This window comes from Christiangramia portivictoriae DSM 23547 (assembly GCF_000423045.1).
Lineage (GTDB): Bacteria > Bacteroidota > Bacteroidia > Flavobacteriales > Flavobacteriaceae > Christiangramia > Christiangramia portivictoriae.
The window spans coordinates 461,371-517,491 of record NZ_AUHF01000001.1 but is presented as its reverse complement, the minus strand read 5'-3'; the positions used below and the strand labels follow the sequence as shown (position 1 = coordinate 517,491).

Below are 56,121 nucleotides of genomic sequence, written 5' to 3'. Positions count from 1 at the left end.
AAAGCATTCTGGAATTACCCCAAGGAAATCCGCTATCATGCCACGATCACCGAATTGATCTATGTTCCCAATAAGATTGAGGACGGTGCTTACTTTTTAAGCCTGCAACCGGCATCTTTTGAGAATGACGCAGCTCCATCCAAACCAGTCTTATATAAAATTATTGACAAATGAAGCTGAGCCTGAAAATCGAAGAACTGGCCATGCTCATTCTAGCAGTTTTCCTATTTTCACAACTGGACATCAGCTGGTGGTGGTTTGCAGGCTTGTTTTTAGTTCCCGATATTGGCATGATAGGTTATCTTGCCAATAATAAAATTGGTGCATGCACCTACAACATTTTTCATCACAAAGGTATCGCGATTGCAATTTACCTGGCGGGAATCACGCTCGAAAATGCATATTTACAGCTTGCAGGAATCATGCTTTTTGCACATTCCAGCTTTGATCGTTGTTTTGGATACGGACTCAAATATGAAAAAGGATTTAAATTCACTCATTTAGGTGAAATAGGTACATAATATGGAATTACTATTTATAGGACTCGCCGCAGGCGCGGTTGCTGCATATTTTATTTTTTCGATCTTCAATAAGAATCGTTCCCAGGAGAAGACCCAAGAACAATCAGTCGTTCTTATGGATAAAATTCGAAGCGTTTGCAAATTTATCACCGTGGAAGGTGATTTCTCTGAAATCTACCATTATGAGAATTTGAAAGAGAAATATATAAGCCTGGTCTTCGGAAAGAAGAAAGCAATTGTCCTGGTGCAGGCGAAGGCACACGTAGGTTTTGACCTCAGTAAAGTGAGCATGCACAGCGATAATGAAAACAAAAAGATCATACTTACCAATTTCCCACAACCGGAATTATTAACCATCGAAACAGATTTTAAATATTACGATAAGCGGGAAGGCTGGGCAAATCCTTTTACAACCTCAGACCTTACAGACATTAATCGTGACGCCAAAAAGACCATCGTAGACAAGATTCCTCAAAGCGGACTCATGGAGCAGGCAAAAAAAGAAGCTTTGGGTACGATCGCGCTTATGGAGAAGATTGTGGAAACCATAGGCTGGAAATTGGATTACTCTGCACTTACCATCGAAAATTCGGAAGCTCCGAAACTGGAAAAATAAGGGCTACTTTATTTAAACACTAATTTTATGAATATAGACCAGTTCAGGGATTATTGCTTATTAAAAAGAGGTGTTTCTGAACATTTGCCTTTTGGACCAGATAACCTCGTATTTAAAGTGATGGGAAAAATGTTCAGCATCGCCAGCCTCGATGAAATTCCACTCAGAGTAAATCTAAAATGTGATCCCGAATGGGCTGTGCAGCTAAGAGAAGAATATCCTGAGAACATATTACCGGGTTATCACATGAACAAACGTCACTGGAATACGTTAATTATGAATGGTGGAGCAGACCCAGAATTAACCAGGAAACTTATAGATCACAGCTACGAACTGGTGGTGGCCGGATTGACCAGAAAACTTAAGCAGGAATTAGATAGTTTAGAATGAAAGAACCTTTAGCTTTTTACAAGGATAGAAAGAAGAAATACGAGCAGGAGAAAAAAAAGTTATCAGGAAAACTTGCGGTTTCCAGTATTTTGAGATTGCTGGTATTTCTCGCGCTATGTGCAGCTGTATATTTTTTTTACGATCGGGTGCAAATCGTTGTTCCTGCAGTCATAGGTTGTCTCGCGCTGTTTATTTTTCTAATCACCAGACATTCCGGACTTAAACGTGATAGAGATAAAACAGAAGCTTTGATCTCCATAAACGAAACCGAGATCCACATTCTCGAAACCGGAGATTTTCTGAATTTACCAGAAGGAAAAGAATTTGATGTTGAAGATCATGATTTTAGCCGTGATATCGATCTCTTCGGAAGAAAAAGCTTTTTTCAATATCTCAATAGAACCGCTTTAGCTGAAGGAGCCAGCAAACTAGCATCTTTTCTGCTTAGCAATGATACGACCAGAATCACAGAAAAACAGGAAGCAATCAAGGAACTCGCGAACAAAGCCGACTGGCGGCAGCAGTTTAGTGCTACCGCTACCCTGGTAAGAACCGAGAATTCTTCGAAGACCATCCTGAAATGGATAGCGAATTACCAGGCTTTTGTTCCAGCACTAATGCGCTGGTTGCCTATAGTTTTTACGATCATTTCAGTGGGAGTCATACTCGCCTATTATTTCAGTTTTATTGGATTTTATCAGCTGTTATTGTGGCTGCTTATAGGAATCATGATCACTGCCATCTACGTTGGCAGGATCAATAAACTATCTTCTGCAATTAGAAAGGTGCAGGATACTTTTCAGCAATATTACCAGCTACTCGGCTTTATTGAAGACGAAAAATTTGAGTCGGTTATTCTCCATGATCTCCAGACTTCCATTGCTTCGGAAAAACGCAAAGCTTCAGCAATATTGAAGGAATTCAGTAAAGGTATTGATGCGCTGGATCAACGGAATAATTTTTTGTTTGGATTTCTTGCGAATGGATTTATGCTTTGGGATCTAAAACAATCTTACCGACTCGAAAAATGGATACTTCAGCATAGAACTGAAGTTAGTAACTGGTTTAAGGCCGTAGAAAACTTCGACGCATACAACAGTCTTGGTAATTTCGCATTTAATCACCAGCAATATACATTTCCGAAGATCTCTGAAGCTGCCACAGGCATAGAAGCAAAAGAGCTTAGCCACCCGCTTTTAAAGCAAACCAAACGGGTAGATAACGATTTCAGAATAGAAAATGACCAGTTTTTTATCATTACCGGTGCGAATATGGCCGGAAAAAGTACATTTTTAAGAACGGTCGCGCTACAAATCGTCATGTCCAACATGGGACTTCCGGTTTGTGCCAATTCCTGTACCTACTCCCCGATAAAATTGATAAGCAGTATGCGTACCAGTGACTCGTTAGGTGATGATGAATCCTATTTCTTTTCTGAATTGAAAAGACTAAAGTATATCGTGGATAAAATTCAGACAGAGAAATACTTTATCATTCTGGATGAGATCCTCAAAGGCACCAATAGTACAGACAAGGCGATTGGTTCTAAAAAATTTATTGAACGCCTCGTAAAATCCAATTCAACTGGTATTATTGCGACGCACGACCTTAGTCTTTGCGAAACTGCTAACCAGTTCGAGCAGGTAAAGAATTACTATTTCGATGCCGAAATTGAGAATAATGAACTTCATTTTGACTACCGATTTAAAAAAGGAATTTGCCAGAATATGAACGCTTCGTTCTTACTTAGAAAAATGCAGATCGTGGAAGACTAAATTTCAGGTAAGTTTTCAAATGACTATTAGACTACACCACTTATGGATTCATTGACGCAAATTGTATTGGGTGCAGCCGTTGGGGAAGCTGTTCTGGGTAAGAAAGTGGGTAATAAAGCGATGTTGTACGGTGCGATCGCCGGCACCATTCCAGATCTGGACACTTTTGTAGGCTATGCTTATGATACGATCACTGCCACCGAGATCCACCGTGGTTTTTCCCATTCTATAGTATTTGCTGTGCTGTTTGCACCGGTCTTTGGCTGGCTTATCTCAAAGGTAGAGTCAAAATCTGCAGCAACCTGGAAGAACTGGTCATGGCTCATGTTCTGGGGACTTCTCACTCATCCCCTGCTCGATGCACATACCACCTGGGGCACACAACTCTTCTGGCCATTCGATCTCAGGCTGGCATATAAGAATATCTTCGTTATTGATCCACTTTATACCTTGCCGTTTTTAGTTCTGCTCATCATGGCGATGCGACTAAAAAGGAATGATCCAAAACGAAGCAAATACAATCGGCTTGGTTTGATCATTAGCAGCATTTACCTGCTGTTGATCACTCCTGCACTCAAATGGATCACTTACAATAAGTTCGAAAATGCGCTGGAAGAACAGTTGGTTTCCTATATAAGAATGGATACGCGACCAGCGCCTATGAATAGTATTTTATGGAGTGCGAATATAGAAGCCAAAGACCATTTTTTAATTGCCGACTATTCCATCTTCGATACCAAACCTATTAATTTCCAGGAAGTACCGAAGAATCTTGAGTTTGCCGACAGCCTTGCTGGTGATCCTAACCTCAAGCGTTTGATAGACATAAGTGAAGGCTGGTATACTTTCAGCGAGAAGAACGGGCAGCTTTATTTTAATGATCTTCGCTTCGGAAAAATGGATATGAATGATCCCGAAGCGCCATTTATTTTCAGCTTTTTATTGCAGAAAGAGCATGGAGAGTTGACGGCCACTGAATCCGAACGGTCCATGAAAGATGCAGAAAATCTATTGCCTGAATTGTGGAGCAGAATCCTTGGCAATTGAATCTATTTATTGAAAAAGCCGGAAAGTCGTAAAAAAGCAAAGCTTTGAACTACCTTTGCATCTCAAAAAATGCAAGGAAATGATTTCTGAAGATAAATTAAGAGAACGCAGTGATGCTACCTGTGAGTTGTGTGGTCAAACTGAACACCTGAATGTATATACAGTTTCTGAAGCTCCAGAAGACCAGGAAGCAGAGATCCTGATCTGCCAGAACTGTACATCGCAGATAGAAGATCCTGAAAAAGTAGAACCAAATCACTGGCGTTGTCTTAACGACAGTATGTGGAGTACGATACCAGCCGTACAGGTTATTTCGTGGAGAATGCTGAACAGGCTGAAGTCTGAAGGCTGGCCACAGGACCTGCTCGATATGATGTATATGGATGATGAGTTGAAAAACTGGGCCAAGGCAGGTGTTACTAGTACAGATGCCGAACCTCAGCTGGTTCATAAGGATAGTAACGGGGTGATTCTGGAAGCAGGTGACAGTGTTGTACTTATCAAGGATCTAAACGTAAAGGGTAGCAGTCTTACGGCGAAAAGAGGAACTGCGGTTCGAAGAATTTCTCTTGTGCATGATAATGCCGAGCAAATTGAAGGTAAAGTGGAAGGACAGCAAATCGTTTTGCTAACCAAGTTCGTAAAGAAAACCTGATCTACATGGAAAATAAAAAGAACACACAGCCCAACAATCCTTTACACGGGATCAAACTTGCAGATATCTTAGATGACCTGCATGATCACTACGGTTGGGATGGGCTTGCAGAAAGGATTAACATCAATTGCTTCAAATCCAATCCTACCAAAAAGTCCAGTTTAAAATTTCTTCGGAAAGAACTCTGGGCAAGAGAAAAAGTGGAGCGTTTGTACCTTAAGACAAACTTCAAATAAAAATAGACTCACAAAAAAAAGCGGCCATCTGGCCGCTTTTTTTTCTATAATTCTGCTACTAACTATTCTTCAGTTTTAGCAGCTTCTTTTTCTTTCTTCACTTTCTTTTCAGTCAGAAAACTATAGTTTTCAGAATAGTCCAGCATCTGCTCTTCAAAAGATCTTGGCTGGGTTACTTTGATGGAAACGATTTCATCATTCTCATCCATTTCAGCAACCAAAACAGGATTTACAAATCCGCTATATGGAGCCGACTTAAATTTTGAATTTCTGTCCAGTACCTGTTTGTGAATATCCTGGTCTACTTTTACACCGTAGTTTTCCACGAGGTCTTTTGCCGCCTGGAAATCACCTTCAGACTTGATTCTCTGAGTTTCCTTCAGCAGATCTCCGAACAGAGAACGCAGCTTCTGGTAGTCCTTGATATCGAAATAGATCTTACCATCTTTTTCAACTTTTTCAATAACTCCATCTTCCTTACCTTTTTCGTAAACCCATTTACTCACCCATTGCCTGTTACGCATATGAGCTTCTTCGATATCCTGACCTGGCTCGATTCTAACCAACTGCGTCATCAATCCATTACGAATATAATCGTTGTAAGCAGCTTTCCCCAATTTTTCAGAATCATCTGTAAGTCCAAGTTCTTCCAGTTTTGGATCCATCAGGTAATACAATCCAACAAGATCTGCACGACCTTCTTCAAGTGTGGATGCATAGTTTTTCAACGTTTCCTTGGTTTCGCCAACACCCGCATTCATTTGTCCTGAAGCATGACCCACTACTTCATGCAATGCAGTATGCAGCTTATCAGCCTCTTTCCCGTATTGTTCAGAAAGTTGCACCTCTTCTTCATCATGTGCAAATTCCTTCAGTTTGTCTGATCCACCGGCGCTTTCATAAGCAGAAATGATGTTCCCTAAAGAAACAGATTTGCTTCCATGCTCTTTGCGAATCCAGTTCGCATTGGGAAGGTTTACACCTATTGGCGTACTTGGAGATGCATCCCCGGCTTCACCAGCAACGATCACTGTTTTATAAGTTACTCCTACAACAGAATCCTTTTTATGCTCATCCATGATTGGCGAGTTGTCCTCGAACCACTGCACATCTTTCTCAAGAACGCTCATCTTTTTGGACATATCAAAATCCTTGATCTGCACGATGTTCTCATAAGATCCTCTGTAACCTTTTGGATCATTATACACTTCAATAAAACTGTTGATGTAGTCAATGTTACCTTCAGTAGCTTCAACCCAGGCAACATTATAATCATCCCAGGTTTTAAGATCTCCGGTAGTATAGTAGTCGATCAAAAGACCCAAAGCGTTTGCCTGCTTCTCGTTTTCAGCAACACCTTTGGCTTTTTCCAGCCATTTGATGATTTCGTCGATCGCTTCGCCGTAAAGACCGCCACTTTTATAAACTTTTTCAACCAGCTGTCCATTCTCCTTTACAAGCTTGGAGTTAAGTCCGTAAGAAAGTGGTCTATCAGGATTTGGAGATTTCTTTTTCGCGTAGAAGGCATCCACTTCTGCAGCAGTTACATCTGGACCATAAAAATTGATGGCAGAACCTTCCAGCAAACCTTCAGCTTCATTTAGGTTGACCTTTTTCGCATCCTTATCATTAAAGATCACGTCATAAGCTTCCCCGGTAAGTTCAGTATTTGTTTCCTTCAATAGCGTATCGAAATACTCTTTGCTGAATTCAGGCTTGATCTTCGCGTTGGAATAATGATGGTGAATCCCGTTCGAGAACCATACTCTTTTTAGGTAAGTTTCAAACGAGTTCCATTCCTCTGAAGACTGGTCGCCTTCATAATTGGTATAAATATTTTCCAGGGCTTCACGAATTTCCAGGTTATGGCGGTAATTCTGATCCCACATAATATCTCTACCGGCAAGACCTGCCTGGGTAAGATAATACACTAACTTCTGCTCTTTCAGACTTAAATTTTCCCAACCCGGGATCTGGTAGCGCAGTACTTTAATATCTGCAAATTCATCTACGTTTACCTCAAAATCTGAGTTCATCGCGATCTCCTGCTGCTCATCCTTATCTGCATTTTTCTTGTCCTCATTACAGGAAACAAAAGTCAAAGCTGATGCAAGAAGGCAGGTACTTAATATTTTATTCATGAAAATAATTTTAGTGCGGCAAATATACTAAAATGGGGAATCAAATTCTGCGAACCTGATCCCCCGTAATATAGAAATATTGATATATTCTTTACTTTTTACTCATTTCAGTAAAATGTTTGTAAAACCATGGGATGGTTTCAATACCTTTTAGATAATTCCATATTCCAAAGTGCTCATTAGGGGAATGGATCGCGTCGGTATCCAGTCCAAAGCCCATCAGGATTATCTTACTATCCAGCTCCTTTTCAAACAGGGATACAATTGGGATACTTCCCCCGCTTCTTTGCGGGATTGGAGTTTTGCCAAAAGTCTCCTCGTACGCAGCACTGGCCGCCTGGTAACCTATCGTGTCTATTGGAGTGACATATGGATAGCCGCCATGGTGAGGTTTCACTTTCACTCTAACACTGTCTGGCGCCAGACTTTCAAAGTGCTTTGTAAACAATTCGGTAATTTCCTTATGATCCTGGTTAGGGACCAGTCGCATGGATATTTTTGCATAAGCTTTCGATGGAAGCACAGTTTTCGCTCCTTCACCAATATAACCACCCCACATTCCATTTACGTCAAGGGTTGGCCTGATGGATCCGCGTTCTAAAGTAGAGTAGCCTTCTTCACCATGAACATCTTTAATATCAAGCTTTTCCTTATATTCCTCTAAACTGAATGGCGCTTCTGCCATTTTCGAGCGTTCCTCATCACTAAGATTTTCCACGTTATCATAAAATCCTGGAATGGTAATATGATTATCCTCATCTGTAAGTTTAGAGATCATTTCACTTAAAACGTTCAGAGGATTTGCTACCGCACCACCGTAAAGACCTGAATGCAGGTCACGGTTCGCTCCGGTCACCTCCACTTCCACGTAAGAGAGTCCGCGTAGCCCGGTGGTAATTGATGGAGTATCTTTAGAGATCATTCCCGTATCTGAGATCAGGATCACATCATTCTGAAGTTTCTCCTTATTTTCCTTGATGTACCACTCCAGGTGTTCACTTCCCACTTCTTCCTCACCTTCAATCATGAACTTTACATTACAAGGCAGTTCATCATTTTTGGTCATGTATTCCATGGCTTTAACATGCATGTACATTTGTCCCTTATCATCACATGCACCGCGAGCGAAAATTGCCCCTTCCGGATGAATTTCGGTTTTTTGAACTACGGGCTCAAATGGTGGTGAATTCCAAAGATCAAGAGGATCTGGTGGCTGCACATCATAATGGCCATATACAAGCACCGTTGGAAGATCTTTGCTAATGATTTTTTCAGCATAAACCACAGGATGGCCTGGAGTTGGAGCGACTTCGGCAGTATCACAACCAGCATCCAGTAGACTTTGCTTTACCGCTTCCGCAGTTTTTAGCATGGCATTTTTATATTCGGGATCTGCAGAGATCGAAGGGATCTTTAGTAGATCCTTTAATTCGTCGACAAATCTGTCTTTATGTTGTTCGAGGTATGTTTTTATAGAATCCATATTCTAATTTTCAGGTTTGGGTAAAGTTATAAAGAAGTCTGCGGAAAAATGCACTCAAAGCTCTTAGTGTTTTCATAAGATATAATTTTCGAGAAAAATCTTTAAAACGGTCAATACTGAAAATCAGAAGTTTAGTTTTGAGAGTCCGATTCACGCTGAATTTTTTTTGATTTTTTTCTGAAAGATTGTTTGAATATTGAAACTTATCTTTATATTTGCACCCGCTTAAGTAATTAAGCAGGGAATCACAACGAGTCCTAAGTGTTGTGAAACTTTAAAATGCGGGCGTGGTGGAATTGGTAGACACGCTAGACTTAGGATCTAGTGCCGCAAGGTGTGGAGGTTCGAGTCCTCTCGCCCGCACAACGAAAAAGCTTCAGAGAAATCTGAAGCTTTTTTTTATTCCACCTTTCGAAGAAAATTTTATGATCAGACCTAACCTGATTATGTCCTTAAACTGACCTGAATTCCTGAGTCCATCAATTTCGCCAATTGCTTATAGAAAATCTCCTTCAGCTTAACATGCTTTAACAAAACCTGTTATTCCATGTCAATTATTTTCTATCAACCAGGCCATACTTTTGTATTCAATTTTTAAGAATTAAATTATGAGTACACAAGCATTATTAAAAACATATAAATTAGGCGATCTGGAATTAAAAAATCGCGTGATCATGGCTCCTATGACCCGTGGTCGTGCAGACAATTCAGAAAAGAAAGCTATTCCTGAACTCCATTCAGAATACTACAGGCAAAGAGCGAGCGCTGGTCTAGTTATTACTGAAGGTTCACAGGTTTCAAAGGATGCCGTTGGATATATTAATACACCCGGAATTCACACGAAGGAACAGGTTGAAGCCTGGAAGGACGTGACCTCAACAGTTCATAATGCTGATGGAAAGATCTTTATTCAGTTATGGCATGTAGGTAGAATGTCACATCCAGATTTTCATGGAGGTGAGTTGCCATTGGCACCATCGCCCATCAATCCGAATTCAAAATCGTTCACACCAGAAGGTTTTAAGGACACGGTTGTACCCAGGGAAATGACTGCAGAAGATATCAGGCAAACCATTGCAGATTTTAAGCAAGCCGCTAAAAACTCTATGGAAGCAGGATTTGACGGGGTAGAAATACATTCCAGCAACGGATATTTATTTCACCAGTTTTTCAATGCGACTTCCAATCACAGAAATGATGAATATGGCGGTTCTATAAAAAAAAGATCAAGAATTCTTTTTGATGTTCTGGATGCGGTGAAAGAAGTAATGCCGGAAAATCGAATCGGGATTCGCTTAAATCCTTCCATGCACGGCCTGTTCGGGATGACTATGGATGAAGAAACGATCCCTACTTTCGATTATATCATCAAGAAGCTGAACGAATACGATCTGTCTTACCTTCACCTTTCAGAACCTTTTACAGACGTTTCTGATATTTCCTTTGCTGAAACAGATATCGCGAAACGTTATCGACCTATTTACAAGGGAACATTAATGATCAATACGAATTTTGATAAGGAAAAAGGAAATGCGGTGATTGAAGATGGTGATGCAGATCTTGTTGCCTTCGGAAAACCATTCATTTCGAATCCAGATCTTGCGGAAAGATTCGAACAGGGCGTTGAACTAGATGCCTGGGATGAGGATACTTTTTACTCGGGAGGAGCCAAAGGCTATACCGACTACGAGGTTAAAACTGAAAGAGCTGCAGTGCTTCAGTAGAAAACCTGAAGATTAACACTATAAAAAAGTCCTTCAGAAACTTCTGAAGGACTTTTTTTGATTCGGCATAAAGCGGTGATCTAAAATTCCTGAACCGTAGGTCTAATTACGATCTCATTCACGTCTACCTCTTTTGGTTGCTCAATCGCATACGCTATAGCTCTGGCGATAGAATCCCCAGGAATTGCCTGCTTATAAAATTCTTTGACATTTTCTGAACTTTCATCATGGCTTGAACCATATTTTAATTCAGAATCTATAGCTCCAGGTTCTATGGTTGTTGTTCTTATGTTCCCACCAACCTCATGACGTAAACCATCAGAAATCGCTCTTACCGCATATTTTGTTCCGCTATAAACGGTTCCTCCAGGACTGAATACTTTGATTCCGGCAACTGAAGACAGGTTTATGAAATGACCAAATCCCTGTTCCTGGAAAACTGGTAGCGCTGCGGAGATCCCGTAAAGAACCCCTTTTACATTAATATCGATCATTTTATCCCACTCCTCCACTTTATTTTCAGCTAGGGGTGCGATAGCCATTAATCCGGCATTATTGATAAGAACATCAATTTTGCCATATTCTTTTTTACTAAGTTCAATTAGATTTTTCAGGTCGTCTCTCTTAGTAACGTCAGTTTCTACTACAAGCGCTTCTCCACCATCTTTTCTGATATCTTCAGCAATAGCATCCAACTTTTCTTTACGTCTAGCGGCAATAACTACCTTTGCTCCTTTTGAGGCCAAATGACGGGCTGTATTTTCCCCAAGTCCACTACTACCTCCTGTTATTATTACTACTTTACCTTTGATATTATCTTCCATCATTGTGATTTTTAGATTTCACTTTAATTCGGAGACAAAAATACGAGGAGATAAAGAGCTGTATAAATTTAGCTAGTGGGTTTGTAAATAGTTTAACCTGTTTGATTGACCTGGGTTAATAATATTTAATATAAGCAAAGGATTGAAAGAGAATTACGCTTTTTCTCTGAACAAATGGATTCAAACGGTTTGCTCTTCAGATCTCGAATTTTCAATATCGGATATTGCATGCTCATGCTTGCGACGAAATCTTCCGGTAATAGTCCATCCTATCCCGATACCCAGCATGATTCCTGAAACTAAATGAAAATTTGTACTTGTGCTTAGATAGCCTATGGAGATGCCAAGGATGATCATCCCCAGTCCCAATAACCTCACTTTATTCATGACGCGATTTATTATGGTCTTAATAAATGCGAATTAGGGCTGGCATTTGTAGGTTTAGACCTGATTTGGATGGTAAATTTAGGAATTAAATCCTGAGAAATAAAAAGAAAATTGGTTAAAATACTAGTATTCAACGATCAAGTTAAGAGTTGAAGCTCTTTTTTTCTGGAATTATTATTATTTTGTACGAATTCCCTGCGTAGTGAAAGATAGTCCCTGCTGCCCGGAAGTAGAAATCATTACCGCATCAAATACCGGTTCGGTTGCCGCCAGATCTGCCTTCCAGTCAAATATAAAATTGGCACCGGTTCCACCAGATCTATCGGTTTCATCGATCACGATTTCGATGGTTTCCAGAGGCGCAATATAAATGGGAGCATCGAAATAGGTCCGGATAAGTTTCCCATCGGTCGCATAGTACTCCGCTTTTTCAACATAAATCGTATCCCTTCTGCTGGTATTCCTCATACTGATGGTAGCAGTGAGATCATGCGTAATATGCTCTGTCTGGCTATAGATTTCAGAATAAATAGAAAGATAGGTTTCTCCAGATGTGAGGGAATCCTGCTGCGAAATTTTGACTTGCCTGGATTGCCAGTTCACTGGATCTATGGAACTGATCTGTTTTTGTTCTTCACAGGACTGTAGCATCAGCAAAAGGAACACCATTCCCGAAAGCAGCTTGATTGTATGTATTTTTCTTATCATATTATTCAGATAACCAGCCTATTCTAAAATTACAAAGAAGTCTCTTAATCCTGCCAGGATGGATTGGGTTGCGTAAGCCGCCAGAATCAATCCCATGATCTTACTCACCACAGTGATCCCATATTCACCCACATGATCTTTCACCCGATTGGCCATTAATAACAATATACAGGTAATGGCAATAACTACGAGGACCAGTGCTGTGGTCACAGCCTGCTGCTGTATTGTATATAGATTATTATCTGTCATCAACACTACCGCCATAATTGCCCCTGGAGAAGCAATAGATGGGATGGCAACTGGAAAGATCACCACGTGCTTGTAATCTTTGATAAGTCCTTTTTCAGATTCAGGTTTACCATCCCCAAAGATCATCGTAAGTGCAAAAAGGAAAAGGATTACTCCTCCAGAAATCTGAAATGCATCCAGGGAAACATCCATTCCATCAAGAAGAAGCTGTCCAACTATAATAAAGAACAGTAATATGAGAAAAGCTATGATGGAAGCTCTGATAGCTACGGTCTTTCTTTTCTTTTCAGGGATGTTCTTAGTTGCTTCCAGATACACCGGTACTGACCCGAGCGGATCGATCACGGCAATAAAAAAGAAAATAGTAGTTATGATTTCGTTCATTGTTCCAATATCTGACAACTAAATTAAATAAATGGATCGGAATTCAGGTTCAATTACCAATTGTATCGCTTTAGACTTACTAGCTGTAAGATATATTCATATTCCATGGCTCAAAGAAGTAGAGGATTAAAAATGGATTTCGAAATAAGTAAGTTCCGCTATCGCACTTTAAAAAGTTTCTTCCGTCAGAAAATATCTGGAAGATTCAAACAGCTGCACCACTTTTTCAGTAAAGACAGGTATCACAATTCTCAAAAAATCAGCTGGTTTTCTTCAATTCAAAATAAGATGACGAGCAATAGCGATCAAAGATCTTTGCGATTCGTTCTCTATCTTCCTTTGAAACATGCCTGATATCAAAGATGGAAGTTTTTCCGTAGCGCCCGAAAATAATGAGCTCGCTCTCTGTCATCTCAACCGACCGAATTTTTTCAAATGTAAATTGTTTGCCCCAGATGCCTTCCATTTTTATATTGATCCCAAGCTTGTTATAGGAAACTACCGATCTGTAAAAAAGCATTCGGCTCCAGAATATCAAAAGTATAAAGTGAGCACCAAATAATAGTGTAGTATCAAATCTTCCAAACATATCATTGAAATGATCCACACCATACATAATTAGATACACCATTGCCAGAGAGATAAAAATCACACTTGACCTACCATGTATTTTATGAAACAACACTTTCTTCTTCTGCATGTTTAAAATGTGAGTTTCAGGTATGAATAACTTTAGCTAATATTCCGTATTTCATTTAACCATAAGATAATACTGCAGAAAAGATATTAATAATTTCTGAACCTATGGCTGCAGTCGCAAACATACATTTGCCTTCAAAATTGAAGTATGAGGTGGAGTGTTTGGAAGATGGATTTTTCGCTATCTTTACCCAAAAGGAAGGGAATGTTTTGCTTTTATATCGAGAATAGAAAACGCTTTGGTAACCAGCAAGTGGTTCACCTGAAAAGCTGTGATCTTTTACCCGAGAAGACTGGCAGGACCAAGCTTGGCTTTTTCAATGACTTCCAGGAACTGCAGGCTCAGCATGATCCGGCTGATGTTTTCATGATCGCCTGTACCTATTGCTGTAAATCCTTACAGATCAAAACAGATCAAAGAATTACCTCCAGGGAAAATTAAACCGCAACCAGCCGGTTTTCAATCACTTCCATTTCAGCACGCATAACTTCTTCAAATTTCTCAATCCTGCCGCGATCACTTTGCTTTTAAAATCTATATTTGCCGACCCAAAAAAAAGGATTTCATTATGAGCGTAGTATGGTACGAGTGTAAAGTAAAGTATAGAAAGACCCATGAAACCGGAGAAAGTAAGGTTACTACTGAAACCTATCTCCTGGATGCTGTTTCTTATACGGAAGCTGAAGCAAGGATCACTGAAGAAATGAAGACTTACACCAGTGAAGAGTTCATGATCACTAATATTAAAGTCGCAAATCTTTCTGAAGTACATCCATTTGAAAATTCAGACAGATGGTTCAAGTCCAAAGTTTCGCTGATTAGTTACGATGACGAAAGCGGAAAAGAGAAAAAGTCAAACTTATATATGCTTGTGCAGGCAAACGATGTAAAAGAGGCTTATGAAAACACGGAACAGGCCCTTCAGGAAACCATGGGTGATTATAGCATTCCTGCAATTACTGAATCCCCGATCCTGGATGTTTTCCCATATTTTTCAGATGAAGAAGATGTAGCTATAGCTTCAGAAGCAAGTGCGGAAACTGAAAACATTGAAGATATAAAAGAGACTGAAGAAGTTTCTACAGAATAAGTGCACAAGTGAGGAATACTTCAGATTACACGGCAAAAGTGTGGAATTGTGACCCATGATTTTAAAATTAGATCAAATTAAGCCCTGATTAACAGGGCTTTTCTAATGGCACAAGAGTTGCCTATATCGAAACCAGTACGAACAAAAATCTGAAATATGAATACTAAAAAGAATTATGAATCTATTGCTGAAGAAGAACACGCTTCAGGAATAAATAAATTCTTACCAACTAAAAATCCGCTGAATACCTGGGGTATCGTTGTGCTGGTTAGCACTTTTATACTCATGTTAGGATCAGCATATCTTGTTTATTTTTTACAGAGTGATTTTACAGAGATCAATACCGCCAGAATGAATACTACCTGGGGTTATGCTTTCTTTATACTCGCTTCTGTTCTGTTCTTATATCGAGGAGCGTTTTTTATTTACAACCTGGTATTGTACTTCAAATATAAACCAATAGAGTCTGTTACAAACGATGAATTGCCAACCGCTACGGTGATCGTACCCGCTTACAATGAAGGAAAACAGGTTTACGCTACGCTAATGAGCCTGGCCGAAAGTGATTATCCTACCGCCAAACTACAATTGCTGGCCATCGACGATGGTAGCAAGGATGACACCTGGGACTGGATGCAGGAAGCCAAAAAAGTTCTTGGCGATCATGTGGCGATTTATCAACAACCTGAAAATAAAGGAAAAAGACACGCACTTTACAGAGGTTTCAACCTTGGTACCGGGGAAGTTTTTGTAACGGTAGACAGCGATTCTGTAGTAAATGCAGATACGTTGAGAAACCTGGTAAGCCCATTTGTGGTAAATGAAAAGTGCGGTGCTGTGGCAGGGAACATCAGAGTGCTGAATAATGAGAAAGCCCTTCTTCCTAAAATGCTGAATGTGAATTTCGTGCTAAGTTTCGAATTTATGCGTTCTGCTGAAAGTACACTGGAATCTGTACTATGTACTCCGGGAGCGTTAGCCGCTTACCGTGCCAGTGCAGTATTTAAATGCCTGCCCGAATGGATCAACCAGACCTTTATGGGTAAACCCTCAGATATTGGTGAAGACAGAGCAATGACTAATATGATCCTGAAGCAGGGACAGCATGTGCTCTTCCAAAGAAATGCTTATGCCTACACCAATGTACCGGAGCAGTACAAAGGTCTTTATAAGATGTTCATTAGATGGGGACGAAGTAACGTACGTGAGAATATCGCCATGTCTAAATATGTGTTTACCCAGTTTAGAGAAGGTTCAAAGCTAGGTTCAAGATTATTATTCATAAACCAGTTTTTAAAAATTATCATGAGCTATCCATTAATCATGATCATGTTATTCTTCGTGGTTTCACACCCAGTTTTATTCCTTAGTTCCACATTTCTGGGAATTATGGTTTACTCGAGCTTCCCGGTGTTGTTCTATGCAAAGAGATACAAGCTTTCAGAATCTTTATGGGCTTACTCATATAGTATACTTCACACATTTGGATTGTTCTGGATTACCCCATATGCGATCGCAACAGCGAGCAGAAGTGGATGGCTGACCAGAGAATTAAGTGTAAAAAAATAATTATTTACCTCCAACAACTAAGAAAAAAAGCGATCCTATACAGGATCGCTTTTTTTATGGTTTAGTTTTTCATATTGTACCGAATGAGACTAAAGAGAGATACTGTAGCCCATACGGCCTCCAGGATTATAAATGGCACGTAGTCCATCAATACGGAAGCATAACAGGCTAACGACGCCCCGATAAAGTTCATTAGAATATAGATAAGATCTTTGGTTCCCAGTTTTCCTGCGGCATTCAGAACATACGCCAGCAGAATGAGAAATACCCCTGCGGAACCTATCCAGTCTATATAAGTCATCTTCTCTATTATTTGCCTTTCTTCGCGTCCATAGGATTCATAAACCGGTGTAGTAATTCTTCTGAAATTACCGGGTTAGCACCTTCCTTAGCCGCTACCAGAGCTCCCATGGCACAGGCTGTATCCAGTGCCACCTGTGGTTTTTCACCCTGTAGCATTTTGGCCAGCAACGTCCCCAGGAAGGAATCTCCTGCACCTACGGTATCCTTCACAATCACCTGGTAACCTGAATTATAATATAATTTTTTGTCATGCATTAGAACAGCGCCATGCCTGCCTTTGGTAACGCAGATAGTTTCAGCACTGGATTTTACCGCCATAAACAACAGGTTCTGTTCCAGTGAATTGTATTCTGACCCCAGCATTTTCGCAATCTCGAACAATTCATCATCATTAAATTTTATAAACTCTGCGTGTTGGATCAATTCAGCTAAAAGATCTTTGGAATAATGCGGTGGTCTTAAATTAAAATCCAGAACCCTGTAAGAAGCCTTTGGTATAAGATGAAACAAAGTCTTCCTGCTTACATCATCACGGCAGATCAGACTTCCGAAGATAAAAGCATCGCTGCGGGAAACCGATTTCTCTATAGTTTCAGTGGCGACAATACCGTCCCAGGCTGCGGGATATTTAATCGTGTAGCTGGCAGATCCACTATCAGATAGCTTCACCTGAACCACTCCGGTGTCTCGATTTTGATCCTTTAGGATATTACCGGTTTCTACACCCTGAGTTCTCAGGTAGTCTAGCAATTCATCTCCCCTGGAATCAACTCCAACCTTGCTGATCATTTCAGTATCTATACCAAGACTGCTTAACCTTACTGCGACATTAAGCGGTGCACCTCCAATTCGTTCCATATCTGGGAACACGTCATACAAAACCTCACCAAAACAAACCGCCTTTATCCTTTTTGACATATACTTTTATTGATTATTAAAATTTAGTTCATAAGCTTCAAAACTATCCACCACAAATTCATTTCCTTCGGAACCAACCGAGAATGTATCCCATGGCTGCTGAGAAAAGAAGATCTCTGTAATAACGGTCTTTCCATTATCAATGAATAATTCCATACTGGTTTTATCAAGTAGCATCTGGACTTCCATAGTACCTGACTTTGTTATTCTTGGCGCTGTGGAAGGTGTCCCGGAAAACTTATCAGAAAAATCATTCGTTCCCGCTTCACTTCTATCCATACTGAATTGTTGTTCTGAATGATCATAATTCACTACGAATCGTTCTCCCTGTTCGTTAGAAAGTGTAAAATGGTAATTGCCATCTTCCTCCAATCCTGAAATACTGAATTTCACCTCAGCTTTTGTTAGATCGATGGCTGATGTATCTAAAAGCTTCAAATCCTTACTGGCTGAAAGTGCGCTTTTACTGACTGGTTTACCTCTGAACTTTTGCAACTCCTCTACTGGCTGTGAAGTAACCAGGTATTGTCCATTCTCCTTAATAAGCTTCAATTCTCTAGCAATGGTCATGGCGCTTCTCCAGGTTTCGGTAGGCACTTCCTGTGCATATAACCAGTTAGACATCCAGCCCAGAAACAGTTTTCGGCCATCTTCCTCTGGCACATTAGCCCAGGTCACCCCGGCATAATTGTCTCTTCCAAAGTCTATCCAGTAGTCATGTTTTTCTTCCAGGTTGGTCATATTTTCTTCCGGAGTAAAGGTTGTACCATCAAAGTCACCTACAAAATACTGGGTTCCAGATCCACCATTATAACCTCCTGGATTTAAACTTTGAATAAGCACCCATTTGGTTTCACCTGTGCCATCAACCTGCATTGGAAAGAAATCCGGACATTCCCAGACTCCGTCGTGAGCACCATTTCCCTGCCCAAATTCAGAAACTTTTTTCCATTCTTTCAGATCCTGTGAAGTATAGAATAATGTTTTCTCGGTAGTTGCCAGAGCCATAAGCCACTGCTGGTGTTCTTCATCCCAGGTTACTTTTGGATCTCTGAAGTTTTCAATTCCCGGGTTGGGCAATACAGGATTCCCCTCATATTTCGTCCAGGTCATTCCTTTATCCAAACTATAAGCGATCGCCTGTGACTGGTAATCTTTCTCACCTTTTTCAGCACCTTTTGGTTCATGATAGGTGAAAATAGCCACCACCGGAATTTGGCCATCCTCTCCAAATCCCGAAGTATTATATTTGTCCACTACGGCGCTTCCTGAGAATATATATCCTTTTTCATCTGGAAACAACGCGATTTCCTGTTCTTCCCAGGTGATCATATCCTTGCTCGTGGCATGCCCCCAGTGCATTGGCCCCCAAACATTATCGTCTGGATAATACTGGAAATACAGGTGATACGTGCCATCCAGGTAGAACATCCCGTTTGGATCGTTCATCCAGTTCTCTTCTGGAGTAAAATGATAATTGGGTCTATAGGCCTCGTCGCTGTTTTCCTCGACTTCTGTTTGAGCAATTTCTTCGGAAGTTTCTTCAGAATTTTGATCCTTGCACGAATTAAAAAACAGGCAGCAAACGGCCAGTGAGGTTAATCCGAATTTGATTTTGTTCATATTATTAGGTTCTAGTTGAAATTTCTTTAATGGATAATTCTTCAGCGAGTTCCTCGAGGGACTTCCCTTTGGTCTCCGGCATCATAAAAATAACGAAAAACAGTTGTAGCAGCATCATGAATGCAAAGAAGGCGAAAACCCAGCCGGCACCAATTGTGCTGAATAGATACGGAATACTGGAAGGAATGATGGCAGCAAGTACCCAATGAGTCGAACTTCCAAATGCCTGTCCTGAGGCTCGTAATCTATTCGGAAATATTTCAGAAATAAATACCCAGATCACCGCTCCCTGTCCTATGGCATGAGAAGCTATGAAAAGGAATAAAAATATGGGTACCCAAAGTCCTCCCCAATTCAGAAAAAATGCGGCCGCAACCAGTGAAAGGGAGATAATATAACCTATAGATCCATATAACAGAAGTTGTTTTCGACCAAGTTTATCAATAAGAAATACGCCTAACAAGGTAAATAACAGGTTTACCACTCCAATTCCAATACTACTTAGCAAGGCTGTACTCTCTCCCAGCCCGGCAGCTTCAAAAATTCTAGGAGCATAATACAGGAAAGCGTTAATACCGGATAACTGGTTGAAAAATGCGATTAGAAATGCAAGAATGAGCGGAAAACGGTACTTTTTCATAAAGATATTTTCACCGGTAACTTCGGCATCAGATTGTGTCCTGATTTCCTGCACTTTAGTACTTACATCCAGACCTGGACTAATCTTTTCCAGAATTCGTTTGGCTTCAGCCATTTTCCCTTTGGAAAACAGCCAACGCGGACTCTTTGGTATTCCAAAAACGAACAGAATATATATGAAGGCGGGAATTGCTTCTACCCCAACCATCCATCTCCAAGGTTCCTCTCCTGTATTTCTTAATAGGTAATTGGAGAGAAATGCAATAAGGATCCCCAGAACGATATTAAACTGGTACAATGCGACCAGTTTTCCTCGCTTGTTGGCAGGCGCAATTTCCGAGACATATGCTGGCGCTGTGATAGTACTGGCTCCTACCCCAAGGCCACCCAGAAATCTAAAAAATGCGAAGCTGTATGGATCGTCCACTAATGCTGAGCCCAATGCGGAGACGAAATACAGAACACCAATGACCAGCAAGGTGTTTTTTCTGCCAAATCTATTGGTAGGTATGCCTCCAAAGATCGCCCCAACTACAGTTCCCCATAGCGCCATTGCCATTACCACAGAGCCATGAAAAGCATCTGAAGTTCCCCACAGGGCCTGCAACTGTTTATCTGCACCGGAAATTACCACGGTATCAAATCCAAAGAGAAATCCCGCAAGTGCGGCACTTATGGAGTAGAAAAAGATTTTGTTCATAATCTTGGTTAAATGTGTTTCGCTTCACTTATCCAATAAATTGGCATTGGAGCGTGGATAGTCTTAATTTAAGTGGAGAATTTAAGAATTAATAAATAAAATAAACAAACTATAGAAGTTTATTAGTTTACCGCTAAATATTTTAGCGTAATCTCAACTTACAACTATGAATATTAGCATTTAAGCTTTCTCAATCAATTTATTTGCAATAAAGCTCTATATTCATCCTTAACCAAGCATCAAAAGGCAAAGAGACATCCCGAAAGACCGGTTAGGCTGGACTGGTTTTCTATTTTCTAAATTTGATGAGGAAAAGGTATTTTTTAATTTTGCTCTGTTCAACGCTGCAAAACTTCGCTCAAAGCTGGGTAACGACCAGCGAAACGTATTTTTATGCTGGCTCGGGTCTGGATGTTCGCAATGCCATCTTTGGAGGTACGGTTAATTCAGCAGCTTACGACGGGATATTTTCTTTGGGATATAGAAACGAACATGTAGGTTTTGAATTATATCACGAAACCTTCTGGGAGATCAATTACGCGTCCTCTGGTTTCAATATAGGTTATGTTTACCGACCTGGCAAAAGACTGGTCCCGGTATCAGATCTATCACTTTCCGTGATTCAAAGACCCTGGAAATCATTTCCATCGCTAGCCATTAACAACCGACTTGAATTCCATTTTTCCAGGTTCTTCGTCTACCTGCGAGGCGAATCCCGCTGGAGAACAGATTATGATTTTTTCCAGATCTCCGTTTACGGAGGACTCAATTTTAAATTCGGTTTTGAGAATTGACAGGCTTAATCAGTTTCTCAAAATATTAACTAAGAGTGAATCATTTTTATCTAATTTTGAGTCTGTACCAACCAATAGATCATGGAAATATTTCTGCAACCAGACACCTGGGTAGCTCTTCTAACACTTACCTTCCTGGAAATCGTTCTGGGAATTGACAATATTATATTTATCTCCATTGTAGCCGGCAAGGTACCAGAGAAGAGTCAGAAAAAAGCACGAATTGGAGGTTTATCAATTGCCCTGATCATGAGAATATTGCTGCTTCTCAGCATTACATGGATCATTGGCCTTACCGAACCGGTACTTACCGTCGCAGATTTTGAACTTAGCTGGCGGGATATCATTTTAATTTCCGGAGGTATATTTCTGCTTGTGAAGAGTACTTTGGAAATTCATCATAAGGTGGAAGGTCAGGATGAAAATAATACGCAAGAAAACGGAAAGAAATCAACAATCAGTTTCAGCTCTGCGATCGTACAGATTGTACTTCTGGATATCGTCTTCTCCTTCGATTCTATTCTTACTGCCGTTGGTCTTACAGACCAGATCATATTGATGGTGATCGCGGTAATTGTTTCCATTATCATTATGATGATATTTGCCAAACCGGTAGGAGAATTTGTGAATAATCATCCAACGATACAAATTCTAGCACTGTCTTTCCTGATACTCATTGGAGTGATGCTAATAGTAGAAGGGGCGCATTACCATGTTCCAAAAGGCTATATCTATTTTGCGGTATTCTTCTCCCTGGCCATCGAAATGCTGAATATGCGTTACCGGAAAAAGAATACTTAATCGATGATTTCGTAATGTATTGGTTTAAAGCTTCCGCCGTTACTATCTTCGGCAGAGCAGGCTGTTAATGCCACTATAAGATCCATTTTAGCTTCGAATAATACGTAATCTCCAGCTTTACTCAATGGAGGATCTACGCTCAGTTTCCCGTTGCTGTCAAACTGTACGTTCATAAATATATTGAATGCGGTAGGGATATCATCTGGGGTGATTTCAAACTTTTCCAGGTTGGTATAAAGATTCTCGAAACAGCTTGGATGGTATTCCTGTTTGTTATACATGATCTGGAAAGTCTCCGGACTGCATGGCGCGAGCAGAAAGTCATTTCGACCGTTCGTATCTTCAAGGATTTCCATCATTTTATGGCTTCTATTGCTCCATAGATGATTTCCCTGGCTAATTAAAATACTCTCTTCAAAATCCAGGGTCTTACCCGAAGATATTTTCTCCCGGGTATCTTTTGCATTGAAAAGAACCATATCGCTTACCTGTTCGCCCTTAGGATCGATCACTTTTAATTTCTGACCTGTTTTTAATTGAAAGGCGGCACCGGTTTGTTTTTCTATTACTTCGATCATTAGAGTTGATGTTCTTTTTTAATGTCTTCTGAAATTTGTTTTCGTAAAGGATCTTCTGAAGCATCCAGTTTTCTTATCACCCTATCTACGTCTTCAGAATGATAGGATTGATGCAACTTGGCGATGCCTTCTACCTTTACTGGCTCGATCCAAAAACCCGTGATGAGAGGAAGATGTTCTTCCAGCATTTTCTTCGGAATTTGGTTGTAGTAAAAAGGATTTTCCTGCTCTTTTTCAAAGTTGGCTACCAGTTCATCCAGCGACGCTCTCAGTTCTGTATCAGACTGAAGTTTAATTTTTCCATTTACATGAACTGCGGAATAATCCCAGGTGCTAATATCGGCTTCCTTATACCAGGAGGAGGAAATATAAGAATGAGCACCGTGGAAAATGACCAGCACCTCAACGTCATCCTTCAGAAATTGCTTTTGTCTATTATGATTGGCGATATGCGAAAATAATTTCCAGCTGCCATCTTCAGTCTGTTGAATGAGCACAGGAATATGCGTGGCAAGCAGGTCTTCACCTTTTAATATGAATGTAGCGAAAGGATGCTTCCGCAGAAAAGGAAGAATGAACTGGTCATCATCTTTTCGATATTTTTTTGGTCTGTACATATTGTAAACTCATTAAAGGAACAGGAATTTCCGGTCCGTATCTACCATGCGCTCATAATGCCTGGTTTCATCAGCTAATTTCAGAATAATAGGGTGAATTTAGAAATACTACCAAAATTATCACTAAGTTCTGAGTATAACCTGATCCATAGACTCTTACTTTGAAACGTCTTTGTACAAATAATCCTCCAGTTCTTCGTTGTCTTTATCGGTATGTAAAACAGAGATATCTCCGGTAGCTTCGAAAACCACGGCTCTAACCTCCTTGAGCCTTATCACATTTGCCTCCCTTAATTTGGAACGAAGATCAGCCTCGGTCACACGGGCTTTTTTTAAGTTTTCATGAAGTACTGTTTGTCCATCCATGAGCATCAAAGGACCATTATCCACAGTATTTTGCACAATTTGAAATCTACGAAGGATCGCTACGAAAAGTTGCAGTACATAAATCGCTCCAATACCAACAACACCTTCCCACAAACTCACACTTTTACTTAAAACGGTAGTAGCTACCATGGAACCAAGGGCAACGGTCATGGCAAAGTCAAAACTGGACATCTTGGAAAAACTTCTTTTTCCGGCAATTCGCGTAAAGATGATGACCGCAATATAAATACCTACCGCAGTGAGTATGATTGCTATAAAAGAAGGGATGTCGAAAGCGAACCACTTATCCATATATTGTAAGTTTTTTAGGCCGGCATGAGCAGGAATATGCTGTAGTTGACTTGCCAGATTTTAATTGAAATTCAATTTAGCCCGGCTTTTCTTTAATTAAATGTTAAGCCGTCATAATCATTTCTAAATTTCCGAAGTTTGTAGCTAAACCGCTAAACTTTCAGGGAAAGTCATTAAACTCTAAATTGAAGTATGGGAAAAATCAATAAAATTGGCCATCGTGGTGCAAAGGCTCACCTTGCTGAAAATACTCTCGAAAGTATTGCAAAAGCGATCGATCTGGGTGTAGATATGATTGAAATTGATGTTCACCGGTGCGCTAGTGGCGAGTTATACGTGATTCACGACTTTACTCTGGACAGGACTACTGACGGCAGCGGGGAAATTGCTAAAAAAACCAGTTCCCAATTACAGGAAATGCTTATTGAGGAAAGGTTCAGGATCCCAACCCTTCTCCAGGTGCTTGAACTTATCGAAAATAAATGCCAGATCAATATTGAGCTGAAAGGCAGGAATACTGCGAGAGCGGTTTCAGAAATAATCAAAGATAAAGTTGAAAAGGAAAACTGGGAGTATGGCAGCTTTCTGGTTTCCAGTTTTCAAAAAAATGAATTATTCGAAGTCAGAAAGATCAATTCCAGGATACCCCTGGCGGTTCTGAGCAAAGCCAGTGTTCCCGAAGCGATAGAGCTTGGAAAGAAACTGGATGCGGTGGCGATACACCCTTCTGTAGGAATTATTACCAGAGACAACACAAAACTTTGCCAGGACCAAGGTTTTCAGGTAAACGTGTGGACGGTGAATGAAGTAAACGACATCCTTAGAATGATCGATTTTGGCGTTGACGGAATCATTTCAGACTTTCCAGATCGATTGAAGGATCCCGTAAAATTGTTGCAAGTCTAGGTACTAAGTGTTAGTTGTTTATTTTTGCCATTAAACAGTTCAGGTTTGGAATATTTTGACAGGATCATCGTAGGTGGCGGGGCAGCAGGTTTTTTTACAGCGATCAATATTGCTGAAAACAACAGGTCTCTGAAAGTTCTTATTCTGGAAAGAGGAAAGGATGTATTGAATAAGGTTCGAATATCCGGCGGTGGCCGTTGTAATGTCACCCATGCCGAATTCACTCCGGCTGAACTGGTTCGCAAATATCCCCGCGGAAGCAAGGAACTGCGAGGGCCTTTTCACAAATTCATGACTGGTGAAACGATTGGTTGGTTCGAGCAGCGAGGTGTTTCCCTTAAAACCGAAGAAGACGGACGCATGTTCCCGGTGACAGATTCTTCGGAAACCATCATTGAATGCTTCAGAAAGCAATGCGCTAAATTGAATATTGAAGTTCGCACCGGGGAGACTTTGAAAAGATTTTATTCTGAAGAAAATCAATGGAAGATCGAGACTTCAGGCGCTGCATATAATTGCGAAAAATTAATGCTCGCCACCGGAAGCAACTCGAAGATCTGGAATCTCCTGGAAAATAGCGGACATTCCATTGTAGACGCGGTTCCATCTCTTTTTACCTTTAATAGTAAGGATGACAGGATTAAAGATCTTCCCGGTATCGCCCTGGATGCAGAATTAGAAATTCCCGAAGCCAGACTTAGCAGCGATGGTCCATTGCTTATAACTCATTGGGGATTTAGCGGTCCCGCCATTTTAAAGCTTTCGGCGTGGGGAGCGAGGGCTTTGCATGAACTTCAGTATAAATTCAGCGTCAAAGTGAACTGGATTCCCGGTGAAAATGAACTGTCTATCATAGAAACTTTGAAAGATTTGAAACAGGAACATTCCAGGCAGCAGGTTTACAAAAGATCACAATTCGACCTTCCTAAAAGACTTTGGCACAGCCTTGTGCTTGCTTCCGGAATTTCCCAGGATAGCAAATGGGCAGACCTTAACAAACAGCAATTATCAAAACTTGGCGGGCAACTTACTGCAGCGGTATTCCAGGTAAATGGAAAAAGTACTTTTAAAGAAGAATTTGTCACCGCCGGAGGAATTGACCTGAAAGAAATAGATTTCAAAACCTTTGAAAGTAAAATTCATCCAAACCTGTACTTCGCTGGAGAAATACTAAATATAGATGCGATCACCGGAGGATTTAATTTTCAGAATGCCTGGACAGGAGGATTTCTTGCAGCGCAAGCTATGAGTTAAGGCGCCAGATCTCAAAATTGAAAACAAGCGAAAGTAGCACCCACAATGCATATGGAATAAGCAGGTATGCAGCTGTACTGCTCACAATTTTAAACCACCTTATAGTTATAAGCGTGACTACAAAAAGAAGAGCAAGATCCAGCAGTGCCAGGCCTGGTCGTTTTAGAGCGAAGAATAGAAGGAACCAAAAGCCGTTTAGAAACAACTGAAACCCGAAATGATAAAGCGCTGTTTTGACCCATTTGTGATAAAAACCTTTACTCCACACAATTCCGGCAGCGATACCGAGTAACACATACATTACAAGCCAGATCCAGCTTAATGTTTCTTGCTTTATATGGAACAGGGGTTTCTGCAGGCCAGAATACCAGCCTGATACTCCTGTTTGTATAGCGATCGCACCAAGAAGACCGAAGACAAGACAAATGCCTACCGCAAAAGTGCTCCGCATGAGAAGTTTTGTGGTCATATCTGGTTGGTTACTCCCTCTAATTTAGCAATTAATTTAAAAGCGAACCACTTCAGATCTTTACATAAAGTTTAACTTTGGAAAAAATTTTCAGAATGACGCATCCGGAATTTGTTCCCCCCATGTTTTCAAATGAAATTGTTTCTGGTAAGGTGAGCTGGCAATCCCCGAGTAATATAGCCCTGGTGAAATACTGGGGAAAAAAAGAACATCAAATTCCTGCAAATCCATCCATTAGCTTTACACTAGATAATTGCAGGTCCATCACAAGCCTGGAATTTCAGAAGAAAGAGGATAAATCTGACAGTTTTGAGTTCGATTTCTATTTTGAGGACAAACCCAAAGTGGATTTTAAACCAAAAATCCAGAAATTCTTTGAACGGATTCAGCAATATTGCCCTTATTTAAATGATTACAGGTTTACCATTAGAAGTGAAAACAGCTTTCCACACAGCAGTGGGATTGCATCTTCTGCTTCGGGGATGAGCGCCCTTGCTCTTTGCATCATGGATCTTGAACGACAGCTGGATCCCGGAATGAGTGAAGAACATTTCCAAAGAAAAGCATCCTTCCTGGCCCGTCTTGGATCCGGCAGTGCCTCCAGAAGTATCCAGGGCGATCTTATGATCTGGGGAAAACACAATGATGTTGAGAGCTCGTCAGATCTTTTTGCCGTTAAGTATGAAGATGAACTACATGAAAATTTTCAGAATTTCCAGGACACCATTTTACTGGTAGATAAAGGTGAAAAGCAGGTTAGCAGTACGGTTGGTCATGATCTAATGCATGGACATCCCTTTGCTGAAGAACGCTTCCTGCAGGCACACCGCAATTTAAGCAAGCTATTGCCTGTCCTGAAATCTGGGGACTATTCAGAATTCATAAAAATCGTGGAAAGTGAAGCATTGACACTTCATGCCATGATGATGAGTAGTCAGCCGTATTTTATCCTGATGAAACCCAACACGCTGGAAATCATTAACAGGATCTGGAAATTTAGAAAAGACACTGGTATTCCCGCTTGTTTCACCCTTGATGCGGGCGCCAACGTACATTTGCTATATCCTGAGAATCACGCTTCTAAAGTTTTAGAGTTCATTAAGAATGAGTTAGTTGCGTATTGTGAGAATGGACACTATATTTGCGACCAGGTTGGGAATGGCGCAAAAAAATTGTAATTTTAACAAGTTTGCACCCACATTTCTGACGACTGAACCTGAATGCTTATGAAAGGACCTTTATTTTACTCAAAAATTCTTCTCTTCGGAGAATACGGGATCATCAAAGATTCCAAAGGTTTATCGATTCCTTATAATTTCTATAACGGCGCCTTGAAGTTGTCTGACAATGATACGGAACAGGCGAAAAAATCGAACGCCAATCTGCGTAAGTTTGCTGCGTACCTCGAAGCACTTCAGGAAAACAACCCGGAGCTTGTACAGTTCGATATGGAAGCGCTCAAGACTGATATTTCCAGCGGAATGTATTTTGATTCCAGTATTCCTCAAGGTTATGGCGTTGGTAGTAGTGGTGCATTGGTTGCCGCTATTTATGATAAATATGCCCAAGATAAGATCACCGTTCTGGAAAATCTTACCCGGGACAAATTATTAAAGCTGAAGAAGATTTTTGGAGAAATGGAGTCATTCTTCCACGGAAAATCCTCAGGACTGGATCCGCTAAACTCATATTTGAGCATTCCAATCCTGATCAATTCCAAAGAGAATATTGAACCTGCAGGTATCCCTTCTCAAACCGAAAATGGAACAGGAGCTGTTTTTCTATTAGACAGTGGAATTACCGGAGATACGGCGCCAATGGTAAGTATCTTCATGGAAAACATGAAGCAGGAACCTTTCAGAAAAATGCTGAAAGATCAATTCGTCACCCAGACAGACGCCTGTGTGGATGACTTCCTGAAAGGGGATGTAAAATCACTTTTCAAGAATGTGAAAAAATTATCTCATACCGTACTGGATAACTTCAAACCAATGATCCCTGCGCAGTTCCATAAGCTGTGGCAAAAAGGAATTGAAACCAATGATTACTACCTGAAACTTTGTGGTTCTGGTGGCGGAGGTTATATCTTGGGCTTTACTGAAGATATCGAAAAAGCAAGAAAATCACTTAAAGGATACAACCTGGAAGTAGTTTACAACTTCTAAACTCAATTTTATGCCAGGGATCGCGAAAAAGCGCCTGCTGCTGAAGATACTCAGTCTATTTTCTGTAGTTAGGGGATATAATATTTTAGTGGTCGTCCTCGCTCAGTATCTTACATCTGCATTTATACTGGCCCCAGATAAGCCATTAAGGGAAGTATTCTTTGATGCAAATCTCTTTTTTCTAATCCTCGCTTCCTCTACGGTGATCGCTTCAGGATATATTATCAATAACTTTTACGATAGTGAAAAAGACCTTATAAACCGGCCAAAAAAGACAATGCTGGACAGAGTGGTTAGTCAGCGTACAAAATTATCGGTCTATTTCATTCTGAATTTCGCGGCAATCATTTTTGCCAGCTATGTGTCATTTAAAGCGGTAGTATTTTTCAGTATCTATATTTTCGTGATCTGGCTGTATTCACATCGTTTGAAAAAGATCCTTTTCTTTGGAAACCTGGTTGCTTCTGTGCTTGCGATCACTCCATTTTTTGTGATCTTCGTCTATTACAGGAATTTTGAGACCGTGATATTCATTCACGCAACATTTCTTTATCTAATGATCCTTATGCGCGAACTGGTAAAAGACCTGGAAAACATGCAGGGGGATCTCGCCCAGAATTACCGTACCATACCACTTGTTTATGGGGAACGATGGAGCAAATTCTGCCTTGCAGTCTGCACTGTCCTTGCTATCATTCCTATTTACCTGTTGATCACTCAATTCAAGACAGGTTATATGAACTATTATTTTTATACCTCGCTGCTCTTACTCGGCATTTTTCTTCTGCTTTTATACTTCAGCAAAGCAAAATGGCAATACCTTCTATTGCATAATATTTTAAAACTGATCATTGTGGTAGGGGTTTTCAGTATTCTACTTATTGATCTGCAGGAAGTGCTCAACCGGGTTTTTTAAGGTAAAAGCCTCATCTTAAAAGTTTTCTCAAATACTTAGTATCCCTAGGCGGGATAACGTATCTTTGCAAAAATTTTGGCAATGAGCAGAAACGATAGATCTTCAGGTGGTAAGAACAGTGGCAGACAAGGTGGTGGTACCAGGAAAAAATCTCACGCACGTGGGAATGCACCGGTAAAACCAAAAATGGAGAAGAGTCCGCTTTCCAATACCGATGGTATTCGTTTGAATAAGTATATCGCCAATGCCGGAATTTGCTCGCGTAGAGATGCAGATATGTACATTGCAGCAGGTAATGTGACGGTAAACGGGAAATCTGTTACCGAAATGGGTTACCGCGTAAAACTTGAAGATGATGTTCGTTTTGATGGTCGCCGCATCAACCCGGAAAAACCACAATACATATTGCTGAATAAACCAGCCGGTTTTTTTGTCACCGGAAATCCTGAAAAAGGTGGTAAAACTGTCATGGAGCTTGTCTCCAAAGTAACCAGCGCCAGGGTTAGCCCGGTTGGCAAACTGGACAACCAGGCCAAGGGTCTTTTGCTATTCACCAATGATGGAACTCTTGCTAAAAAACTGGCAAAACCTAAAAATGGTATTCGCCAGATCTACCATGTAACTCTAAGTAAACCATTATCCCGCGAAGATCTCGCCTCTATTGAGAAAGGAGTTTTTCTGGAAGGTTCCAAAGTGATCGTGACCAGCATTAGTTTTATCGACGATAAACCACATACAGAAGTTGGGATCGAACTATATAGCATTAAAGAGCATATTGTAACCAGGATATTTAAAAGTTTGGGATACGATGTAGAAAGCCTGGACCGTGTGGTGTTTGGGGGGCTTACCAAGAAAGATCTGTCGCGCGGACGCACCAGAAACCTTACCGAACAGGAGGTTATCAACCTTGGGATGCACTAATTCATTTTTTCGCTTTTCCATTTTAATTTTTTAAATACATTTACCACGTCAAAAGTCAGAGGGTTTTCACTGGCTTCCTGTCGATTAATAGGTAATTGAATAGAACTGCTTTTTTATTAGCTGAAAGGTCTTCAGCAGCGCAACTCCATGACGATCAGATATCTATCGTTACATCGTGGAACGAGCCAATCTCTTATCTTAACATTAATTTATTAGTCGATCTTTTTGACCCTATCAATTATTATCTAATTTTTAGCCTTAAAATCATTTACGCAAATTGAATACAAAGTACAGCGACCTCATTGACCAGACCTATTACTTTCCACAGGAAGAATTTACTCTGGAAGGAACCGAGTTGAAATTTCATGATATCGACCTTATGAAACTTGTAGAGCAGTATGGTGCTCCGCTCAAGTTCACATACCTGCCGAAAATATCTCAGAATATAAACCGGGCAAAAGGCTGGTTCAAGGCCGCCCTGGAAAAACACAATTATCAGGGTACTTACAACTACTGCTATTGCACAAAAAGCTCCCATTTTGAACATGTTCTCAAGGAAGCGCTAAGAAATGATATCCATATCGAAACATCTTCAGCTTTCGACATTAATATTGTCGAAAAGCTGAAAACAGCAGGAAAGATCACCAACGACCATTGGGTGATCTGCAATGGTTTCAAAAGAGATCAGTATGTAGAAAATATCAGCAGGCTGATCAATGGCGGTCACCAGAAGTGTATCCCAGTGATCGATAATTATGAAGAACTGGATCTACTTTCAGAAAAAGTAAATGGAAAGTTCCAGGTAGGGATTAGAATTGCTTCGGAAGAAGAGCCAAAATTTGAGTTCTATACATCAAGACTGGGAATTGGCTACAAGAATATTGTTCCTTTTTTCCATAAACAACTGAAGGATAACGACCAGGTAGACCTGAAGATGCTTCACTTTTTCATTAACACCGGGATTCGCGATACGGCTTATTACTGGAATGAATTAAACAAGTGTTTGAAAGTATACACCAATTTGAAGAAGCTTTGTCCAAGCCTGGATAGCCTGAACATTGGTGGTGGATTTCCAATCAAGAATTCTCTGGCGTTCGATTATGATTATGCCTATATGGTAGATGAGATCATTAACCAGATCAAATTAACCTGTGAAGAAGCTGGTGTAGACGTTCCAAACATTTTTACTGAATTTGGAAGTTTTACAGTTGGTGAAAGTGGAGGGGCGATCTATGAGGTTTTATACCAGAAGCAGCAGAATGACCGTGAAAAGTGGAATATGATCAATTCTTCGTTCATTACTACTTTGCCAGACACCTGGGCTATCAGCAAGAAATTTGTCATGCTGGCCGTTAATAGGTGGAATGACGAGTATGAGCGCGTTTTACTTGGCGGCCTTACCTGCGATAGTGACGATTATTATAATTCTGAACAGCATACCAACGCGATCTATCTTCCGAAGTTTAAAAAAGAGAAGCCTTTATATATTGGATTCTTTAATACAGGAGCTTACCAGGATACGATTGGAGGATTTGGCGGTTTACAGCACTGCCTGATTCCGCAGCCTAAACATATCCTGATAGACAGGGATGAGAAGGACCAAATCACAACAAGGCTCTTCAGTGAACAACAGAATTCTGAAGATATGCTGAGTATTCTTGGCTATGATAGAAATAATTAAAATTTATACCTTTAATCAACTAACAAACAACTAACTAAACAATTCAATTAGCCATGAGCAAAAAGAATTACGCCGGGATACCAGACAAATATGCTCGTATAGACGAAGCAAAAGTGGTATTGATTCCTGTGCCGTATGATGGAACCAGTACCTGGCAAAAAGGTGCCGATAAAGGTCCGGACGCATTTTTAGACGCTTCAGAAAACATGGAGCTTTATGACATCGAAACCAATACCGAGGTTTACAAAAAGGGTATTTACCTGGCACCTCCGGTGACCGAGGATTCTTCTCCGGAAAAAATGGTGGAAGCGGTTTATAAAACCACGAAGAACTATATCAAACAGGAGAAATTTGTAACCTTGTTTGGCGGCGAACATTCGGTTTCAATTGGAAGCATCAAGGCTTTTAATGAATCTTTCTCAGACCTTACGGTAGTCCAACTGGATGCTCATGCAGATCTTAGACCAGAGTACGAGGGCAGTACCTGCAACCACGCCTGTGCTCTTCATGAAGCAAGCAAGAATACCAATCTTATCCAGATAGGAATTCGCTCCATGGATATTTCAGAAAAAGAACACATGGACGAAAACCAGGTATATTTCGCTCATGATCTTTACGAGGACTGGCAGGATGATGCTATTGGACAAATGACGCCCAATGTATTCATTACCATAGATCTGGACGCATTCGATCCCAGTATCATGCCTTCCACCGGGACTCCGGAGCCAGGTGGATTATTCTGGTACGAAACCCTGGAATTCCTTAAAACAACCTTTAAGAAAAAGAATGTAGTAGGATTTGATATCGTAGAGCTATGCCCGGATCAAAAGGAAAAATCTTCAGATTTTCTGGCGGCAAAACTTTACTATAAAATGTTGAGCTACAAATTTAAATACCAAAATTTTACCGAAGAAGACGAAGATGAGTAAAGGACATATTTCACAATTCATAGAAAAATATTACCTGCATTTTAATGCGGCAGCGTTAGTAGATGCTGCAAAAGATTATGAGAAGCAGCTGCAAGGCGGTTCCAAGATGCTTGTTTCCCTTGCCGGGGCAATGAGTACTGCAGAGATAGGAAAGATCTTTGCCGAGATGATTCGCCAGGATAAAGTTCATATTGTTTCCTGTACCGGCGCAAACCTGGAAGAGGATGTTATGAACCTGGTAGCACACTCTCATTATAAGCGGGTTCCAAATTATCGCGATCTTACCGCTCAGGATGAGTGGGATCTGCTGGAGAAAGGTTTGAACCGGGTGACCGACACCTGTATTCCTGAAGAAGAAGCTTTTAGAAGAATTCAGGATCATATTTTCAAGATCTGGAAAGATGCTGAGGAAAAAGGGGAACGTTATTTCCCTCATGAATTTTTACACAAACTCTTGCTTAGCGGCGTGATGGAAGAGCATTATGAGATCGACTTAAAAGATTCCTGGATGTATGCTGCTGCGGAAAAGAACCTGCCTATGGTGGTACCGGGATGGGAAGATTCTACCTTAGGGAATATTTTCGCCTCTTACGTACTTAAAGGTGAACTGAAGGCGAGTACGATGAAATCTGGAATAGAATATATGACCTTCCTTGCCGACTGGTATACTGAAAATTCTGATAATGGGATAGGTTTCTTCCAGATTGGCGGTGGTATAGCCGGAGATTTCCCAATTTGCGTGGTTCCTATGCTCTACCAGGATATGGAGCGAACAGAGACTCCATTCTGGAGCTACTTCTGCCAGATCTCAGATTCTACTACCAGTTATGGATCATACTCTGGTGCGGTTCCCAATGAGAAGATCACCTGGGGAAAACTGGACATCAACACCCCTAAACATATTATCGAAAGCGACGCAACCATCGTGGCACCTCTTATATTTGCCTATCTTCTGGATATGTAATTAACAAAGAATTACCTTACGTGAAAGCTGCTCAAATGGCGAAATTGCCTATTATTGAGCAGCTTTTCTGTTTTTAATATCATGAAGAAAACTGCTCTTTTTCTAATCCTCGCTTTTATACTGCAGTCCTGCAATACACCCAGTTATATGTTTTCGGGTTTATCCCAGAAAGCATACAGCTTTCCTGAAGGCTCCTATTTGCTGAATGTTATTGATGCACCGGAAAGCGTACGGATGGAATTACGAGAGATGGTTTTTGACAAATTAGAAGATCGTATCCCAAACAGAAAACTTGTAAGCATACAGAACACTCCGGTAACCCTGATCAACCCAAGGCCTGGTTTCAATAGTTCAGCGGAAGATCTTGAGCAATTGGCTTCAAGAGTAAAAGGTTATGACTATTTCATTAATATCAAGGCTGAAAAGCCTGCAGACGATCTTGGATCTATACAAATAGGAAATATCGATCCTGGTGAGGCCAATGTGACCAAGGTATCGCTGGAAATCATTAATTTAAATGAAAAAGTTAGTGTTTATCACAGCCATGTACGGTCTGAGTTGAAAGTTCCTGATGATAGTAAGGATTTTGCATTCTCTGTAAGTGCTCAATCTATGATGAAAAATAGTTTAAAGAAGATCCTTAAAAGAATGAATAACTAAAATGGAGAACTGGCCAATATTTGCAATAGGTTTTTTAGCGCAGCTGTTATTCAGCGCAAGGCTGATAAGCCAATGGTTTCTTTCTGAAAAATCCAAAGAAGTTGAAACCCCGGTGTTATTCTGGAAACTGAGCCTACTGGCCTCTATCCTGTTGTTTACCTATGGTTATTTACGGGATGATTTTGCGATCATGCTAGGACAGTTTTTGATATATGGTGTATACTGGAGAAACCTGTTCTTAATGAATGAATGGAAGAACAGGAATATTTTCTTCAAAGGCCTGGTCATTATTTTCCCTTTTGCGATTGCGGCCTACATCACGTTTTTTGGCACACAAACCTGGGATGATGTCCTCAGGTCTGAAGATATTGCCGGATGGATCATCGCTTTAGGTCTGGTAGCTCAGATCGTATACACCTCAAGATTTTTTTACCAGTGGTATTATTCTGAAGTTAATCAGGAATCTTCACTACCGCTTGGTTTCTGGATCCTTAGTTTAATTGGTTCCAGCCTGCTTTTCACTTATGGAATTTTCCGTGAAGACCCGGTGCTTATGGCAGCGCATTTTTTTGGCGCACTCATCTATATGCGCGATATCTATCTTCTGAAAAAATCTAATAAACCCGATCCACAGGCTTAATGCTTTTCTGAAGAAAAAGTTCATACAGGAAATAGCCTATCACCACGATATATTCTAAGGCTACCAGCCATAGGTTCTCATTATAATCAGCATTAGAATAGGCCGAATAACTTAGAATGACCACCAGGGACCAGATAAGCATATATCTCCAACTCGTAAATACACTCAGTAAAAGTGGAATCGCCAGATACCAGGGATGAACTGTAGTAGAAAGCAGCAGGTAAACAGAAACACCTAATAACATGCCTTTGATCAAACTTTGCATCGATGTATGATTTCTTTGAAATGTGAGCAACAATACCGCACCGATCGTTATTAGCGGTAAGATCCTGCCTGCAGTTTCGATGATATTATAACCTTTCACCTGATAACCTATCCATCTTACCAGGTAATATATGGAAGCATTAAATTCAAATTTACCAAACCATAATCCTACGCTCGCCATAAAATTCGCCAGCACTTCTTCAGAATAGAATGGAATGAAAGAGAATACCAGCGTTAGTATTACCAGGCTGTAGAAACCAATCAATTTCGCAAAAGAAAGCTTTGGGTTCTTCAGAAAAAAGTTTAGAAAAAGTGGCAGAAAAAGCAGCGGCAGCAGCTTCACCGAAACAGATAAACCCAGTACTATCGCAGAGCTTAACCAGCGCTGCTGCTGTAATAAATAAAGTGACCAGACCAGGAAAAACACCATGACCGACTCAAAATGCAAATTCCCGGTCATTTCTATAATAATGAATGGATTAAGAATATAAAGGAAGATTCTGTCCTTCGAAAGCCCGAGATTTGTAAGTAAGCGTGCCCCAAAAAATATGGTTCCCAGATCGGCCAGAATGATGAATGTCCTTAGAAACATCACGGTGAGCAGTTGGCTGGAATTTCCGAGCCAGGACGAAATCGCAAAGATCGATTGATTTACAGGCGGATAATTGGAATAATGTCCCGCACTCAGACTTCCCATCCCATCCAGCAAAACTTCAGTATTTGGAAATTTAAGTTCTTCGGAAATTTCCGAAGGAATAAATTGATATGGATTAATGCCGGCGTTGATGAGCTGTCCATCCCAGATAAACCTGAAATAATCCTGGGAAAGTTCTGGAAGTGCAAATAAAAAGAGCAGTCTGAAAATGATCGCGATAATGACCAGGTATTTGAAGTTGTGCCTTAGTAACTGATATAACTTATAACTCAGGAAACTTAAGGCAGCATAAAGCATCACTAGCCGCCCAAAATCCTCCCGTACCAAAGTATAGGCAAAAGTCCAGTAAAAGGCAATACAGGACAGCGCTATTAGAATAGGGATTTTGTAAAACCTGAGCAATTTCAGATCCATTAAAAATGTGGATTTGCGGCTAAGTTAATTAAACTTCAGACTTTAAGCTTTTCAGGAAAACAAAACCAAAACCGGCGAACAACATCAGGTGGAAAATGATGAGTCCGAACTCCTGAAGTCTGAAAGCACTATAAATGGCAAATCCAAAATACAGGAATAGCAAGCCTTCAATAATCACATTTCTGGAAAACTTACCAGACAGGTATTTGTTCCCTTTCCATTTACCTCCACCTTCGGCTATGTTGAACTTTGGTGTTCTTATAAATTCTGAACGTTTCCCGAGATGACCTTCCAGCACAGCCAGGGAATTATGAACTGAAAATCCCATGGCTATGGAAAAAAAGGTTAGAAACATTCCTACAAACCTTAAAAATGATCTGAAACCCTTTCCATGAATTCTTGACCAGGCCACATAGTAACAAAGAAAAAAGATGAGTGTACTCAAGGCAAAAACTGCGACCAGATTGAAATACCAGTCGAAAGCCGGATTGGAATTCTTGATATAAAGTACCGGCAGACTAAGCACCGCAAGAAACAATACGATCAAAAACATACTGGAGTTCAAAAGATGAAAAAATCCATGAAATTTTGTACTAAAGGATGCAGATCTATCTCTTAAAAGTTTACCGTAGTTTTTCCTGAAATTCTCTGCAGCACCTTTGTTCCATCGAAACTGCTGACTCCGTGCGGCACTGATTACCACAGGCAATTCGGCCGGAGTTTCAACATGTTCAAGGTATTTGAATTCCCATTTTTTCATCTGTGCCCTGTAACTTAGATCCAGATCTTCAGTAAGCGTATCACCACTCCAGTTTCCGGCATCCAGAATGCATTCTTTTCTCCATATTCCCGCCGTACCGTTAAAATTGATAAAATTACGCCCAAAATTTCTTCCGGTCTGTTCCATGATAAAGTGAAAATCAAGCGCGAAAGCCTGTATCCTGGTAAGCAACGAATAATCACGGTTTAGATGTCCCCAACGGGTTTGAACCACCCCGATACGCGGATTCTTGAAATAAGGCAATGTTTGTTTCAGCCAGTTTTTGCCCGGTACAAAATCTGAATCGAATACAGCAATATATTCCCCGCGGGCGATCTCCAGACCTTCTTTCAGGGCGCCGGCCTTAAAACCAGTACGTGTTTTACGTCGAATATGCTGAATATCCAATCCTTCCTGCCTGAGCTGCTGTACCAGCAAGGAAGTAATATGTACAGAATCATCAGTAGAATCATCAAGTACCTGAATTTCCAGCTTCTCCCTGGGATAGTCGACCTTTGAAATATTCTTCAGCAAACGCTCCACCACATAGGCTTCATTATAAAGTGGTAATTGTATGGTTACATATGGATAGGCATCACTGCCTTCAAAATTAAATTTACTCGCAGTATCATTTGATTTTAAAGCCTTGAAATAATTGATCAAAAGATGTAGCTGCGAAAGGCTGTAGATAAAGATAACCAGCAACGCGAGTGTGTAAAGTATGATCACCAGCAGGTCTATCATTTAAAACTGTATTTGAAGATCCATCCCAAAATTTTCACACCTGCAAAGATAGCACCTTTAAGTGTTCCTGAAACTTTGGATACCCCGATCCTGTTTCGATAATGTACCGGGATTTCAGCATATTTTAAATTTTTCCGAAGCGCCTTTAACTGCATTTCTACCGTCCAGCCATAGGTTTTGTCTTCCATTTCCAGCTGAAGCAATTTTGGATATTTGATCGCCCGGAATGGTCCAAGATCTGTAAATGTGGAGCTGAAGAACAGTCTCATCAAACTTGTTGCCAGCCAGTTTCCAAAGATCTGCGGAAAGGTCATGGAACCAGGTTCACGCCATTCCTTTACCCTTGCTCCTACTACAAAATCTTTGTCTTCTTCGATGATTGGCTGAATGATCCTGACCAATTCTGAAGGATAATCGGAATAATCGCCATCCAGAAAGACAATAATATCCGGTTTAGCCGACTGTTCAGAGATGTATTGCATTCCTTTTAAGCAGGCATAGCCATAGCCTTTTCGAGGCTCCCGAAGTACGGTTGCACCTGCAGCGGCAGCATTAGCTTCCGTAGCATCTGTAGAATTGTTACTAACCACGATCACTTCCTCCACGATGTCAGGAATGTCATTGATCACTAAACCTATTGAATCGGCTTCGTTATAGGCTGGAATGATTACTTTGATGGAAGAATGCATGCGTAATTATTCAGTTCAGCTTAAGAAGTGCGAAAATAGGAGAACTCCTTACAAATTATAGGCTTTTCTGCTTCAGAAGATCCAAAAGATCTACATTTTCTCCAACAACCCCATTTTCAGTAGTAATTCGGTTATTGGTAGAACCATTTTCAAGTTTGAGAACACCTCTGGGACAAACGGCAGAGCAAATTCCGCAGCCAACACAACTGGATCGAACAATGTTCTCCCCTTTTTGCGCATAGGCACGTACATCGATCCCCATTTCACAATAGGTTGAGCAATTTCCGCACGAAATACACTGCCCTCCGTTGGTTGTAATTCTGAATTTTGAAAATAAGCGTTGCTGCATTCCCAAAATAGCTGCCATAGGACAACCAAACCGACACCAGACTCTGTTCCCGAAAATTGGATAAAAACCGGTACCTATGACTCCGCTAAAAATAGACCCTATCAGGAATCCGTAGGCCTGGCGCAAATTTTCGGCATTGAACAAAAATAAGTTCTGCCCGCTGAAGTAATGAAAAGCGATCAATCCTAGGATGATTACCAGGTAGCCTATCGCTCCATAACGGGCATCTTTTTGTAATTCTTGTCTTTTGAAATACCAGATCGCTGCAAACAAGAGGCTTAGAAAAACCCCAACCCCAATAAGGAAAACATCTCTTGTAAGCCAGTATTTTGATGAATCGTAACCAAGGTAGCTGTAAACGACCGCTGTTGTCATCAAAACCACGAATACCAGCACGCTATGTACCACCCATCGTTCAACTTTCCAGGCAAAAAGACTTTTATCTGAAAGCTGGCGATAAGGATCACCGGCAGTTTCAGCGAGGCCGCCACAACCGCATACCCAACTGCAGTACCATCTTTTCCCATATTTATAGGTTAGTATAGGCGTAATCACAAAAATTGAAACTACCCCAAAGATCAGCAGGGCAAGACCTATATCTCCGGAAGAAAGAAAACCATCTATCCTGTATTGCTCGAAATTGTAATAATTAAGTGGCCAGATGTTCTTTAGGTCGTAGTAAGGCAGGTTCATGCCATCATCGTTAAGCCTGGACATGAATTCGGGAATAAGGAATGCGAAAGCTAGCTGAAAGAACATGACACTGTAAGTTCTCAGTTTTTCATAGCGATTATGCCTGTATTTCCATAAGAACTTTACTCCGAAAGCCAGGATAGCGATCGTATATAAAGTTCCATACACAAACCACTGGCTTGCTGGATTACCACTAAGCAGATAACTTAAAGGATCAAAAAGAGCGATCAATCCTACGTTATCTCCTTGTGCTCTTAAACCAAGATACTCGGGGTAGAAATAGAGCAAAATATAAAACCCGGTCAAACCAAGACCGGTAAGATAAGCCAGGTAGCCGCGACTGGTCATGCTTTTAAACCAGACACCGTCGTTCTTGATACCCGCAGGCCTACCGGAATATGTTGCCTGGGCGAACCAACAAATTCCAGCAATGATGGATCCCAAAGCGATACTTAACCACAAAACTTTATTGGGAAAATTAAGATTGAAGGCAGCCAGACAAAGGATGATTAGACCAGACATCCCGAGGAAACTTGCCAATTTCTGTCCTGTATTTAGAGTTGCTGCAGCCTCCCCGGTTACAGACATGTTTTGTTCTATTCTACTCATCAAGTATTTTGTAAATTTTTGGTAAAGTATTTAAAGATTTCAGCTTCATGACGCTCGTAAAATTCTGGATCGAAATTAGCTGCTTTTAGGTTTGACAGGACATGCGTGATCGTCTTCTCTTCATTTAGCCATCTATCAAAAACTTTCTGTCGCATTCTTATTCCGAAGGTATTAATGCCCTTAAACTTTCCAGTTTCAGTGTCGAAAGCGATGGTAATCGCCTTTTCTCCACTTTCATGCTGCCAGTGAAAATGCTGCTCATTTAGACCCGGTTTATTAAAAACCCAGCCATATGTTTGATATTCGATATCAAAAAATTTGGCTGAATTGAACCAGTTTCCAGGTTGGTAGGAAGTTCTGGTTCCAGTAACCGTCTGCGCTACAGTTTCGCCCATGATCCTACCGGTATACCAAACTGCCTCCACAGGTTTTCGTAGTCCTATGGCTTTTTTCTGCTGGGCACAGTCTCCAATGGCATAAACATCGGGAACACTGGTCTCCAGAAATTCGTTGACCAGAATGCCTTTGTGGGTTTCAATATCCAGGGACTCCAGAAATTTTATGTTTGGTCTTACACCCGCGCAAAGACCCACAAATTCGCAGGGGATCTCTTCGCCAGATGTAGTCCTTATTGCCCTAACCCTGCCTTGTTCATCTCCAAGAACCTCTTCAAGCTCTGTTTCATGCCTCAGGTCTATTCCATGCGCAAGGATATGCTCAGAGATCATCTTTGCATCCTGCGGCGGTAATACACTGCTCCAAAAGCCATTTTCCCTCACCAGCAAAGTGACCGGAATTTTGCGCGTATGCAGCATTTCTGCGAGCTCAACACCAATGAGTCCGCCGCCAATAACCACAGCGTGATGAATACCAGAAGTTCTTTCCTCCAGCTTTTCCAGGTCCTGCTTAGTGACCATTCCCTGTACGCCATCAAGATCTTCTCCCGGCCAGCCAAAACGATTCGGCAAGGAACCGGTGGCCAGAATAAGTTTGTCGTAGCGCAATGTTTCCCTGGAAGAAAAACCAAGCTCTTTATTCTTAAAATCTATATGATCAACCCAGGCATTTATGAGTTCTATTCGATTTTTTTCCCAGAACCAGTCTTCATAAGGCTTCAAATGATCCCACTTCATATGTCCCATATAGACATACATCAAGGCGGTACGCGAGAAAAAATAGTCTGATTCCCCGGAAATTACGGTGATCCTGCAGTCTGAAGCTTTTCTAATATGCCGGGCAGCGGTGATACCAGCGATTCCATTTCCTATGATAACGATATGCTCCATATAATTTTATAATTTGCTGCGAACGGCAAGGTATTTAGTAAAATAAGCTGAAAATTACTACAAACCCAATATCTTAGGTAATAAATAACGCAAACATGCAGTGGAAATCGGCACTTATCATATTTCAGATCTTTTTAATGGTCGGTTTACTTACAGCATCCTGTCAAACAAAATTGCCGGAATCAAAAATGAATGGAATTAGTCTCGTGGCTTCCCGGGACTCTATACTTGACACCGAAGCTGATTATGTAGCTGAAACTGAAGCGAATTACATTGCCCTGATGCCATTCGCTTTTCTACCCGACCAGGAAGATCCCCAGCTAAGATTTAACATAAAAAGACAGTGGTTTGGGGAACGACAGGAAGGTATTGAACATACTGTCTCAAAATTAAGAGAGCGCAATTTAAAGATCATGGTCAAACCTCAGATCTGGATCAGGAATGGCGGCTTTACCGGAGATTTGCAATTTGAAACTGAAGTAGACTGGAAACAATTCGAAGATTCTTATGCTGAATTCATTCTTCTATATGCTGAAATTTCAGAAGAACTTGATGTGGAACTTCTCTGTATTGGAACCGAACTTTTCAATTTTGTAAGCAACAGGCCAGCTTTCTGGAATCGCCTCATTTCCGAAGTAAGAGCGATATACAGCGGGCAGATCACCTATGCTGAAAACTGGGATAAATTTGATCAAACTACAATATGGAATGAGCTGGATTATATAGGCGTGGACGCTTATTTTCCTATTAGCACAGAAGCTTCACCAGAAACTGATCAGATAAAAAAAGGCTGGGAACCTCATCTTAATTCACTTGAAACCGTATCTGAAAAATTCAGCAAGCAAATCATCTTTACAGAATTTGGGTATAGAAGTATTGATTTCACTTTGAAAACTCCCTGGAATTCTGAAAGGGAACATCCCGGTCTCAATTTTAATTTACAGGCAAATGCGTATCGTGTGATTTTTGATCAAATATGGTCCAAAGACTGGTTTGCCGGCGGTTTTCTCTGGAAATGGCATCAGGAAACCGGTAGTGGCGGACTCGAAAATTCCAGGTTCACTCCTCAAAACAAACCTGCGGAAAAGGTGATAAAAGAGTTTTATAGCAGTTTCAGGAATTAACCCGCTTGTAATAGTGAGAGCGTAGATCTTCAGCCGTAGCGCCAAATCTTCTTTTCCAGTAGATTTCGAGAAATAATTTCTGTGTTTTCCAAACTCCCATGCGATCGTATAAACGTGCAGAGGTCGTAAGCCATTTCTTGATCACCGTAAAAGAAGCATGCTTATAAAGACGCTTGATAAATTCGTTGTCTTCATAAACCGTATAACTTTCATCAAATCCCTGAAGCCTATGGAAAAGTTTGCTGGTTACAAAAAGTGATTGGTCTCCTCCCCTACATGAAAGATGATTGAATTTCGTGAAAAACCCCATTAAATTCAGCCACCAGTGGTTCTTATCGAAACGCATTTGAAAACAACCACAGTCATGACCATTTTCGACAGCTTTCATGATTAGTTTATCAAAATTTTCTGGTGGAAAACTATCGGCATGCAGGAAATATAGTAGTTCGCCAATGGCTTTTCCAGCACCAAAATTCATTTGAACTGCCCGGCCTTTTTCAGATAAATGATAAGTAACCTTAGGGTGTTCACTGGCAATACGTGAAGTTCCATCTGTACTTCCTCCATCGACAACAAGTATTTCCCGAATATGAAAAGAAGAAGCAGTTTCCAGGTATTCCAGCAAAGCCGGAAGCTGCTTCTCTTCATTATAGACCGGGATAATGATACTTATCACAGAATTTATTTTGCTTCGTTCAGGTTCCAGTCGTAATTCTTATACTCTACCCGGGCATTGGAGTTGATCTTCACTTCTGAATATTGGTTAACGTACTCGGTCAAAGAACCATCCTCAGTAAAATCTTTCTTATACCAGTCAAAGATCGACGAAAGCTTCAGCTGGGAAGCCGAAATGTCATTCTTATCTGAATTGATAAATTCATTCGTAGCTTTCTCCAGCTGCTTCTCGATATTCTCGCTAGTGTACGCTTCATTCATAAGTTTGGGGCAGCTTATCGATGCGCAATTGATCGCAAAGTGAATTCTGGGCTCATCCATTTTTCGCAACAAGCTGTTTTCAATAGCACCGAGTGAGATTTCCTTGTCCCCAATTCTAACGAACTCCTTTGTCCATGCTCCGGAAATATCTTTGATACTCTTCACTGGATAATTCCGAAGGATTAGATCCACCGTATACGCATTATAAAGATTGATATAATATGCCAGAAGCTGGTCGCGATTCCAGGAATCATCTGGCTGCATGGAAGATAGCATCTTCAGATAATCGTCAAGTGCAGCACGGTCTTTCTGGAAACCCTTATAATCTACCATTCCGTCGCTAGATACATGCTTTTTCAGAAGTTTATCCCAACTAGAATGATCTACTTTTTGCTCGGCAGCTGCAGAAGTATTTGCAGCGTCTGGAGTGGGCAGCCCTTTACTATTAAACCCTGCACTTGAAATAAGGTTACAGGATTGACAAATGAATGCCCCTGAAACCAGGATCAGGAAACTTAAAAATACTTTCTTCATAATATTAAAATTTATTAGCAGCACCCACCACCATCGTAATGCCAGGTGGACTCGCTAATGTAAATATCATCTCTTCCAAGATCTGCCAGCGCGCCTGCAGTTTTATCACAAATTGCAATGGGCTGGTTCTTTAGTAAAATATGTCCTTTCTGATCATCAAAATGATCTTCGTCTCCATAATAGATCGCAGCTTTACCAGTAAAGATGCATGGCCCGTCCTCTGGCATTGGATCTTTAATTGCTGCTACTTCAATAGATTCGATATAGATCAATTCCTCTGTAGGATAATTTTTGGGATCCAGAATTCTATAAGGCTTTCTGGCCCTGATCTCAATAGTTCCAAAACCAGCATCGGTAAGTGCTTTTACATAGTCTTTGATGCTCAGGCTTCCTGAAAGACAAAGTGCCCTTAGTCGCTCATCATTTCTAAGCTCATCGTTCATTTCCTGCTCACAGGTTGGATCGCTCATCACAAGCCTACCGTGTGGCTTCAGCACCCGATACATCTCATTTAGAGCCTGAGTAAGCTCTTCAGTTTTGAAAATATTGAAGAGACAGTTCTGTGCGGCGACATCTATAGAGTTATCTTCTACTGGTAAAGCTGTAGCATCTCCTTTTCTAAGATCTACAAATTCAGACTTAAACCATGGATTCTGTGCCTCAGCCTCCACGAAGTTCTTACGGGAAGCTTCCAGCATTTCATCTACCACGTCTACTCCAACCACTCCAGATTTCATTCTGGAAAAGTAAGCGAACTGTAAAAGTTCCATTCCGCCGCCAACTCCTACGTAAAGTGTACGCGGATTATTTGTCAGATCCCGGGCATGTACTGTGGAACCACAACCGTAATTCATCTCCTGCATGATCTTCGGAATCTTTAATCCCGGAAGTTCCCAAATTGGGTTTGTGGTGCAGCATAATCCAACATCTGGCGTAAGCGCAGCTTCACGATATACATCTTTAGTGATCTCTAAATAACTCATCTATAATTTCTTTAGTAACTCTTTAAATAATTTGACCATATCTGGCTCTGCCTTGGCAGCCATCGCCAGAATTTCCTGAATATCTACTTTTTCGAGATTGTCTGGATCCCCTTTATCTGTGATTACCGAAATTGCTGAAACAGGGATTCCCAAATGATTGGCAACGATCACTTCCGGCACTGTACTCATTCCAACGGCATCTGCACCAATGATCTTTAGATACCGGTATTCAGCACGGGTTTCCAGCTGTGGACCAAGTACCGATGCATACACCCCTTTGTGCAATGTGATCCCTAATTCCTGAGCTGTGCTTTCGAACTGCTCGTTCATGGACCTGTCATAGGGTTCGCTCATGTCCACAAAACGTTCTCCCAGATGTTCAACACCATGGAACGCCAGCGGGGAACCGCCCTGAAGGTTGATATGATCATCGATAAGCATTAACTCACCTTTACCATAATCCAGGTTAATCGCTCCAGACGCATTTGAGACCAGCAAGCGTTTCATTCCCAAACGTTTCATGACCCTTACCGGAAAAGTAACATCAAAAAGACTATAGCCTTCATACAAATGAAATCTTCCTTGCATGATGACCACTTTTTTTCCTGCCAGGGTTCCAAAGATTAATTTTCCCTTGTGAAACTCTACTGTGGCCGTTGGAAAATAGGGTATATGGTTATAACTCGCAGTGGCTTCAATTTCAACATCTTCCAGTAGTTTCCCTAATCCTGTACCCAAGATGATCCCAACTTCCGGTTCACCGAATCCTTTGGATTTCAAGTAATCAACCGATTCGTTTATTCTATCTGTCATTATTAATAATTTTTTGAAATACCGGAATATTCCTGATGTCTTCCTCCGTATCTATATCATTTTTAAGAGGCAGCACTTTATAAGTTCCAGCCTGCATATCCTGGAGACTTTGCTCAAATACACTCGAAGTACTCCAGGCTTTATTGATGAATAAAGCCGAATTTAATGATTTCATTCCTAATAAATAGTATCCACCATCTTCTGCCGGTCCAATCACATGATCATGAGTTTCAAGTTCTGTAAAGGCCGCTGCCAGATCTGATTCATCTAGGTCATAAAGATCGCTTCCAATGATTACAATTTTCCTGTAACCTTCAGAAAATCCAGCTTTAAATGCCGCTTCCATTTTCGCTCCCAGATCTCCTTCCACCTGCAATCTTTTCTGAAAATAGTGGTCTTCCCAAATGTCGTTTTCACCAATATTCCATGCGTAATAAACCTGCTTATCTACATCAAGCTGTTCGGTTACTTTCTTCGTATGCTTCAGCAAAAACTGATATACTTCCAGGGCTTTGTTATCACCAATTCCCTTTGCGAGACGGGTTTTCACCTTGCCTAGGACTGGGTTTTTCGTAAATATGATTAAAAGATCTTCTTTAGACACTTAGTAAATTTTTTCTCCATTTTTAAGATATTTTGACCAGTGTTTTGAGAAAGTATGAATTTTTTCGGTTTCCATCTCTTCCTGATCAAACACTGGAAATCCGGCGTTTTTCCATTCAAAGATACCGCCGTATAGATTTCTCACTTCTTTAAATCCCAAAGCCTGAATTTTATGCGCGATCTTCTCAGACCGGATGCCTATGGAGCAGTAAACCACGATCTTTTTATCTCTGGAGACCGTATCCAGCAGGCTTAAGTTTACATGATCATAGCCTATAAAACGGGAATTACGAAGGTGGCTGGTGCGGTATTCTTCACGTTCTCTGGCATCCAGGATGATCACCTCATCATTTAATTGATCCATGCGCAATTGCTCTACAGAAGTGTATGAAACATCCCCGGAGTTGTATTTTTTCAACAGTTCATCCAGCGAACTCTGGCTGTAAACAGAAGTCGCCAAAACCATGATAAAACTGAATACGAACCCCTGTACTTTCATTTTAAGTTACTGTTCCCTGGCAACTACTTCCCGCGCCTGCGGTACAACCATAGCAATGCTGTGAAATGATGATATTCCGATCATTCAGAATATCCTCGTTGTATTCGCTAATATGCTGAACTTTGGAATTCACTTTTAATTCCAGCATCTGGTTAAAATCGCAATCATACAACCATCCATCCCAACTTATGGAAATAGTGTTGGTACACATTACATTTTCAACAGCAGCCGGATTGTAAGCTTCAACCAGTGCATACATATAATCCTCATAATTTTCAGAAGCAATTAGATATTCCAGGAAGCGGCTTATTGGCAGGTTGGTAATGGCAAACAAATTGCCAAAATCAATATTGAAATCTTCTTTCAGGGCCTTTTTAAAATCCTGTTCCATTGCCTGTTGGTCTGTAGGTAAAAATGCACCGGAAGGATTATAGACCAGGTCCAGCTTCAAACCGGTACCTTCCTGCGCGTAACCCACCGCATTCAGCATTTGCAATGCCTTGATCGATTTGTCAAAGACGCCGCTACCTCTCTGCTTATCGGTTTTTTCTCTCTTGTAGAATGGAAGGGATGAAACTACATGAACATTATGCTTTTTAAAAAACTCCGGAAGATCGTGATACTTTTTATTTGCCAGAATGATCGTTAGATTGGATCTCACGATAAAATCCCTGATCCCGGCTTTTGCCGCCTCCTCAACGAACCACCTGAAGTTCGGGTTCATCTCTGGAGCTCCACCGGTAAGATCCAGGGTATGAGCCCCGGTATTTTTTATGACTTCCAGGCATTGTTTCATGGTTTCTACCGTCATGATCTCTTTACGATCTGGACCGGCATCTACATGACAATGTGAACAAACCTGATTACACATGTAACCAAGATTTAACTGCAGGATTTCAAGTTTTTTAGGCTTGAACGGCAGCTGATGAGTTTCTGCGATCTTATCCTTAAAATAAGGTAGCTCGCCTTCTTCAAATATGCCTTCGCTTAAAAATTCTAACTGGTTCTTGGGACTTGAAAGATCGTCTTTTCTTGCCTTCAGGGATTTTGTGATCATATAGTGTTTTCTATGTGTGTTTAGTTCTGCAGTTCACAGAAAACTTACATACTTAGCTTTTTGTATTTGTTCATCATTTGCACTCCGTGCACAAGCGTAGCTCCACTTTCTATGGCAGCTCCGGCATGGACAGCCTCCATCATCTCCTCTTTGGTAATGCCGCGTTGCAGTCCATCTCTTGTGTAAGCGTCTATACAATAAGGACACTTTACAACATGGGCCACAGCAAGGGCGATTAAAGATTTTTCGCGCGCAGAAAGTGCTCCTTCCTCGAAAACCTTACCATAATAATCAAAAAACTTGCTTCCCAGTTCCTCACTCCATTCAGTAATTTCTCCAAATTTTCTAAGGTCTGCCGGGTCATAATAATTTTTAGCCATCTATCTAATCTCTTGTATGCGTTGTTATATATAATTACGTAATAAACGAAGCTACAGTTTTTAATTATAAGACTCCGGTAATGGCAAGAATAATGAGTAGAAAAACTGCGATGATCGCAATGACTATCCAAAGTTTGGAACCGGAGTTCTGAACCCTGGTTTCTGTAGATTGATTTACTTTTTGTTCACTGTCACGATCTTCCTTTGGAACCGGTGATGATCTGTCTTTATCCTTATTCATAATTATAGTTTTACTGAAAAATAACGGAAATTCTTAGTGAAACCGATATGCCTTAAATTTTTAACATAGATTTTCGATTTGAATCCTAGCTTGCGAAATTGGAGTTAATGGTGATTTTTCACCAAAGACGCCTTAAACACTAACGTTTTTCGCAGAACCATTAGCTCAAATCATAATTTCTATAATCTTAATTCTTAATTTTTTTCACACAATCTTTAATTTTACCAATGTAGATTTTAAGATTTATCATTAAATAAAGCTTAACTTATTAAGCGAAAAAATAAGTATCATTTTATGAGAATTGATGTTCAAACGCTACCAGTGAATGAAATTGTTCAAAACATTGCGCAGTCGCTGGAAGCAGATGTACGAAATCGTAGTGGCGAACTTTTTATCGAAATCCCGTCTAAATTTGGTGAAGGCATTATTCGAGGGATCAGTTTTGACTCCGGCATGGGGTATATCACTTATGATTGTACATTCTCACAGGATGTTGAAATTCATTTTTCTTTAAACACTGTTCACCCTTTAAAGTTTATTTTTTGTTCAGAAGGTACTGTTAGCCATTGCTTTCAACACAGCTCTGAGGAACACACCATAGATACCTACCAGAATATTGTAGTGAGCAGCAGTGGTTACGATGGCCATATTCTTTACTTTAAGAAAGATGTAAAAACACATGTATCAAGCCTTGAAATCATTAGATCTGTATTTGCGCATCGCTCCAATTATGATTTTAAAGATCTCGATCCTACTCTGAAAGAACTGTTCAAAGATGCGGTTTCAAAAAAACAATTCTTTTACCAGGGAAATTATAGTATAAAGTCGGCAGACTTAATGGAGGAGATTAATACAAAAGATTTCACTGGATTTCTTCGCAATCTGTTTCTTGAAGGCAAAGCTTTTGAAATGCTTACCATACAGATAGACCAGTACCAGGATGACGAGAACGGCGAGAATTTGCCTAAAATCCTGAGAAAGTCTGATATTGAAAAAGTGAATTATGTTGCCAAAAGAATACAGGGCGATCTTAGTACAAATCTTTCCGTAGAGACCCTGGCGAAAGAGGCTGGAACTAATGTCAATAAACTTCAGGAAGGCTTTAAATATGTTTATGATCTTACTGTAAACAAATATATGCAGCACATTAAACTGGAGGCTGCCAAGGAAATGCTGAAACTTTCTGAAAAGAATATTTCAGAAATTGTTACTTCCATTGGACTAAATAACCGCAGTTATTTTTCGAAGATTTTTAAAGAAAAGTATGGAGTTAGCCCTAAGTACTTCCTGCAAACAAAAGCCAGTATCAAAGAAGAAGAATTCGAGGAAAATTAATCTTCCGCTTTTAAGAATTTCTTCGGAATCACTTCGGGATCGAAATCCCATAAGTACGGTAATAAATAATAGACGATCAGGCTTAGTAACAGGATACTCACGATATTCATCCAAATACCTGTTTTTATCATATCTGGAATCCTGAGGTAACCAGATCCAAAAACAACTGCATTAGGCGGAGTTGCCACTGGCAGCATGAATGCACAGGAGGCCGCAAGGGTTGCCCCTACCATCAAAAAATACGGGTGCAGATCCAGAGCCAGGGCCATCGAGGCAAGTATTGGCAGTAACATGGCAGTGGTAGCTAGGTTGGAAGTTACTTCGGTCAAAAAGTTTACTGCTGCTATTAATATAACCACTAACAATAGAAGCGGCAGGTTTTCTAGGTTCTTTAACTGCTCTCCAATCCAAACCGCAAGGCCACTTTCTCCAAAACCTTTCGCAAGTGCCATACCTCCACCGAACAATAAAATAATTCCCCAGGGAATTTTAACAGCCTCCTCCCAGGTAACCAGTTTCCTGTTTTTTTTTCCAGCCGGGATCAGGAAGAGAGCCACAGCTGCAATCATCGCTATAATCGTATCATCTATAAAAGGTAAAACTGGCTGGATAAGATAACTTCTACTAATCCAGCAAAAGGCGGTTATTGTAAAAACCACCAGAACTCTTTTCTCCTGAAGACTCATCCCGCCAAGTTCCATTTTCAGACGCTTAATTTCTGCCTTCCCTCCCGGAAATTCCGACTGTGTAAACCTGAAGGCTCTGGTAGTTAAATATTTCCAGCAAATAAGCAACAGTGCAACCGACACCGGTAAACCCAGAACGATCCATTTCGTGAAACTAATCTCAATGCCATAAATTTCTTCCACGATCCCGGCAAACACGAGATTGGGAGGAGTTCCAATCAATGTCGCAACTCCACCAATGGAAGCGCTATAGGCTATGGCCAGCATCAACGCCTTACCAAATATAGCATTTTCATTCTCCTTGCTGGCCGGGTTATCCTGTAACTGACTAATAATTGCGGTGCCAATAGGTAACATCATGACCGAAGTCGCGGTATTGCTTATCCACATGGAAAGAAAAGCGGTCGCAGCCATAAATCCCAGGATGATCATCTTAACATCTGCACCTATGAAGTTAATGATACTCAGGGCGATTCTTCTATGCAGATCCCATTTTTCTATTGCGACTGCCAGAATAAAACCTCCCAAATATAAAAACACATATTTATGACCAAAAGCCGCAGTAGTAGCATCTATACTTACCGCTCCAGTCAATGGAAAGAGAATGATAGGCAGTAATGCCGTTACCGCAATAGGAATAGCTTCTGAAACCCACCAAACAGCCATCCATAGAGTAATACAAAGCACGTCGAAAGCACCTGCCGGCATAGAATCTGGTCGGCCTAAGAGCTGCAGGATAACAAATAGTAATGGCCCGGCAACGAGCGCGATCATTTTAACCTTAGAATTCATATATTTCAAAATGCTGAAGATATTGAATAATTCTTTTCAGCAAAATTCTTCAAATAAAGCCTTTAATAAAAAATGAAACCGAAGAAACTTACCATTCTTACAAAGATCCAGATCGCTGAAAGTAGGGAAAAGGTTTTCCATACCGTTGCAAACGCCAGGGACCTTAGCAAATTCTTTGTTTCTGAAGCCAGTTTAAATCTGGAAACTGGTAATCACGTCATCTGGAAGTTCCCGGAATTTAAATCTATGGAGGTGAAAGTGAAAGTGATAAAGGCTGATTCGCCCGAAATAATAGTACTTAACTGGGAAGGTGCTGAAAATCATATAACCACGGTTACGTTTAAGTTTACAGCAATTGGAAACGATCAGACACTGCTAGCAATAAAGGAGGAAGAAATGCTTAATAATGAGCACGGTATCGCGTGGCTAGCCAGAAATACCGAAGGTTGGGCTAATTTTCTCGCGAGTCTCAAAGCATATCTCGAATATGGCATCAATTTGAGAAAAGGAGCTTTCGAATTTCTAAAATATGATGATTCATAAAAAAACCCGGCACATGGCCGGGTTTTGATAATTATATGGAAGAATGATTACATCATTCCTGGCATTCCGCCGCCCATTCCTTGTGGCATTCCACCACCTCCGGCGTTATCTTCCGGAATATCAATAAGTGCACACTCGGTTGTAAGGATCATTCCAGCAACTGAAGCTGCATTTTCCAATGCCACTCTGGTTACTTTCTTAGGATCGATAATACCAGCTTTCAGCATATCCACATAAGTATCTGTTTTAGCGTCATAACCGAAGTCATTCTTGCCTTCCAGCACTTTGTTGATCACTACTGAACCTTCTCCACCAGCGTTTTGTACGATCGTTCTTAGCGGAGCCTCAATAGCTCTTGAAACGATCTGTACTCCAGTTGCCTCATCAGAATTTTCAGTTTGGATCTTGCTAAGTACAGCCTGAGCTCTTACTAAAGCAACACCACCACCGGCAACAATACCTTCTTCAACAGCTGCTCTGGTTGCGTGAAGTGCATCATCCACTCTATCTTTTTTCTCTTTCATTTCAACTTCTGAAGCTGCACCAACATAAAGTACGGCTACACCACCAGCTAATTTTGCCAGACGCTCCTGAAGCTTTTCTCTGTCATAATCTGAAGTAGTAGATTCAATCTGAGATTTTATCTGGTTCACTCTACTCTGGATATCATCATTGTTTCCAGATCCATTTACGATCGTAGTATTATCCTTATCGATCGCTACTTTTTCAGCAGTACCCAGCATATCGATAGTAGCATTTTCCAAAGTAAATCCTCTTTCTTCAGAAATTACGGTACCACCTGTTAGGATAGCGATGTCTTCCAGCATAGCTTTTCTACGGTCACCAAATCCTGGAGCTTTCACTGCAGCGATCTTCAATGATCCACGTAGTTTATTCACCACAAGAGTTGCAAGAGCTTCGCCATCAACATCTTCAGCAATAATTAATAGTGGCTTACCAGACTGAGCTACCGGCTCCAATACTGGAAGCAGATCTTTCATAGAAGAGATCTTCTTATCAAAAAGAAGAATATATGGATCTTCTAGATCTGCTGTCATTTTCTCAGAATTTGTAACGAAGTAAGGAGATAAGTATCCTCTGTCGAACTGCATTCCTTCTACAACGTCTACGTAAGTTTCTGTTCCTTTTGCCTCTTCAACAGTGATAACTCCTTCTTTGCCAACTTTTCCGAATGCCTGAGCGATCAAATCACCAATTACATCATCATTGTTAGCAGAAATAGATGCTACCTGCTTAATTTTTTCAGAAGAATCACCAACCTCTTTAGTCTGGCTGGCCAGATCTGCTGTCAGAGATTCAACAGCCTTATCTATCCCACGTTTTAAATCCATTGGGTTTGCACCCGCAGCCACGTTCTTCAAACCTTCTTTTACAATAGCCTGAGCAAGAACAGTTGCAGTAGTAGTACCGTCTCCTGCAAGATCATTGGTTTTGGAAGCAACTTCCTTTACCATTTGTGCTCCCATGTTTTCTAGCGGATCCTCAAGTTCGATCTCTTTCGCTACGGTTACACCATCTTTAGTTACTGTAGGAGCGCCAAAGGATTTACTAATGATCACATTACGACCCTTTGGTCCTAAAGTTACTTTTACAGCGTTCGCCAATGCATCAACACCACGTTTAATCCCGTTACGAGCCTGAATGTCAAATTTTATATCTTTTGCCATTTCTATAATTTTTAATCATCTGTAGATGTCTACAGAATTATTGGTTATTAAATTTTAGATTATGTATTCCGACGGATGTCGGAAAATTGTAGTGAAACTTATACTATTGCCAGTATATCATCTTCCCGCATGATCAGGTAATCTGTTCCTTCCAGTTTTAGCTCAGTACCGGCATATTTACCGTAAAGAACCGTATCACCTTCTTTCACTGTCATCTCGTGATCTTTGGTACCTCCACCAACAGCTACAACTTTACCTTTTTGTGGCTTTTCTTTAGCTGTTTCCGGAATGATGATTCCAGATGCAGTTTTGTTCTCTGCAGCAACAGGCTCAATTACAACCCTGTCTGAAAGTGGCTTAATGTTTAGTCCCATTTTGTTAAATTTTATTATTAGGTTAATTAATTTTTCAAATACGGGAGACATATTTCTAAAATTATGCCAGCTCCAATTCTCTGCCATCACGCAATAAAAAATGCCAGCTTGTCATAAGCTGGCATTTCAGAATATAGATGTGTTTCTTATTTACTGCTCACTGTCAGTCTGAGTAGCTGGTGCTGCAGGCATTTCTGTATTTACGGGTTCGTCACTTTCGAAAACGCGTGTTCCAGCCTCTGAAGGTCTATCCATGATAGCTACATTAGAAAGCAGAATTAGTACAAGTAATAAAGTAGCCAGTGTCCAGGTGGATTTATCCAGGAAATCTGTTGTCTTTTTTACTCCTCCCATTTGCTGACCACCGCCGCCAAATGAAGAAGAAAGTCCGCCACCTTTTGGGTTCTGAACCATGATCACAACTACCAGCAAAAATGCTACGATAATTATTAAAGCTAAAAATATAGTGAATGTGCTCATTCTTAATCGTTATTAGTGTCTTGTAATTTTTCTATTGCCCGAATTTGGTCTGCAAAGAAACCACTTTTTTCGGGATTTTTCAAAATTAATATTTTATAGGCCTGGATAGCTTTTTTGTAGTTTTTCTGCTCGAGATAAACCCTTGCCAAGGTCTCTGTCATCAATGATTCCTGGCTGGTCATCGATTCTTCGGCTAGATTGTTTCTGGAGACAGATTTTACCGGTTTGATCTTAGGATTTTTGGCAATGAACTCTTCTATAAGATCAAATTTTCTCTGTCGATCCTCGTTTTCAGGTTCTTCAGAATTGTTCTCTCTTTCAATGGGTTCTGCCCTGGTCAATTTTAACCATTCTGAGAAGGAATGAGATTCCTTTTGATCAAACTCCAGAGGTTTTCCTATATCAAGGCCGTTATCTTCGGAAATTTCATTGTTGCGTTCCTCATCTGAAGTGGTGTCGACCACCTTCGCTCGTTCAAATAACGAGGGGTCCATTACCAGTTCAGATTCAGACTGCTTCATCTTAATGGCATCATCCAGGTCTATGCTTCGTCTTCCATGAACTTCTTCATGTTCGTAGACCGTCATTTCCTTCAGCCGGTCTTCCTGCTGCCTGATCTGCCTGGCAATCGAATTTTGATTGAATTCTTCCGAAGTAATAAACTCGAAGAGAATATCACGGTCTGTCGTATAAGCCGCTGTTCTTTTTAAAGCAGTATTGTAATTGAACTCCTGGTGCTCTTTTAAACCTTTTAAGCGTATGGCACGAACAGCCTGGAAATAAGGTGCTTTTTCCAGCAACATTTCCAGTTCCCGCGTTTGTTCTTTGGTGATTTCCGCAGGAGAGTTCAATAAATTTATGAGTGCTTTTTTTTCCATTACCAGTCGGTAAGCGCCGCGTTAAATATATCCTGAGTAATTCTTGTATAAATTTCG

63 protein-coding genes and 1 tRNA gene (2 of these 64 cut by a window edge) are annotated in these 56,121 nt (G+C 40.6%); 29 read left to right on the top strand and 35 right to left on the bottom strand.

Going from position 1 to position 56,121, the window contains the following annotated elements; genetic code table 11:
* The 8 genes from G529_RS0102530 to G529_RS0102495 form a co-directional block, all read left to right on the top strand.
* A protein-coding gene (locus G529_RS0102530) for a cyclase family protein (RefSeq protein WP_026914037.1) crosses the window boundary here: on the top strand, positions 1-174 show its 3' end. The gene continues 579 nt to the left of window position 1, outside the view; 174 of the gene's 753 nt are visible here — the last part of the coding sequence; its start codon lies off the left edge, out of view; it ends in the stop codon at positions 172-174.
* On the top strand, positions 171-521 hold the full coding sequence (locus G529_RS0102525) for a DUF4260 domain-containing protein (protein WP_026914036.1): 351 nt from the start codon (positions 171-173) through the stop codon (positions 519-521). The genes G529_RS0102530 and G529_RS0102525 overlap by 4 nt, the downstream gene beginning before the upstream one ends.
* A 1-nt stretch (position 522) precedes the next feature.
* A complete protein-coding gene (locus G529_RS0102520) occupies positions 523-1,137 on the top strand; it encodes a DUF4230 domain-containing protein (protein ID WP_026914035.1) in 615 nt (204 codons plus the stop codon).
* Between the two features lie 27 nt (positions 1,138-1,164).
* Positions 1,165-1,527: an MmcQ/YjbR family DNA-binding protein gene (locus G529_RS0102515; protein ID WP_026914034.1), complete on the top strand. Its 363-nt coding sequence runs from the start codon at positions 1,165-1,167 to the stop codon at positions 1,525-1,527.
* Positions 1,524-3,302, top strand: a complete 1,779-nt coding sequence (locus G529_RS0102510) for a MutS-related protein (RefSeq protein WP_026914033.1) — start codon at positions 1,524-1,526, stop codon at positions 3,300-3,302. Before G529_RS0102515 ends, G529_RS0102510 begins: the two co-directional genes overlap by 4 nt.
* A gap of 42 nt (positions 3,303-3,344) precedes the next feature.
* Positions 3,345-4,349 carry a metal-dependent hydrolase gene (locus G529_RS0102505; protein ID WP_026914032.1) on the top strand — a complete coding sequence of 335 codons (1,005 nt, stop codon included), beginning with the start codon at positions 3,345-3,347 and terminating at the stop codon, positions 4,347-4,349.
* Between the two features lie 79 nt (positions 4,350-4,428).
* Positions 4,429-5,004: a PhnA domain-containing protein gene (locus tag G529_RS0102500; protein WP_026914031.1), complete on the top strand. Its 576-nt coding sequence runs from the start codon at positions 4,429-4,431 to the stop codon at positions 5,002-5,004.
* A gap of 5 nt (positions 5,005-5,009) precedes the next feature.
* A complete protein-coding gene (locus G529_RS0102495) occupies positions 5,010-5,240 on the top strand; it encodes a VF530 family protein (RefSeq protein WP_035695406.1) in 231 nt (76 codons plus the stop codon).
* A gap of 62 nt (positions 5,241-5,302) precedes the next feature.
* On the opposite strand, the gene G529_RS15390 is transcribed toward G529_RS0102495, so the two are convergent.
* Together G529_RS15390 and G529_RS0102485 are read right to left on the bottom strand one after the other, a co-directional pair.
* Positions 5,303-7,381 carry a dipeptidyl-peptidase 3 family protein gene (locus G529_RS15390; RefSeq protein WP_035695405.1) on the bottom strand — a complete coding sequence of 693 codons (2,079 nt, stop codon included), beginning with the start codon at positions 7,379-7,381 and terminating at the stop codon, positions 5,303-5,305.
* A 91-nt stretch (positions 7,382-7,472) separates the two neighbouring features.
* Positions 7,473-8,864, bottom strand: coding sequence for a dipeptidase (locus G529_RS0102485; RefSeq protein WP_026914029.1), 1,392 nt, complete (start codon positions 8,862-8,864; stop codon positions 7,473-7,475).
* A gap of 281 nt (positions 8,865-9,145) precedes the next feature.
* Here G529_RS0102485 and G529_RS0102480 point away from each other — a divergent pair.
* A tRNA-Leu gene (locus G529_RS0102480) sits at positions 9,146-9,227 on the top strand.
* Between the two features lie 245 nt (positions 9,228-9,472).
* On the top strand, positions 9,473-10,588 hold the full coding sequence (locus G529_RS0102475) for an alkene reductase (RefSeq protein WP_026914028.1): 1,116 nt from the start codon (positions 9,473-9,475) through the stop codon (positions 10,586-10,588).
* Between the two features lie 80 nt (positions 10,589-10,668).
* Here the strand turns inward: G529_RS0102475 and G529_RS0102470 are convergent, their stop codons facing one another.
* The 5 genes from G529_RS0102470 to G529_RS0102450 all read right to left on the bottom strand — a co-directional run bounded on the left by G529_RS0102470 (position 10,669) and on the right by G529_RS0102450 (position 13,840).
* Positions 10,669-11,412, bottom strand: coding sequence for an SDR family oxidoreductase (locus tag G529_RS0102470; protein ID WP_026914027.1), 744 nt, complete (start codon positions 11,410-11,412; stop codon positions 10,669-10,671).
* A 180-nt stretch (positions 11,413-11,592) separates the two neighbouring features.
* Positions 11,593-11,799 (bottom strand): hypothetical protein, encoded by a 207-nt coding sequence (locus G529_RS15385; RefSeq protein WP_051201317.1) that lies wholly within the window; start codon positions 11,797-11,799, stop codon positions 11,593-11,595.
* Between the two features lie 177 nt (positions 11,800-11,976).
* Positions 11,977-12,507 carry a DUF3124 domain-containing protein gene (locus G529_RS0102460; RefSeq protein WP_051201316.1) on the bottom strand — a complete coding sequence of 177 codons (531 nt, stop codon included), beginning with the start codon at positions 12,505-12,507 and terminating at the stop codon, positions 11,977-11,979.
* An 18-nt stretch (positions 12,508-12,525) separates the two neighbouring features.
* Entirely contained in the window at positions 12,526-13,140 is a 615-nt protein-coding gene (locus tag G529_RS0102455; protein ID WP_026914025.1) for a MarC family protein, read from the bottom strand.
* 259 nt (positions 13,141-13,399) lie between these two features.
* Positions 13,400-13,840, bottom strand: coding sequence for a hypothetical protein (locus G529_RS0102450; protein WP_026914024.1), 441 nt, complete (start codon positions 13,838-13,840; stop codon positions 13,400-13,402).
* 147 nt (positions 13,841-13,987) lie between these two features.
* Between G529_RS0102450 and G529_RS0102445 the strand changes: the two genes are divergently transcribed.
* The 3 genes from G529_RS0102445 to G529_RS0102435 all read left to right on the top strand — a co-directional run bounded on the left by G529_RS0102445 (position 13,988) and on the right by G529_RS0102435 (position 16,499).
* Positions 13,988-14,281: a hypothetical protein gene (locus G529_RS0102445; protein ID WP_035695403.1), complete on the top strand. Its 294-nt coding sequence runs from the start codon at positions 13,988-13,990 to the stop codon at positions 14,279-14,281.
* A gap of 127 nt (positions 14,282-14,408) precedes the next feature.
* Positions 14,409-14,930: a DUF4494 domain-containing protein gene (locus G529_RS0102440; RefSeq protein ID WP_026914022.1), complete on the top strand. Its 522-nt coding sequence runs from the start codon at positions 14,409-14,411 to the stop codon at positions 14,928-14,930.
* 156 nt (positions 14,931-15,086) lie between these two features.
* Positions 15,087-16,499: a glycosyltransferase family 2 protein gene (locus tag G529_RS0102435; protein ID WP_026914021.1), complete on the top strand. Its 1,413-nt coding sequence runs from the start codon at positions 15,087-15,089 to the stop codon at positions 16,497-16,499.
* Between the two features lie 61 nt (positions 16,500-16,560).
* Here the strand turns inward: G529_RS0102435 and G529_RS0102430 are convergent, their stop codons facing one another.
* From G529_RS0102430 to G529_RS0102415, 4 genes are read right to left on the bottom strand one after another with little or no spacing between them, the layout of a single operon-like run.
* Entirely contained in the window at positions 16,561-16,800 is a 240-nt protein-coding gene (locus tag G529_RS0102430) for a CBU_0592 family membrane protein (protein ID WP_026914020.1), read from the bottom strand.
* Positions 16,801-16,808: 8 nt separating this feature from the next.
* Positions 16,809-17,720, bottom strand: a complete 912-nt coding sequence (locus G529_RS0102425; protein ID WP_026914019.1) for a carbohydrate kinase family protein — start codon at positions 17,718-17,720, stop codon at positions 16,809-16,811.
* 6 nt (positions 17,721-17,726) lie between these two features.
* Positions 17,727-19,343, bottom strand: a complete 1,617-nt coding sequence (locus tag G529_RS0102420) for a glycoside hydrolase family 32 protein (protein WP_026914018.1) — start codon at positions 19,341-19,343, stop codon at positions 17,727-17,729.
* 4 nt (positions 19,344-19,347) lie between these two features.
* Positions 19,348-20,682 carry a sugar porter family MFS transporter gene (locus G529_RS0102415; RefSeq protein ID WP_026914017.1) on the bottom strand — a complete coding sequence of 445 codons (1,335 nt, stop codon included), beginning with the start codon at positions 20,680-20,682 and terminating at the stop codon, positions 19,348-19,350.
* 305 nt (positions 20,683-20,987) lie between these two features.
* Between G529_RS0102415 and G529_RS0102410 the strand changes: the two genes are divergently transcribed.
* Both G529_RS0102410 and G529_RS0102405 read left to right on the top strand, forming a co-directional pair.
* A complete protein-coding gene (locus G529_RS0102410; protein WP_026914016.1) occupies positions 20,988-21,476 on the top strand; it encodes a hypothetical protein in 489 nt (162 codons plus the stop codon).
* An 81-nt stretch (positions 21,477-21,557) separates the two neighbouring features.
* Complete coding sequence (locus G529_RS0102405) at positions 21,558-22,277, top strand: TerC family protein (protein ID WP_026914015.1); 720 nt, start codon at positions 21,558-21,560, stop codon at positions 22,275-22,277.
* On the opposite strand, the gene G529_RS0102400 is transcribed toward G529_RS0102405, so the two are convergent.
* From G529_RS0102400 to G529_RS0102390, 3 genes are all read right to left on the bottom strand, one after another.
* Positions 22,274-22,855 carry a DUF1989 domain-containing protein gene (locus G529_RS0102400; RefSeq protein ID WP_026914014.1) on the bottom strand — a complete coding sequence of 194 codons (582 nt, stop codon included), beginning with the start codon at positions 22,853-22,855 and terminating at the stop codon, positions 22,274-22,276. The genes G529_RS0102405 and G529_RS0102400 overlap by 4 nt on opposite strands.
* A complete protein-coding gene (locus G529_RS0102395; RefSeq protein ID WP_026914013.1) occupies positions 22,855-23,472 on the bottom strand; it encodes an FMN-binding negative transcriptional regulator in 618 nt (205 codons plus the stop codon). Before G529_RS0102395 ends, G529_RS0102400 begins: the two co-directional genes overlap by 1 nt.
* A gap of 156 nt (positions 23,473-23,628) precedes the next feature.
* Entirely contained in the window at positions 23,629-24,150 is a 522-nt protein-coding gene (locus G529_RS0102390; protein WP_026914012.1) for a DUF421 domain-containing protein, read from the bottom strand.
* Between the two features lie 192 nt (positions 24,151-24,342).
* Between G529_RS0102390 and G529_RS0102385 the strand changes: the two genes are divergently transcribed.
* The gene (locus G529_RS0102385) at positions 24,343-25,056 is read left to right on the top strand and encodes a glycerophosphodiester phosphodiesterase (protein WP_026914011.1); all 714 of its coding nucleotides are present in this window, start codon (positions 24,343-24,345) and stop codon (positions 25,054-25,056) included.
* Positions 25,057-25,101: 45 nt separating this feature from the next.
* A complete protein-coding gene (locus G529_RS0102380; protein ID WP_026914010.1) occupies positions 25,102-26,310 on the top strand; it encodes a BaiN/RdsA family NAD(P)/FAD-dependent oxidoreductase in 1,209 nt (402 codons plus the stop codon).
* Here G529_RS0102380 and G529_RS0102375 read toward each other — a convergent pair.
* Complete coding sequence (locus G529_RS0102375; protein WP_026914009.1) at positions 26,300-26,779, bottom strand: TspO/MBR family protein; 480 nt, start codon at positions 26,777-26,779, stop codon at positions 26,300-26,302. The genes G529_RS0102380 and G529_RS0102375 overlap by 11 nt on opposite strands.
* 95 nt (positions 26,780-26,874) lie before the next feature.
* Between G529_RS0102375 and mvaD the strand changes: the two genes are divergently transcribed.
* The 9 genes from mvaD to G529_RS0102330 all read left to right on the top strand — a co-directional run bounded on the left by mvaD (position 26,875) and on the right by G529_RS0102330 (position 35,655).
* Entirely contained in the window at positions 26,875-27,957 is a 1,083-nt protein-coding gene (gene mvaD, locus G529_RS0102370) for a diphosphomevalonate decarboxylase (protein ID WP_026914008.1), read from the top strand.
* A 48-nt stretch (positions 27,958-28,005) separates the two neighbouring features.
* Positions 28,006-28,944, top strand: a complete 939-nt coding sequence (locus G529_RS0102365; protein WP_026914007.1) for a mevalonate kinase family protein — start codon at positions 28,006-28,008, stop codon at positions 28,942-28,944.
* Between the two features lie 10 nt (positions 28,945-28,954).
* Complete coding sequence (locus G529_RS0102360; RefSeq protein ID WP_026914006.1) at positions 28,955-29,860, top strand: geranylgeranylglycerol-phosphate geranylgeranyltransferase; 906 nt, start codon at positions 28,955-28,957, stop codon at positions 29,858-29,860.
* An 81-nt stretch (positions 29,861-29,941) separates the two neighbouring features.
* A complete protein-coding gene (locus G529_RS0102355; RefSeq protein WP_026914005.1) occupies positions 29,942-30,781 on the top strand; it encodes a pseudouridine synthase in 840 nt (279 codons plus the stop codon).
* A gap of 277 nt (positions 30,782-31,058) precedes the next feature.
* Positions 31,059-32,462, top strand: a complete 1,404-nt coding sequence (locus G529_RS0102350; protein ID WP_026914004.1) for an arginine decarboxylase — start codon at positions 31,059-31,061, stop codon at positions 32,460-32,462.
* Positions 32,463-32,515: 53 nt separating this feature from the next.
* Positions 32,516-33,391, top strand: a complete 876-nt coding sequence (gene speB / locus G529_RS0102345; RefSeq protein ID WP_026914003.1) for an agmatinase — start codon at positions 32,516-32,518, stop codon at positions 33,389-33,391.
* Positions 33,384-34,355: a deoxyhypusine synthase family protein gene (locus G529_RS0102340; RefSeq protein ID WP_026914002.1), complete on the top strand. Its 972-nt coding sequence runs from the start codon at positions 33,384-33,386 to the stop codon at positions 34,353-34,355. Before speB ends, G529_RS0102340 begins: the two co-directional genes overlap by 8 nt.
* Before the next feature lie 81 nt (positions 34,356-34,436).
* A complete protein-coding gene (locus G529_RS0102335) occupies positions 34,437-35,015 on the top strand; it encodes a hypothetical protein (protein ID WP_026914001.1) in 579 nt (192 codons plus the stop codon).
* Position 35,016: 1 nt separating this feature from the next.
* On the top strand, positions 35,017-35,655 hold the full coding sequence (locus G529_RS0102330) for a lipid-A-disaccharide synthase N-terminal domain-containing protein (protein WP_026914000.1): 639 nt from the start codon (positions 35,017-35,019) through the stop codon (positions 35,653-35,655).
* Here the strand turns inward: G529_RS0102330 and G529_RS0102325 are convergent.
* From G529_RS0102325 to G529_RS0102305, 5 genes are read right to left on the bottom strand one after another with little or no spacing between them, the layout of a single operon-like run.
* Positions 35,630-36,988, bottom strand: a complete 1,359-nt coding sequence (locus tag G529_RS0102325; protein WP_026913999.1) for an MptA/MptB family glycosyltransferase — start codon at positions 36,986-36,988, stop codon at positions 35,630-35,632. The genes G529_RS0102330 and G529_RS0102325 overlap by 26 nt on opposite strands.
* 28 nt (positions 36,989-37,016) lie before the next feature.
* Positions 37,017-38,492 (bottom strand): cellulose synthase family protein, encoded by a 1,476-nt coding sequence (locus G529_RS0102320; RefSeq protein WP_035695402.1) that lies wholly within the window; start codon positions 38,490-38,492, stop codon positions 37,017-37,019.
* Positions 38,489-39,181 (bottom strand): glycosyltransferase family 2 protein, encoded by a 693-nt coding sequence (locus G529_RS0102315; protein ID WP_026913997.1) that lies wholly within the window; start codon positions 39,179-39,181, stop codon positions 38,489-38,491. Before G529_RS0102315 ends, G529_RS0102320 begins: the two co-directional genes overlap by 4 nt.
* Positions 39,182-39,236: 55 nt before the next feature.
* On the bottom strand, positions 39,237-40,832 hold the full coding sequence (locus tag G529_RS0102310) for a 4Fe-4S binding protein (RefSeq protein ID WP_035695401.1): 1,596 nt from the start codon (positions 40,830-40,832) through the stop codon (positions 39,237-39,239).
* The gene (locus tag G529_RS0102305) at positions 40,832-42,118 is read right to left on the bottom strand and encodes an NAD(P)/FAD-dependent oxidoreductase (RefSeq protein ID WP_026913995.1); all 1,287 of its coding nucleotides are present in this window, start codon (positions 42,116-42,118) and stop codon (positions 40,832-40,834) included. The genes G529_RS0102310 and G529_RS0102305 overlap by 1 nt, the downstream gene beginning before the upstream one ends.
* Positions 42,119-42,213: 95 nt before the next feature.
* Here G529_RS0102305 and G529_RS0102300 point away from each other — a divergent pair, with 95 nt between their 5' ends.
* On the top strand, positions 42,214-43,242 hold the full coding sequence (locus G529_RS0102300) for a glycoside hydrolase family 113 (RefSeq protein ID WP_035695400.1): 1,029 nt from the start codon (positions 42,214-42,216) through the stop codon (positions 43,240-43,242).
* Here G529_RS0102300 and G529_RS0102295 read toward each other — a convergent pair.
* The 9 genes from G529_RS0102295 to G529_RS16460 all read right to left on the bottom strand — a co-directional run bounded on the left by G529_RS0102295 (position 43,232) and on the right by G529_RS16460 (position 49,288).
* On the bottom strand, positions 43,232-43,918 hold the full coding sequence (locus tag G529_RS0102295) for a TIGR04283 family arsenosugar biosynthesis glycosyltransferase (RefSeq protein ID WP_026913993.1): 687 nt from the start codon (positions 43,916-43,918) through the stop codon (positions 43,232-43,234). The genes G529_RS0102300 and G529_RS0102295 overlap by 11 nt on opposite strands.
* Before the next feature lie 5 nt (positions 43,919-43,923).
* Positions 43,924-44,712 carry a DUF547 domain-containing protein gene (locus tag G529_RS0102290; protein WP_026913992.1) on the bottom strand — a complete coding sequence of 263 codons (789 nt, stop codon included), beginning with the start codon at positions 44,710-44,712 and terminating at the stop codon, positions 43,924-43,926.
* A gap of 14 nt (positions 44,713-44,726) precedes the next feature.
* Complete coding sequence (arsM, locus tag G529_RS0102285; protein ID WP_026913991.1) at positions 44,727-45,695, bottom strand: arsenosugar biosynthesis arsenite methyltransferase ArsM; 969 nt, start codon at positions 45,693-45,695, stop codon at positions 44,727-44,729.
* Positions 45,696-46,508 (bottom strand): purine-nucleoside phosphorylase, encoded by an 813-nt coding sequence (locus G529_RS0102280; RefSeq protein ID WP_026913990.1) that lies wholly within the window; start codon positions 46,506-46,508, stop codon positions 45,696-45,698.
* Positions 46,498-47,112 carry a TIGR04282 family arsenosugar biosynthesis glycosyltransferase gene (locus tag G529_RS0102275; RefSeq protein WP_026913989.1) on the bottom strand — a complete coding sequence of 205 codons (615 nt, stop codon included), beginning with the start codon at positions 47,110-47,112 and terminating at the stop codon, positions 46,498-46,500. Before G529_RS0102275 ends, G529_RS0102280 begins: the two co-directional genes overlap by 11 nt.
* Positions 47,113-47,610 (bottom strand): rhodanese-like domain-containing protein, encoded by a 498-nt coding sequence (locus G529_RS0102270; RefSeq protein WP_026913988.1) that lies wholly within the window; start codon positions 47,608-47,610, stop codon positions 47,113-47,115. It abuts the gene before it with no gap.
* Between the two features lies 1 nt (position 47,611).
* Positions 47,612-48,667, bottom strand: a complete 1,056-nt coding sequence (gene arsS / locus G529_RS0102265) for an arsenosugar biosynthesis radical SAM (seleno)protein ArsS (RefSeq protein WP_026913987.1) — start codon at positions 48,665-48,667, stop codon at positions 47,612-47,614.
* A 44-nt stretch (positions 48,668-48,711) separates the two neighbouring features.
* Positions 48,712-49,047, bottom strand: a complete 336-nt coding sequence (locus tag G529_RS0102260) for an arsenosugar biosynthesis-associated peroxidase-like protein (RefSeq protein WP_026913986.1) — start codon at positions 49,045-49,047, stop codon at positions 48,712-48,714.
* Between the two features lie 64 nt (positions 49,048-49,111).
* Positions 49,112-49,288: a hypothetical protein gene (locus tag G529_RS16460; RefSeq protein WP_157514517.1), complete on the bottom strand. Its 177-nt coding sequence runs from the start codon at positions 49,286-49,288 to the stop codon at positions 49,112-49,114.
* A gap of 294 nt (positions 49,289-49,582) precedes the next feature.
* Here G529_RS16460 and G529_RS0102250 point away from each other — a divergent pair, with 294 nt between their 5' ends.
* Complete coding sequence (locus G529_RS0102250; protein WP_026913985.1) at positions 49,583-50,623, top strand: helix-turn-helix domain-containing protein; 1,041 nt, start codon at positions 49,583-49,585, stop codon at positions 50,621-50,623.
* Here G529_RS0102250 and G529_RS15380 read toward each other — a convergent pair.
* Complete coding sequence (locus G529_RS15380) at positions 50,620-52,101, bottom strand: SLC13 family permease (protein WP_035695398.1); 1,482 nt, start codon at positions 52,099-52,101, stop codon at positions 50,620-50,622. The genes G529_RS0102250 and G529_RS15380 overlap by 4 nt on opposite strands.
* A gap of 72 nt (positions 52,102-52,173) precedes the next feature.
* On the opposite strand from G529_RS15380, the gene G529_RS0102240 reads away from it, so the two are divergent.
* Complete coding sequence (locus G529_RS0102240; RefSeq protein ID WP_026913984.1) at positions 52,174-52,644, top strand: SRPBCC domain-containing protein; 471 nt, start codon at positions 52,174-52,176, stop codon at positions 52,642-52,644.
* 47 nt (positions 52,645-52,691) lie between these two features.
* On the opposite strand, the gene groL is transcribed toward G529_RS0102240, so the two are convergent.
* The 5 genes from groL to lptE all read right to left on the bottom strand — a co-directional run.
* Positions 52,692-54,332 (bottom strand): chaperonin GroEL, encoded by a 1,641-nt coding sequence (groL, locus tag G529_RS0102235; protein WP_026913983.1) that lies wholly within the window; start codon positions 54,330-54,332, stop codon positions 52,692-52,694.
* Positions 54,333-54,430: 98 nt separating this feature from the next.
* Positions 54,431-54,706, bottom strand: coding sequence for a co-chaperone GroES (locus tag G529_RS0102230; protein ID WP_026913982.1), 276 nt, complete (start codon positions 54,704-54,706; stop codon positions 54,431-54,433).
* A 150-nt stretch (positions 54,707-54,856) separates the two neighbouring features.
* Complete coding sequence (secG, locus tag G529_RS0102225) at positions 54,857-55,186, bottom strand: preprotein translocase subunit SecG (protein WP_026913981.1); 330 nt, start codon at positions 55,184-55,186, stop codon at positions 54,857-54,859.
* A gap of 2 nt (positions 55,187-55,188) precedes the next feature.
* Positions 55,189-56,064 carry a hypothetical protein gene (locus tag G529_RS0102220; protein WP_026913980.1) on the bottom strand — a complete coding sequence of 292 codons (876 nt, stop codon included), beginning with the start codon at positions 56,062-56,064 and terminating at the stop codon, positions 55,189-55,191.
* Positions 56,064-56,121, bottom strand: partial view of an LPS assembly lipoprotein LptE gene (lptE, locus tag G529_RS0102215; RefSeq protein WP_026913979.1) — the end only. 449 nt of this gene lie beyond the right edge of the window; the window shows 58 of its 507 coding nt (coding positions 450-507); the start codon falls outside the window, past its right edge; its stop codon occupies positions 56,064-56,066. Before lptE ends, G529_RS0102220 begins: the two co-directional genes overlap by 1 nt.

Bases quoted from the DNA above. Each gene is read 5' to 3' on its own strand.
- G529_RS0102525 (WP_026914036.1), top strand. From the start codon at position 171: ATGAAGCTGAGCCTGAAAATCGAAGAACTGGCCATGCTCATTCTAGCA.
- G529_RS0102520 (WP_026914035.1), top strand. From the start codon at position 523: ATGGAATTACTATTTATAGGACTCGCCGCAGGCGCGGTTGCTGCATAT.
- G529_RS0102515 (WP_026914034.1), top strand. From the start codon at position 1,165: ATGAATATAGACCAGTTCAGGGATTATTGCTTATTAAAAAGAGGTGTT.
- G529_RS0102510 (WP_026914033.1), top strand. From the start codon at position 1,524: ATGAAAGAACCTTTAGCTTTTTACAAGGATAGAAAGAAGAAATACGAG.
- G529_RS0102505 (WP_026914032.1), top strand. From the start codon at position 3,345: ATGGATTCATTGACGCAAATTGTATTGGGTGCAGCCGTTGGGGAAGCT.
- G529_RS0102500 (WP_026914031.1), top strand. From the start codon at position 4,429: ATGATTTCTGAAGATAAATTAAGAGAACGCAGTGATGCTACCTGTGAG.
- G529_RS0102495 (WP_035695406.1), top strand. From the start codon at position 5,010: ATGGAAAATAAAAAGAACACACAGCCCAACAATCCTTTACACGGGATC.
- G529_RS15390 (WP_035695405.1), bottom strand. From the start codon at position 7,381: ATGAATAAAATATTAAGTACCTGCCTTCTTGCATCAGCTTTGACTTTT.
- G529_RS0102485 (WP_026914029.1), bottom strand. From the start codon at position 8,864: ATGGATTCTATAAAAACATACCTCGAACAACATAAAGACAGATTTGTC.
- G529_RS0102475 (WP_026914028.1), top strand. From the start codon at position 9,473: ATGAGTACACAAGCATTATTAAAAACATATAAATTAGGCGATCTGGAA.
- G529_RS0102470 (WP_026914027.1), bottom strand. From the start codon at position 11,412: ATGGAAGATAATATCAAAGGTAAAGTAGTAATAATAACAGGAGGTAGT.
- G529_RS15385 (WP_051201317.1), bottom strand. From the start codon at position 11,799: ATGAATAAAGTGAGGTTATTGGGACTGGGGATGATCATCCTTGGCATC.
- G529_RS0102460 (WP_051201316.1), bottom strand. From the start codon at position 12,507: ATGATAAGAAAAATACATACAATCAAGCTGCTTTCGGGAATGGTGTTC.
- G529_RS0102455 (WP_026914025.1), bottom strand. From the start codon at position 13,140: ATGAACGAAATCATAACTACTATTTTCTTTTTTATTGCCGTGATCGAT.
- G529_RS0102450 (WP_026914024.1), bottom strand. From the start codon at position 13,840: ATGCAGAAGAAGAAAGTGTTGTTTCATAAAATACATGGTAGGTCAAGT.
- G529_RS0102445 (WP_035695403.1), top strand. From the start codon at position 13,988: ATGAGGTGGAGTGTTTGGAAGATGGATTTTTCGCTATCTTTACCCAAA.
- G529_RS0102440 (WP_026914022.1), top strand. From the start codon at position 14,409: ATGAGCGTAGTATGGTACGAGTGTAAAGTAAAGTATAGAAAGACCCAT.
- G529_RS0102435 (WP_026914021.1), top strand. From the start codon at position 15,087: ATGAATACTAAAAAGAATTATGAATCTATTGCTGAAGAAGAACACGCT.
- G529_RS0102430 (WP_026914020.1), bottom strand. From the start codon at position 16,800: ATGACTTATATAGACTGGATAGGTTCCGCAGGGGTATTTCTCATTCTG.
- G529_RS0102425 (WP_026914019.1), bottom strand. From the start codon at position 17,720: ATGTCAAAAAGGATAAAGGCGGTTTGTTTTGGTGAGGTTTTGTATGAC.
- G529_RS0102420 (WP_026914018.1), bottom strand. From the start codon at position 19,343: ATGAACAAAATCAAATTCGGATTAACCTCACTGGCCGTTTGCTGCCTG.
- G529_RS0102415 (WP_026914017.1), bottom strand. From the start codon at position 20,682: ATGAACAAAATCTTTTTCTACTCCATAAGTGCCGCACTTGCGGGATTT.
- G529_RS0102410 (WP_026914016.1), top strand. From the start codon at position 20,988: ATGAGGAAAAGGTATTTTTTAATTTTGCTCTGTTCAACGCTGCAAAAC.
- G529_RS0102405 (WP_026914015.1), top strand. From the start codon at position 21,558: ATGGAAATATTTCTGCAACCAGACACCTGGGTAGCTCTTCTAACACTT.
- G529_RS0102400 (WP_026914014.1), bottom strand. From the start codon at position 22,855: ATGATCGAAGTAATAGAAAAACAAACCGGTGCCGCCTTTCAATTAAAA.
- G529_RS0102395 (WP_026914013.1), bottom strand. From the start codon at position 23,472: ATGTACAGACCAAAAAAATATCGAAAAGATGATGACCAGTTCATTCTT.
- G529_RS0102390 (WP_026914012.1), bottom strand. From the start codon at position 24,150: ATGGATAAGTGGTTCGCTTTCGACATCCCTTCTTTTATAGCAATCATA.
- G529_RS0102385 (WP_026914011.1), top strand. From the start codon at position 24,343: ATGGGAAAAATCAATAAAATTGGCCATCGTGGTGCAAAGGCTCACCTT.
- G529_RS0102375 (WP_026914009.1), bottom strand. From the start codon at position 26,779: ATGACCACAAAACTTCTCATGCGGAGCACTTTTGCGGTAGGCATTTGT.
- mvaD (WP_026914008.1), top strand. From the start codon at position 26,875: ATGACGCATCCGGAATTTGTTCCCCCCATGTTTTCAAATGAAATTGTT.
- G529_RS0102365 (WP_026914007.1), top strand. From the start codon at position 28,006: ATGAAAGGACCTTTATTTTACTCAAAAATTCTTCTCTTCGGAGAATAC.
- G529_RS0102360 (WP_026914006.1), top strand. From the start codon at position 28,955: ATGCCAGGGATCGCGAAAAAGCGCCTGCTGCTGAAGATACTCAGTCTA.
- G529_RS0102355 (WP_026914005.1), top strand. From the start codon at position 29,942: ATGAGCAGAAACGATAGATCTTCAGGTGGTAAGAACAGTGGCAGACAA.
- speB (WP_026914003.1), top strand. From the start codon at position 32,516: ATGAGCAAAAAGAATTACGCCGGGATACCAGACAAATATGCTCGTATA.
- G529_RS0102340 (WP_026914002.1), top strand. From the start codon at position 33,384: ATGAGTAAAGGACATATTTCACAATTCATAGAAAAATATTACCTGCAT.
- G529_RS0102335 (WP_026914001.1), top strand. From the start codon at position 34,437: ATGAAGAAAACTGCTCTTTTTCTAATCCTCGCTTTTATACTGCAGTCC.
- G529_RS0102330 (WP_026914000.1), top strand. From the start codon at position 35,017: ATGGAGAACTGGCCAATATTTGCAATAGGTTTTTTAGCGCAGCTGTTA.
- G529_RS0102325 (WP_026913999.1), bottom strand. From the start codon at position 36,988: ATGGATCTGAAATTGCTCAGGTTTTACAAAATCCCTATTCTAATAGCG.
- G529_RS0102320 (WP_035695402.1), bottom strand. From the start codon at position 38,492: ATGATAGACCTGCTGGTGATCATACTTTACACACTCGCGTTGCTGGTT.
- G529_RS0102315 (WP_026913997.1), bottom strand. From the start codon at position 39,181: ATGCATTCTTCCATCAAAGTAATCATTCCAGCCTATAACGAAGCCGAT.
- G529_RS0102310 (WP_035695401.1), bottom strand. From the start codon at position 40,832: ATGAGTAGAATAGAACAAAACATGTCTGTAACCGGGGAGGCTGCAGCA.
- G529_RS0102305 (WP_026913995.1), bottom strand. From the start codon at position 42,118: ATGGAGCATATCGTTATCATAGGAAATGGAATCGCTGGTATCACCGCT.
- G529_RS0102300 (WP_035695400.1), top strand. From the start codon at position 42,214: ATGCAGTGGAAATCGGCACTTATCATATTTCAGATCTTTTTAATGGTC.
- G529_RS0102290 (WP_026913992.1), bottom strand. From the start codon at position 44,712: ATGAAGAAAGTATTTTTAAGTTTCCTGATCCTGGTTTCAGGGGCATTC.
- arsM (WP_026913991.1), bottom strand. From the start codon at position 45,695: ATGAGTTATTTAGAGATCACTAAAGATGTATATCGTGAAGCTGCGCTT.
- G529_RS0102280 (WP_026913990.1), bottom strand. From the start codon at position 46,508: ATGACAGATAGAATAAACGAATCGGTTGATTACTTGAAATCCAAAGGA.
- G529_RS0102270 (WP_026913988.1), bottom strand. From the start codon at position 47,610: ATGAAAGTACAGGGGTTCGTATTCAGTTTTATCATGGTTTTGGCGACT.
- arsS (WP_026913987.1), bottom strand. From the start codon at position 48,667: ATGATCACAAAATCCCTGAAGGCAAGAAAAGACGATCTTTCAAGTCCC.
- G529_RS0102260 (WP_026913986.1), bottom strand. From the start codon at position 49,047: ATGGCTAAAAATTATTATGACCCGGCAGACCTTAGAAAATTTGGAGAA.
- G529_RS16460 (WP_157514517.1), bottom strand. From the start codon at position 49,288: ATGAATAAGGATAAAGACAGATCATCACCGGTTCCAAAGGAAGATCGT.
- G529_RS0102250 (WP_026913985.1), top strand. From the start codon at position 49,583: ATGAGAATTGATGTTCAAACGCTACCAGTGAATGAAATTGTTCAAAAC.
- G529_RS15380 (WP_035695398.1), bottom strand. From the start codon at position 52,101: ATGAATTCTAAGGTTAAAATGATCGCGCTCGTTGCCGGGCCATTACTA.
- G529_RS0102240 (WP_026913984.1), top strand. From the start codon at position 52,174: ATGAAACCGAAGAAACTTACCATTCTTACAAAGATCCAGATCGCTGAA.
- groL (WP_026913983.1), bottom strand. From the start codon at position 54,332: ATGGCAAAAGATATAAAATTTGACATTCAGGCTCGTAACGGGATTAAA.
- G529_RS0102230 (WP_026913982.1), bottom strand. From the start codon at position 54,706: ATGGGACTAAACATTAAGCCACTTTCAGACAGGGTTGTAATTGAGCCT.
- secG (WP_026913981.1), bottom strand. From the start codon at position 55,186: ATGAGCACATTCACTATATTTTTAGCTTTAATAATTATCGTAGCATTT.
- G529_RS0102220 (WP_026913980.1), bottom strand. From the start codon at position 56,064: ATGGAAAAAAAAGCACTCATAAATTTATTGAACTCTCCTGCGGAAATC.